37 protein-coding genes are annotated in these 48509 nt (G+C 48.2%); 20 read left to right on the top strand and 17 right to left on the bottom strand.

The annotated features are described in order from the left end of the window. Positions 1 to 4878 (top strand): Ig-like domain-containing protein (locus tag ABT56_RS19375; protein WP_047880567.1); only part of this gene is annotated, 4878 nt, incomplete at its 5' end. A 125-nt stretch (positions 4879 to 5003) separates the two neighbouring features. Here ABT56_RS19375 and ABT56_RS19370 read toward each other — a convergent pair. The 4 genes from ABT56_RS19370 to ABT56_RS19355 form a co-directional block, all read right to left on the bottom strand. Continuing rightward, positions 5004 to 5789, bottom strand: a complete 786-nt coding sequence (locus ABT56_RS19370) for a ParA family protein (protein WP_047880566.1) — start codon at positions 5787 to 5789, stop codon at positions 5004 to 5006. A gap of 70 nt (positions 5790 to 5859) precedes the next feature. Further along, complete coding sequence (locus ABT56_RS19365) at positions 5860 to 6120, bottom strand: DUF5062 family protein (protein ID WP_047880565.1); 261 nt, start codon at positions 6118 to 6120, stop codon at positions 5860 to 5862. A gap of 134 nt (positions 6121 to 6254) precedes the next feature. Next, the gene (locus tag ABT56_RS19360) at positions 6255 to 7211 is read right to left on the bottom strand and encodes a DUF3080 domain-containing protein (protein WP_276203190.1); all 957 of its coding nucleotides are present in this window, start codon (positions 7209 to 7211) and stop codon (positions 6255 to 6257) included. A gap of 331 nt (positions 7212 to 7542) precedes the next feature. Beyond that, a complete protein-coding gene (locus ABT56_RS19355) occupies positions 7543 to 8913 on the bottom strand; it encodes an MATE family efflux transporter (protein WP_047880563.1) in 1371 nt (456 codons plus the stop codon). A gap of 227 nt (positions 8914 to 9140) precedes the next feature. Between ABT56_RS19355 and ABT56_RS19350 the strand changes: the two genes are divergently transcribed. Next, positions 9141 to 9749: a riboflavin synthase gene (locus ABT56_RS19350; RefSeq protein ID WP_047880562.1), complete on the top strand. Its 609-nt coding sequence runs from the start codon at positions 9141 to 9143 to the stop codon at positions 9747 to 9749. A gap of 84 nt (positions 9750 to 9833) precedes the next feature. Here the strand turns inward: ABT56_RS19350 and ABT56_RS19345 are convergent, their stop codons facing one another. From ABT56_RS19345 to hutI, 7 genes are all read right to left on the bottom strand, one after another. Continuing rightward, positions 9834 to 10037 (bottom strand): CPXCG motif-containing cysteine-rich protein, encoded by a 204-nt coding sequence (locus ABT56_RS19345; RefSeq protein WP_047880561.1) that lies wholly within the window; start codon positions 10035 to 10037, stop codon positions 9834 to 9836. Between the two features lie 325 nt (positions 10038 to 10362). Further along, positions 10363 to 11022, bottom strand: coding sequence for a hexitol phosphatase HxpB (gene hxpB / locus ABT56_RS19340; protein ID WP_047880560.1), 660 nt, complete (start codon positions 11020 to 11022; stop codon positions 10363 to 10365). Between the two features lie 87 nt (positions 11023 to 11109). Next, a complete protein-coding gene (locus tag ABT56_RS19335) occupies positions 11110 to 11979 on the bottom strand; it encodes a fructosamine kinase family protein (protein WP_047880559.1) in 870 nt (289 codons plus the stop codon). A gap of 161 nt (positions 11980 to 12140) precedes the next feature. Further along, positions 12141 to 13676 carry a histidine ammonia-lyase gene (hutH, locus tag ABT56_RS19330; RefSeq protein ID WP_047880558.1) on the bottom strand — a complete coding sequence of 512 codons (1536 nt, stop codon included), beginning with the start codon at positions 13674 to 13676 and terminating at the stop codon, positions 12141 to 12143. A 16-nt stretch (positions 13677 to 13692) separates the two neighbouring features. Beyond that, positions 13693 to 15393 (bottom strand): urocanate hydratase, encoded by a 1701-nt coding sequence (hutU, locus tag ABT56_RS19325; protein ID WP_047880557.1) that lies wholly within the window; start codon positions 15391 to 15393, stop codon positions 13693 to 13695. Between the two features lie 15 nt (positions 15394 to 15408). Next, complete coding sequence (hutG, locus tag ABT56_RS19320) at positions 15409 to 16425, bottom strand: formimidoylglutamase (RefSeq protein ID WP_047880556.1); 1017 nt, start codon at positions 16423 to 16425, stop codon at positions 15409 to 15411. Then, the gene (gene hutI, locus ABT56_RS19315) at positions 16418 to 17674 is read right to left on the bottom strand and encodes an imidazolonepropionase (RefSeq protein WP_047880555.1); all 1257 of its coding nucleotides are present in this window, start codon (positions 17672 to 17674) and stop codon (positions 16418 to 16420) included. Before hutI ends, hutG begins: the two co-directional genes overlap by 8 nt. A 211-nt stretch (positions 17675 to 17885) precedes the next feature. On the opposite strand from hutI, the gene ABT56_RS19310 reads away from it, so the two are divergent. The 6 genes from ABT56_RS19310 (at position 17886) to ABT56_RS19285 (ending at position 23001) form a co-directional block, all read left to right on the top strand. Next, positions 17886 to 18629 (top strand): sporulation protein, encoded by a 744-nt coding sequence (locus ABT56_RS19310; RefSeq protein WP_047880554.1) that lies wholly within the window; start codon positions 17886 to 17888, stop codon positions 18627 to 18629. 309 nt (positions 18630 to 18938) lie between these two features. Then, positions 18939 to 20867 (top strand): threonine--tRNA ligase, encoded by a 1929-nt coding sequence (gene thrS / locus ABT56_RS19305; protein WP_047880553.1) that lies wholly within the window; start codon positions 18939 to 18941, stop codon positions 20865 to 20867. A 3-nt stretch (positions 20868 to 20870) separates the two neighbouring features. Beyond that, positions 20871 to 21422 carry a translation initiation factor IF-3 gene (gene infC, locus ABT56_RS19300; protein WP_047880552.1) on the top strand — a complete coding sequence of 184 codons (552 nt, stop codon included), beginning with the start codon at positions 20871 to 20873 and terminating at the stop codon, positions 21420 to 21422. A gap of 97 nt (positions 21423 to 21519) precedes the next feature. Then, on the top strand, positions 21520 to 21714 hold the full coding sequence (gene rpmI, locus ABT56_RS19295; protein WP_036832349.1) for a 50S ribosomal protein L35: 195 nt from the start codon (positions 21520 to 21522) through the stop codon (positions 21712 to 21714). A gap of 41 nt (positions 21715 to 21755) precedes the next feature. Beyond that, a complete protein-coding gene (rplT, locus tag ABT56_RS19290) occupies positions 21756 to 22109 on the top strand; it encodes a 50S ribosomal protein L20 (RefSeq protein WP_005367388.1) in 354 nt (117 codons plus the stop codon). A gap of 313 nt (positions 22110 to 22422) precedes the next feature. Then, positions 22423 to 23001, top strand: coding sequence for a carbohydrate-binding protein (locus ABT56_RS19285; RefSeq protein WP_053062574.1), 579 nt, complete (start codon positions 22423 to 22425; stop codon positions 22999 to 23001). Positions 23002 to 23389: 388 nt separating this feature from the next. On the opposite strand, the gene ABT56_RS19280 is transcribed toward ABT56_RS19285, so the two are convergent. Beyond that, complete coding sequence (locus ABT56_RS19280) at positions 23390 to 23650, bottom strand: YiaA/YiaB family inner membrane protein (protein ID WP_047880551.1); 261 nt, start codon at positions 23648 to 23650, stop codon at positions 23390 to 23392. A gap of 417 nt (positions 23651 to 24067) precedes the next feature. Between ABT56_RS19280 and pheS the strand changes: the two genes are divergently transcribed. The 10 genes from pheS (at position 24068) to ABT56_RS23405 (ending at position 38891) form a co-directional block, all read left to right on the top strand. Beyond that, positions 24068 to 25051 carry a phenylalanine--tRNA ligase subunit alpha gene (gene pheS / locus ABT56_RS19275; protein ID WP_047880550.1) on the top strand — a complete coding sequence of 328 codons (984 nt, stop codon included), beginning with the start codon at positions 24068 to 24070 and terminating at the stop codon, positions 25049 to 25051. A 24-nt stretch (positions 25052 to 25075) separates the two neighbouring features. Next, positions 25076 to 27463: a phenylalanine--tRNA ligase subunit beta gene (pheT, locus tag ABT56_RS19270; protein ID WP_047880549.1), complete on the top strand. Its 2388-nt coding sequence runs from the start codon at positions 25076 to 25078 to the stop codon at positions 27461 to 27463. 466 nt (positions 27464 to 27929) lie between these two features. After that, entirely contained in the window at positions 27930 to 28226 is a 297-nt protein-coding gene (gene ihfA, locus ABT56_RS19265; RefSeq protein ID WP_047880548.1) for an integration host factor subunit alpha, read from the top strand. 188 nt (positions 28227 to 28414) lie between these two features. Beyond that, on the top strand, positions 28415 to 29470 hold the full coding sequence (locus tag ABT56_RS19260; protein ID WP_047880547.1) for a succinylglutamate desuccinylase: 1056 nt from the start codon (positions 28415 to 28417) through the stop codon (positions 29468 to 29470). A gap of 147 nt (positions 29471 to 29617) precedes the next feature. Next, positions 29618 to 30610 (top strand): vitamin B12 ABC transporter permease BtuC, encoded by a 993-nt coding sequence (gene btuC / locus ABT56_RS19255; RefSeq protein ID WP_047880546.1) that lies wholly within the window; start codon positions 29618 to 29620, stop codon positions 30608 to 30610. 37 nt (positions 30611 to 30647) lie between these two features. Next, positions 30648 to 31409 (top strand): vitamin B12 ABC transporter ATP-binding protein BtuD, encoded by a 762-nt coding sequence (gene btuD, locus ABT56_RS19250; RefSeq protein ID WP_084722420.1) that lies wholly within the window; start codon positions 30648 to 30650, stop codon positions 31407 to 31409. A gap of 67 nt (positions 31410 to 31476) precedes the next feature. Beyond that, the gene (locus ABT56_RS19245; protein ID WP_047880544.1) at positions 31477 to 33267 is read left to right on the top strand and encodes a M3 family oligoendopeptidase; all 1791 of its coding nucleotides are present in this window, start codon (positions 31477 to 31479) and stop codon (positions 33265 to 33267) included. 262 nt (positions 33268 to 33529) lie between these two features. After that, positions 33530 to 35053, top strand: a complete 1524-nt coding sequence (locus ABT56_RS19240) for a DUF1800 domain-containing protein (RefSeq protein ID WP_047880543.1) — start codon at positions 33530 to 33532, stop codon at positions 35051 to 35053. Positions 35054 to 35056: 3 nt separating this feature from the next. Then, complete coding sequence (locus tag ABT56_RS19235; RefSeq protein ID WP_084722418.1) at positions 35057 to 36580, top strand: DUF1501 domain-containing protein; 1524 nt, start codon at positions 35057 to 35059, stop codon at positions 36578 to 36580. Between the two features lie 451 nt (positions 36581 to 37031). Next, positions 37032 to 38891, top strand: coding sequence for a methyl-accepting chemotaxis protein (locus ABT56_RS23405; RefSeq protein ID WP_053062573.1), 1860 nt, complete (start codon positions 37032 to 37034; stop codon positions 38889 to 38891). Positions 38892 to 39287: 396 nt separating this feature from the next. Here ABT56_RS23405 and ABT56_RS19225 read toward each other — a convergent pair whose 3' ends face one another. The 3 genes from ABT56_RS19225 to ABT56_RS19215 form a co-directional block, all read right to left on the bottom strand. Then, positions 39288 to 40694, bottom strand: a complete 1407-nt coding sequence (locus tag ABT56_RS19225) for a YfcC family protein (RefSeq protein WP_047880542.1) — start codon at positions 40692 to 40694, stop codon at positions 39288 to 39290. A 50-nt stretch (positions 40695 to 40744) separates the two neighbouring features. After that, positions 40745 to 41854: an NAD/NADP octopine/nopaline dehydrogenase family protein gene (locus ABT56_RS19220; RefSeq protein ID WP_047880541.1), complete on the bottom strand. Its 1110-nt coding sequence runs from the start codon at positions 41852 to 41854 to the stop codon at positions 40745 to 40747. A 154-nt stretch (positions 41855 to 42008) separates the two neighbouring features. Continuing rightward, positions 42009 to 42986: a LysR family transcriptional regulator gene (locus ABT56_RS19215; protein ID WP_047880540.1), complete on the bottom strand. Its 978-nt coding sequence runs from the start codon at positions 42984 to 42986 to the stop codon at positions 42009 to 42011. A gap of 237 nt (positions 42987 to 43223) precedes the next feature. Between ABT56_RS19215 and rlmC the strand changes: the two genes are divergently transcribed. Next, positions 43224 to 44363 carry a 23S rRNA (uracil(747)-C(5))-methyltransferase RlmC gene (rlmC, locus tag ABT56_RS19210; protein WP_047880539.1) on the top strand — a complete coding sequence of 380 codons (1140 nt, stop codon included), beginning with the start codon at positions 43224 to 43226 and terminating at the stop codon, positions 44361 to 44363. 194 nt (positions 44364 to 44557) lie between these two features. On the opposite strand, the gene ABT56_RS19205 is transcribed toward rlmC, so the two are convergent. Together ABT56_RS19205 and ABT56_RS19200 are read right to left on the bottom strand one after the other, a co-directional pair. After that, a complete protein-coding gene (locus ABT56_RS19205) occupies positions 44558 to 46216 on the bottom strand; it encodes a putative transporter (protein ID WP_047880538.1) in 1659 nt (552 codons plus the stop codon). A 501-nt stretch (positions 46217 to 46717) separates the two neighbouring features. Continuing rightward, positions 46718 to 47680: an integron integrase gene (locus tag ABT56_RS19200; protein WP_047880537.1), complete on the bottom strand. Its 963-nt coding sequence runs from the start codon at positions 47678 to 47680 to the stop codon at positions 46718 to 46720. A gap of 355 nt (positions 47681 to 48035) precedes the next feature. On the opposite strand from ABT56_RS19200, the gene ABT56_RS19195 reads away from it, so the two are divergent. Continuing rightward, the gene (locus ABT56_RS19195; protein WP_047880536.1) at positions 48036 to 48482 is read left to right on the top strand and encodes a hypothetical protein; all 447 of its coding nucleotides are present in this window, start codon (positions 48036 to 48038) and stop codon (positions 48480 to 48482) included. Positions 48483 to 48509 lie beyond the last annotated feature (27 nt).

Raw genomic sequence — 48509 nt, 5'->3', positions numbered from 1 at the left:
GTTGAACTGGGCGCTGACGGTACGGTCACAGCCAAGATCACCTTGGATGCCACGACGGCAGAAGGCGATCGCATCATTATCACTGACACCAGTGGCAACGTGCTGGTTGACCGTGAGGTGACCGCTGCTGATCTAACTAACGGTATTTGGGTCGAAGGCTCTGTGGTGGGCGATAAGGTTGAAGTCACCGCGCAGGTGATCGACAAGGTCGGCAACCCATCGCCGGAAGCCAGCGACAGCGCTTTGGTCGACACTGGCGACGCACCGGCTCCATCTGTAGAACTGCTGGGCGACAGCAACAGTGACGGTATTTACAACAGCGCCGAACTGGGGGCTGACGGTACGGTCACAGCCAAGATCACCTTGGATGCCACGACGGCAGAAGGGGATCGGATCATTATCACCGATACCAATGGCAACGTGCTGGTTGACCGTGAGGTGACCGCCGCTGACTTGGCTAACGGCATCCATGTTGAAGGCTCTGTGGTTGGCGATAAGGTTGAAGTCACCGCACAGGTGATCGATAAGGTCGGTAACCCATCACCGGAAGTCAGTGACAGCGCCTTGGTGGATACGGGCGCCGCTCCGACCCCGAGTGTAGAACTGCTGGGCGACAGCAACAGTGACGGCATCTATAACAGCGCCGAACTGGGTGCTGATGGTACGGTCACAGCCAAAGTGACGTTGGCATCGGGCACTGTCGAGGGCGATCGGATCATTATTACCGATATCAATGGCAACGTATTGGTTGACCGTGAGGTCACAGCAGACGATCTGACCAACGGTATTCTGGTTGAAGGTTCTGTCGTCGGCGACAAGGTTGAAGTCACCGCGCAGGTGATCGACAAGGTCGGTAACCCATCACCGGAAGCCAGCGACAGCGCTTTGGTCGACACTGGCGCCGCACCGGCCCCGAGTGTTGAACTGCTGGGCGACAGCAACAGTGACGGTATCTACAACAGCGCTGAACTGGGTGCTGACGGCACCGTTACCGCCAAAGTGATGTTGGCCTCGGGTACTGTCGAGGGTGACCGGATCATTATTATCGACACCAATGGCAACGTATTGGTTGACCGTGAGGTCACAGCAGACGATCTGACCAACGGTATTCTGGTTGAAGGTTCAGTAGTCGGCGACAAGGTCGAGGTGACCGCGCAGGTGATCGACAAGGTCGGCAACCCATCACCGGAAGCCAGCGACAGTGCTTTGGTGGATACGGGTGCCACACCGGCTCCATCTGTAGAACTGCTGGGCGACAGCAACAATGACGGTATCTACAACAGTGCCGAACTGGGTGCTGACGGTACGGTCACAGCCAAAGTGACGTTGGCCTCGGGCACTGTCGAGGGCGATCGCATCATTATTACCGACACCAATGGCAACGTACTGGTTGACCGTGAGGTCACAGCAGATGATTTGACCAACGGTATTTTGGTCGAAGGTTCAGTCGTCGGCGACAAGGTTGAAGTGACCGCGCAGGTGATCGACAAGGTTGGTAATCCGTCACCGGAAGCCAGTGACAGCGCCTTGGTCGATACGGGCGCCGCTCCGGCCCCATCTGTAGAACTGCTGGGTGACAGCAACAGTGACGGTATCTACAACAGCGCCGAACTGGGCGCTGACGGTACGGTCACTGCCAAAGTGACGTTGGCCTCAGGCACCGTCGAGGGAGACCGGATCATTATTACCGACACCAACGGCAACGTGCTGGTTGACCGTGAGGTGACCGCAGACGATCTAACCAACGGTATTCTGGTTGAAGGTTCAGTAGTCGGCGACAAGGTTGAAGTTACCGCGCAGGTGATCGATAAGGTCGGTAACCCATCACCGGAAGTCAGCGATAGTGCTTTGGTCGACACTGGCGCCGCACCGGCCCCGAGTGTTGAACTACTGGGCGACAGCAACAATGACGGTATCTACAACAGTGCTGAACTGGGTGCTGACGGTACGGTCACAGCCAAGATCACCTTGGATGCCACGACGGCAGAAGGCGATCGGATCATTATCACCGACACCAATGGTAACGTGCTGGTTGACCGAGAGGTGACTGCTACTGACTTAACCAACGGTATTCTGGTTGAAGGCTCGGTGGTGGGCGACAAGGTTGAAGTCACCGCGCAGGTGATCGACAAGGTCGGCAACCCATCACCGGAAGCCAGCGACAGCGCTTTGGTGGATGCGGGTGCCGCACCGGCTCCATCTGTAGAACTGCTGGGCGACAGCAACAGTGACGGTATCTACAACAGCGCCGAACTGGGTGCTGACGGCACCGTTACTGCCAAGGTCACCTTGGATGCCACGACGGCAGAAGGCGATCGGCTCATTATTACCGATACTAACGGCAATGTGCTGGTTGATCGCGAAGTGACCGCCGCTGACTTGGCTAATGGCATCTATGTTGAAGGCTCTGTGGTTGGCGATAAGGTTGAAGTCACCGCGCAGGTGATCGACAAGGTCGGCAACCCATCACCGGAAGCCAGCGACAGCGCTTTGGTGGATGCGGGTGCCGCACCAGCCCCGAGTGTTGAACTGCTGGGCGACAGCAACAATGACGGTATCTACAACAGTGCGGAACTGGGTACAGACGGTACGGTTACTGCCAAGATCACCTTGGATGCGTCTACAGCAGAAGGCGATCGGATCATTATTACCGATATCAATGGCAACGTATTGGTTGACCGTGAGGTCACAGCAGACGATCTGACCAACGGTATTCTGGTTGAAGGTTCAGTAGTCGGCGACAAGGTTGAAGTCACCGCGCAGGTGATCGACAAGGTCGGCAACCCATCGCCGGAAGTCAGCGACAGCGCTTTGGTCGATACGGGTGCCGCACCGGCTCCATCTGTAGAACTGTTGGGCGATACTAATGCTGATGGTATCTACAACATTAATGAAATGTCGGCGGGGTATGAATCAACAGTTACCGCGAAAGTGACATTAAATGCAGATACAGCAGTTGATGACCGCATCATTGTTAAAGATACCGATGGAACTATTTTGGTTGACCGACTAGTAACATTGGATGATCTGAATAATGGCATATTCGTTGAAGTTAGCCTTGGTTCTATTGAAGTCAATGGTCAGCAAGAGCCGGGAGTGGAAGTTTCTGCAGAAGTCATAGATAAGGTAGGTAATGGTTCTGGAGAGGTTGTTGACAGTAGCAAAGTTGATATTTGGTTGAGTAAGCCACTTATTGATCTTCAAGATGCTAGTGACAGCGGTACGAACGGTAGCGATAACCTAACGAATGTTAAGCAGCCCGTTTTTGATATCGGCCAAATTGATGCAGATGCTGATGCGACGATTCAGCTGATGGTCAAAGGACCTAATGGACAATGGTCTGCGGTTGGTACCGAAATTGTGCTGCTTGATGATGGCACCTATCAGCCGAATGAGCCATTGCCTGATGGTGAGTATCGAGTGGATGTAGGGGTGACAGATTTAGCCGGCAACACGACAAGCAACCAGTTAGAGTTCGAGGTTGATGCAACGATTTCTACTCCTACAGCAGATTTGATGGCTGCCAGTGATAGTGGCGGTAGTGATAGTGACAATATTACAAATATTACTAAGCCGGTTTTTGCTATTGGTGCAATAGATTCGGATGTAGAAGAGATCTCTATCGTGTTGACGTCGCAAACTGATGGGAGTCAGATTACGGCGAAAGCAGTATATGTTAACGGTCAATGGCTGGTTGATGGTGGCATTGAGCTTGTCAATGATGAGTGGCGTTATCGCCCTGAGTCTCCATTAGTGGATGGCGACTATCAACTGGCTGTTATCGTTACTGATACCGCGGGTAATACCGCGCAGCTTGATCTTAATAATCTACTGGAAGTGACAATTGATACTCATTCCTCGGGTAATGATGTTAGTGCACGCGTTGATGAAAACACCCTAGTTACCGGTGATGTTGTCGGTAGTGTATTGAGTGGGACTGAAACTGATATCGTTGCAGTTGGTTTCTATCATAACAACCAGCTAAATACGCTAACTGAGGATGGATATTTTGCTATTGATAGCCAAGGGAAAATTACAGTCACTCAAGTAGGGATTGACGCGGGTGTTAATGACTACGAGACGTGGATAACCATGACGAATCCTGATGGAACAAGTATGACTGATGGTTATACGATTAAGACGAAGGATGAAGCTGGCAATATCAAAGTGGTGGAGTTTGATTACTTTGTTGATGACGTTGCTGAGCCAGTGATGGCTGAAGGTCGTGGCGGTGATGACAACTTATATGTCGTCAATAGTGAAATGACTTATGCCTTCGGTGCAACATTTGATGATCAGGGAATGCCTATCGCACCGGGTATTAAAAATCCAGAGGCTTATGACCCTACGCTTGGTGCTGTTATCAATGGTGCTGATGGCAATGATCATATTATTGGTGGGGCCGGCAATGACGTCATTATGGGTGGAGTGAACGGCCAGCAAAATGGTGGCGGTGCAGGTAAAGCCGATGGGCGGCATTACGGTGATGTACTGGAAGGCCGTGAAGGGCAGGATATTTTCCGTTGGCTATCGGGTGATGGTATTGAGTTGCAGCATGAATCGCAGAGTATTACCGCGAATGATAGTGTCGCTGTAGATATTATTACCGACTTCGAATTTGGTCATATCGACATTAATACAGAAGCTGATATTTTGGACTTGTCTGGCTTACTGGTCGGTGAAAATGAAAGTAACTTGGATCAGTACTTGTCAGCCACCGTTGATGGGAATGACGTTATTCTTCACGTTGATACCGATGGATTGGGTGGACGTGGGGTAACACAGCAAATTATCTTGGAAGGAGATGCCAACAGGGTTGATGTTAATACCTTGATTGATGACTTGCTGATCCAGGGCCAGTTGACCATTGATAAATAATTGTTAGCACATAAAAGAAAGTAAAGCCCATTGGTGACAATGGGCTTTTTGTGTTTTGGGCTTGGGTTATACTAACTATTTTTCCTACGCTATTTATGTCCGTCCATTACTGACTGTGATTGGTATTACAGGGTAACAGTTTGTGTTTTGTCGATATGCTCAAAGAGTTGTTTGAATGCCAAAGTGAGTTTGTGTTGCGGGAAAAGATGGATTAATGGCGTTTGCTGATAGTGTGACTCTTTCATCTTGATTGAGAGCGGCAAGTAGGGCTGAAGGATGGGTAACCCAAGATCTTGAAGATCATTAACGATCTGTGTTGGGAATTTTGCTTGTGCGTTAAACATATTGACAATGATCCCTTCAACACTGAGTTGCCTATTATGATCTTCGCGTAGTTCAGCGACATTATTAAGTAGGGTTATCAGAGCTTGCTGAGAGAAACTGTCACAATCAAAAGGAATAAGGAGCCGATCTGCGGCAATTAGCGCGGCTTTGCTGTAAAAGTTGAGATTAGGGGGCGTATCTATGTAGATCCGGTCAAAGTCCTCTTCTAGTTCTTTAAGCGCATCACGTAATTTATAGATTTTGTAGCGACGTTCTAACTCGGCTTCAATTTTTTCAAGCTTCTGACTAGAAGGGATAAGGAACAGATTGTCATAAGCGGTTTGTTGGGGGTAACTTTTTATTGGTGTTGAAACCGAAAACCAACCGACAGTTTGATTGAGAAGATCGGCAATGCTTTTATCGTGATTGTTGAGCTCACCGAGCCCGAGGTAATGACTACTATTTCCTTGTACATCAAGGTCAACAAGTAAGGTCTTGTAACCCTGTGCGGCACTGAGAGCGGCGAGATTAGCTGCAATACTTGATTTGCCCACCCCGCCTTTTTGATTGAAAATAACACGACGCATATTTGGGTATCCTGCCTTGGACTATGTTCATACCGAATACGGTACATGACCAATTTATGCGCCGCAATGCTTATTGTAGTAACTCGTGATCCGGTGGTAATAAACGCGATATCCATAAAACAAGTTTATGTTTCATGTTGGGCCCATCTTCTTTATCCGCTGGTAAAGGGGTAATTTGCTGAGCTGCAACAAGAAGCCGATAGATGCATTCCACTTTGTCTTTGGGTGAGGTTGAGCGGTCAAGATCAGCAAATCCTTGCTTTTTGGCGAAAGCCATTCCGAGGGTGATGGCTTGTTTTAGTAATTTGGCCTCATTCTTGATTTTTTTCATCAAGTACATCCTTTTCAAATTATTTGCCCAGTATTTATTACAGGGGTCTATACCCACGTTATCTCACTCTGAACCCTGCATCTTGAGGTTGCTTGGGTATATTGAATATACCATCTAAAGTACCTTGCTGTATCTTAACGTGTTCCGACTTTGATGTTGCAACGCTGGAAGATTTGTTTCCATTGCTCAACATGATTGAGAGTTGCAGTCCTGAAGCGCAGTTGAAGCTCATTGGTAAGATAGTGATTATAGTAACCCTGTAGGTGGAGGTGCTGTTCTAATTGACTTGAGAACAGTTCATTGAGTTCGGGTTGGATCTGGTTGTACTGTGAGTCTAATTTTGCAAGGTAAGGTTGAATATCTTTGGCAAAGAATTTATAGAAAACATTGCTGAGATATTCAGCTTTTTGCTGATTATGGTTTTTGCCGCAAATGATATGTTGCTGCTGGTCTGCCAGCATACTGGTAATGCTATTGAGCCAGACAATCGCGGTTTCCATAGAGTAGATAAGTTGCCCGAAATAGTGAAATGGATGCAGTGTTTGCTGATGGGTGAGTAGCCGTTCAAGTTCAGTGTTTTCGATGTATTTCGCTTTTTCAATTTGAGCGTTGATCAAGGTTAAATATGATATAGCTCCCATGAGTTCATCGAAGCCATAGAATGAGGTTAACGGAAATACTTGGTGGTGAATGACCCATTGTTGCCGCCATTCTTGGCCTGTGGTTAGCATGTTCCAGATATGCAAGGGCAATTGGGTCTGTTTTTGTTTATGAATATCTTGCAGGGTATGAATCAACGTTGAATCTGCGGGTAAGTTTTGGATGCAGTACTGCAAGCCATTGGTGAGCATAATTTCATAGCGGAGTTGTCGTGTTTTATCTTGGACTTTACCCAGGATCGAGTTTCTTTCTGCGATTAAATTAAATAGTCCGCATTTTCTTAGTTCATAGGCATCAATTAAGTTGATCCGAATGTCATCAATCGGGATATACAGGTCTCGTTTATCGGGGAAGGGAATGACATTTGGTTCAGGCAGATCTGGGGAGGGGATATCGAGAACATTGGCGAGCCTTTGTTGGTATTGCTTCAGGCTGGCAATTGTACTGTTCTGCTCACAGCCACTGAGTATGGCTGAAAGTAGGAGAGCGGAAGAAAAGATAGCTACTTTCTGCCAATGACGTCGGGCAGAATGGAATAGGGTAAAGATAAGGCTCTGTATCGGGTCAGAAATAATGATGCTCCGTTATGCAACATTGCTATAGAAATTATATACCCAAGTAAACTCAATAGGCTTGTTTTAGTGAGAATACATTGATGTCTAATCAAGGTGTAGATTTGATTAGACGGTGGCTTTACGGGAAAATCGAGCCAAAGAAAAGGTGGCTAGAGCCACCTTTAATAGTCTGTTTTATAAGTGATGATTATCGGTGCGACATTGCTAACTGTGCATTGAAATCTTGGCGATGAACCCATCGTAGTCGCGTAGCTAGCATTATGGCTGCCGAGGTCAAGCCAATGATGTTACCAATCCAGAATCCGTGTGGACCCATAGGTTCAATAAACAAACCGGAAATACCTAAGATGTAGCCAATTGGCAATCCCAGAATCCAGTACGCGATGAATGTGCGGATAAAGATAGCTCGCATATCTTTATATCCACGCAGAGCACCGGCTGCGACCACTTGGATAGCATCGGTACATTGGTAGATAGCGGCAAGAAACAGTAGTTGGCCAGCAATGAGGATAACTTCAGGGTTGTCAGTGTACATCAGTGCAATATGCTCACGGAACAGTACTGTTGAAGTTGCAGTGAGGATTGCGATAGTCAAGGCAACGAGTAAACCACAGCGGCTAGCGATCTTAGCTTCGAAGACATTCTCTCGACCGAGCAGATATCCGACTCGGATACTCAAGGCAGATCCCAGACTCATCGGGATCATGAAGATCAGTGATGAGAAGTTACTTGCGATCTGGTGGGCTGCAACTGTGATTGAACCTAGAGGTGAGATCAACAAGGCAATGGCTGCAAACAGAGAAACTTCGAAGAAAATGGAGGCAGCAACGGGCAGGCCAAGTCTGAACAAACGAGTTAGTGCTTTAAGCTGTGGTTTATGCCATTTTTCAAATAGCCCGATACGGTTCAAGCGTTTGTTGAACTTGATATAAACCAGCATCGAGAAAAACATTAGCCAATAGACTATCGCGGTAGCAACACCACAACCCACGCCGCCCATCGCTGGTGCGCCGAATTTACCGTAAACGAAAATCCAGTTAAGCGGGATGTTTGCCGCAAGGCCGATAAAACCAATCACCATAGCGGGAATGGTGAGTGACAAGCCTTCGGAGTAGCATTTTAATGTTTGGAAAAACAAAAAGCCAGGTACGGCGAAGACGACGGCATGGAGATAACCAATGGTTTTTTCTGCCAAGGCCGGCTCAACATCCATCATGTTGATCAGTACACCTGCGTTGTACAGAATTAACATAATAGGTACAGACATGATCAGGGCCAGCAAAAAGCCGTGCTGAACCTCGAAAGGTATTTTATCTTTTTTCCCAGAGCCGTTAAGGGTTGCCACGATAGGAACGAGAGCGATAAGTAGTCCGACGCCAAATAAAATGGATGGTAGCCAGATACTTGTGGCTACTGAGACTGCCGCCATATCTGTCGCACTCACGCCTCCCGCCATAACAGTATCAACAAAACCCATAGATGTTTGGGCAATAGAGGCTATGAGAACGGGGATCGCAAGTTTTAACAAGTGACGTGTTTCACGTCGGTAATTTTGCACGAGAGAATCCTTTGAATGTACTAAACGCGGGCATTATAGCGGCAAACGTTTACCTTACAATTGTTATGTGTAGTTAGTTCATATAATTGATAAGGCGTATCTCCCAATTACATAAGATGCAGGATTTAGAGTACGTTAAATCATGTATCGAGCTCGCCTTTTATTGCGCTCTCTTCTGTGTAGTGGCTTTGGTATAATGGTGCAATACACATAGGGGGGGAATAATTATGTTTACGGGTATTGTTCAAGGGACCGCAGAGGTTGTGGCTATTGAAAAGAAAGAGCAATTTCAAACACACGTCCTTGAATTGAGCGAGTCGATGCGGGATGGTTTGGCGTTGGGTGCATCGGTTGCGCATAACGGGTGTTGCCTTACCGTGACAAAAGTCGATGGGGATCGAGTCAGCTTTGATTTGATGCAAGAAACGTTGGCAGTGACAAATCTGGGCCAGTTAAACACGGGTGATCATGTCAATATTGAACGTGCTGCTCGCTTTGGTGACGAAATTGGCGGCCATTCAATGTCGGGCCATATTAACGCAGTTGTAGAAATAGCTAAGATTGATACAGCGCCTAATAACTGTACGATTTGGTTTACCATTCCTGAACAATACCAGAAGTATATTTTACGTAAGGGTTACATTGGTTTAGACGGCTGTTCGTTGACGATTGGCCACGTTGAGGAGGGGCGTTTTTGCGTACACCTTATTCCAGAAACCCTTCAGCGTACATTGTTTGGATCTCGGCAGGTTGGCGATATGGTCAATATGGAAATTGATCCTCAAACTCAGGCGATAGTTGATACCGTTGAACGTGTGTTAGCCCAGAGAGGGTGAGGAAGTATTTAACCAAGTAACCTTCAGCGTTAATTAATCAGTGTTAATCAAATTGGAGGTTACTTGGATTTGGATATAGATGGATTAAAAAATCTGCTCGTCGTCAGCATCAACAAATAAGTTGATGGTTTTGTGAAGTTCATCAACTTGCATGTTTAGATGGATGGCATGACAGCAGGCAGGGCAGTCATCGTAAAATTCTTGACTACCAGCACTGGCATCGAGAGTAATATGGATATGATGGCCGCAGTGAGGGCACTCGACTGATTTTTCAGAATAATTTTTCATTATCAACTCCTCGAGATGATGCGTTATGGAGAGGTGATTCGATTACCTGACCTTGCAACAAATCTTTTTTCTTCTGTTGATTTAACTTTAGCGATTGCTGTTCGTTTTCGCTCAAAATTAACTGTAAATTTTGACTGGGTAGAGGATTTTGCTATTCAGTTATGAGTGGGGTATCGATGTTAGAAGAAAAGACTAGATGTTTTGATAAAGGCGAATGTCGAGATGAAAAAACATCGGGCAATATTGCCTCAAATTTCAGGCTTTACTGCCTAAAAATGAATGCAGGTGCTTTTTGCTTAGTCCTGCATTCATTGTCATGGAAAAATTAGCACTTAAGCGAAGAAAGTAACTGCGTATTTACTTCGAGCAGCGAGTTAAGTTTTTTGTCAGCGATTGCCCAGCGAGGATCATTCGCGTAGGCGGCGTCGGGAACGGCGATACCTTTCATTTGCGCGGCTTTCGCTGCAAGTAGGCCATTGACCGAGTCTTCAAAAGCAATGCAATGCTGAGGAGCTACACCTAGTGCGTCAGCGGCATTGATATAGACTTCAGGATGGGGTTTGCCATAGCGCAGAGTTTCAGCTGACAGTACTGCGCTGAATTTGTCTTCAAGCGATAGGGCTGCCAATGTTGAGGTTATCAACTGCATGGGTGACGATGAAGCAAGGGCTATTTTTAATCCGGCAGCTTCACAAGCTGCAATGGCCTCGATAACACCAGGCAGCATGGGTTTATGCTCTTTTACTAGCTCTTCAACACGCAAGACGACCATGTCGGTTACTGCTGAAATGCTATGCTCTTGCCAAGGTTGCTTGGCATACCAGTATTCAACAACCTGATCGATACGCAATCCCATCGTTTGGTGTGTATCTTCAGTGGTAATGTTGACGCCTAGGGATGAAAATATTTCGACTTGGGCTTGTTGCCAGAATGGCTCGGAATCGACCAGCAGGCCATCCATATCAAATACAGCTGCTTGTAACATTGTGCGGTTCTCTGGTAGGGGACTGATATGTAAGTATTGATAAACTAACATAATAACCCTTTATGCCCAAGACTAATCGAGGTATCCTCAGTCGCCAATAAGCCCTAGTTTCCGCATTTCCTGTTCAGCCTGAGTAATGTAGCTACCACCAAATAAGTTACAGTGATTAAGGATATGGTAGAGGTTATACAGGGGCTTACGTGCGATATAGCCCTCGTCTAACGGCCAGATGGATTGGTAGCCGTCATAGAAAGATGTCGGGAAGCCTCCGAATAGTTCAGTCATTGCGATGTCACATTCACGATCCCCCCAGTAACTCGCCGGGTCGAAAATGATCGGACCATCAACGGTTAGCGCCGTATTACCATGCCATAAATCACCATGCAGCAAAGAGGGCTTGGGTTGATGGTGCATCAATAGGTTGATGACTTTGGCTGTGATCGTATCAATGCTGGCAAAGTGGATGCCTTTTTCACTACAAAGTTGTAATTGCCAAGCAATACGTTGCTCGGCGAAAAAACGACACCATTTGCGACGCCATTGGTTAGGTTGAGGGGTCAGGCCAATATAATTGTCCAGATCAAAACCGTATTCGACTTGCTCTCCCCAAGCATGCATATTGGCTAGCTGCTGTCCGAGCTCGAAGGCTGCTTGATCGTTGATTACCTTAGTCGGTAAATAATTCAATATTAGGAAGGATTTATCCTTAGCTGTCCCGATATGGATGAATTGTGGGACTGCGATGCAGTCAGTTTCATTGAGTAAGCGCAAGCTATCGGCTTCAGTTTCGAATGTCGCCAGTTGGTCGCGATCGTTGATTTTCACAAAATAGCGTTCTTGGCCATTTCCTATGCAATAGCAGGCGTTGATGTCACCGCCTTCAACGGGTTCCCGTTCTGTGATTTGAAACGGCTTACCGAGTACCTCGGAAAGTTGGTGTGAAATCGCTTGCCACATAGCATCCTCCACGAAACATCAATCTAGGTGAGGGGAAAATAACCTCTCAAACATAGTAGACTATTTATGGTATTAAGAATTAGGCATTTATCATGCTTTTACCGATGCTGTGCCTTTCATCACGCTTGAATGAGAGTGGACGTACGGAAAATGCCATTATCTTAATGCGTACTTGGCAGTAATCCGGTTGGCATAAGTTGATGAAATTTTGCCTCGGCAACGAGGATTGTGGCTTGTTCTATATCCGGAGCAAAATAGCGGTCTTTGTCGTAGAAGCTGACACGGGCACGTAACATGGACTTGGCTTGTTCTAACCGCGGTGAGCTTCGGTTGGGTAAGCGAAAGTCCAGCCCTTGGCTGGCGGCAAGTAATTCGACCGCGATTATTCCCCGGGTGTTGTCTGTCATATCGGCAAGCCGTCTGCCGGCAAAGGTGGCCATTGATACATGATCCTCTTGATTTGCCGAGGTTGGCAGACTGTCGACGGACGCGGGATGGGCAAGAGTTTTGTTTTCGCTGGCAAGGGCTGCAGAGGTGACTTGTGCAATCATGAACCCGGAATTAACGCCGCCGTTATTCACCAAAAATGGTGGCAGCTTGCTTAGATTGCTGTCAATAAGCAGTGCCGTGCGTCTTTCTGATAGACTGCCTATTTCTGCAATAGCCAGAGCGAGGTTATCGGCCGCCATCGCCACCGGTTCGGCATGAAAGTTCCCGCCAGAGAGGATCTCTGTGTCGTCGGCAAAAATAATAGGGTTATCTGAGACAGCATTGGCTTCGATTCTCAATACCTCCGCCGCCTGGCGAATTTGTTGCAAACAGGCCCCCATGACTTGTGGCTGGCAGCGAAGTGAGTAGGGATCTTGTACTTTGTCACATTGCTGGTGGGATAGGCCTATTTCGCTATGCTCATCAAGAAGGTGACGGTAAGCCCTCGCAGCATCAATTTGGCTTTGGTGACCACGAGCCTGATGTATCCGTTTGTCAAAAGGCTTTCTGCTGCCTAAAGCAGCATCGACAGACATAGCGCCGCAAACCGTTCCGGCAGCATAGAGATCCTCGGTAGCAAAGAGTCCCTCAAGGGCAAATGCCGTGGATGCTTGGGTGCCATTAAGCAAGGCCAACCCTTCTTTGGGGGCGAGGGTCAGTGGGGTTAGCCCTGCGATTTTTAGAGCGGCATCACCCTTGATGATCTCTCCCTGGTATCGAGCCTGGCCTTCACCAAGCAGTACGGTACTCATGTGAGCCAGTGGCGCGAGATCACCGGACGCACCAACGGATCCTTTTTGGGGAATACAAGGATAAACGTCGGCATTGAGCAAGCGGATAAGAGAATCGACGACTAGAGGCCGGATCCCTGAATATCCACGGGCCAAACTGTTTATTTTAAGTACCATCATCAAGCGGACGGTGTGGTCTGCCATAAAATCACCAATCCCAGCGGCATGGGAAAGGACAATGCTACGCTGAAGAATCTCGAGATCCTTCGCATCGATGTGGGTGTTGGCAAGTAATCCGAAGCCGGTATTGATACCGTATACTACTTGTTCTTCTGCAATTATTTTCTCGACGATTCGGATACTTTCTGCCATTTTTCCATAAGCACTACGATGGAGTGACAGTGTCACGCGATTCCGGCTGACCATCCGTAATTGGGTCAGTGACAGTTCACCCGGTTTGATTTCTATGTGGGGCATATCATTATCCTTTTGCTTATTTATTCTTTTTTTTCATTAGCATAGGTAAATCAAGCGAGTGCTCCTCTGCGCAGCGTATGGCAATGTCGTAGCCTGCATCGGCATGGCGCATAACGCCGGTTGCCGGATCGTTGTGCAGGACCCGTTGGAGCCGTTGGTCTGCGTCGGTTGTGCCATCACAAACGATGACCATGCCAGCATGTTGGGAAAACCCCATACCAACGCCTCCGCCGTGGTGCAGTGATACCCAAGTAGCGCCAGATGCGGTATTGAGCATGGCGTTGAGTAGTGGCCAGTCGGATACTGCATCTGAGCCATCGAGCATATTTTCGGTTTCGCGATTGGGGCTGGCAACAGAGCCTGAATCGAGATGATCCCGCCCGATCACAATAGGGGCATTTAGTTCGCCATTCCTGACCATTTCATTGAAAGCTAGCCCGAGGCGAGCTCGATCTTTCAGTCCGACCCAGCATATCCGTGCTGGCAGTCCTTGGAATTGGATCTTTTCTTGCGCCATGTTGATCCAGTGATGGAGTTGGGGGTTGTGAGGGATCAGTTCTTTGACTTTTTGATCCGTTTTGTAGATGTCATCAGGATCGCCGGAAAGGGCTGCCCAACGAAATGGCCCGATGCCTTCGCAGAATAATGGGCGAATATAGGCCGGGACAAAGCCCGGGAAATCAAAAGCATTGGTGATCCCTTGCTCGAAGGCCATTTGGCGGATGTTGTTGCCGTAGTCGACGGTAGCGGAACCGGCTTGCTGCAAAGCGAGCATTGCCTTGACTTGATTCGCCATCGATTGTTTGGCTGCTGCGATGACGGCTGCCTCATTCGTTTTCCTCATTTCAACAGCGTGTTTGAGTGTCCAGCCTTGCGGCAAATAGCCGTTGAGGGGGTCATGGGCGGAGGTTTGGTCTGTGGTACAATCGGGGACAATGCCTCGGGCTACAATTTCTTCAAAGATATCAGCAGCATTACCGAGTAAGCCGACAGAAATGGGAGCATCGATATGTTGACTGTGCACGATGAAAGATAGCGCTTCGTCAAGCGAGGTGGCTTTTTTATCGAGGTAGCCAGTTCTTATTCGGTAATCAATACGGGATTCATCGCACTCGACGGCGATCAACGAAAAACCAGCCATCGTTGCCGCGAGAGGTTGTGCACCACCCATTCCCCCCAATCCGCCCGTGAGGATCCAGCGTCCTCTTGCGTCACCATTGAAATGTTTTCGGGCCATAGCAGCAAATGTTTCATAAGTGCCTTGGATGATCCCTTGTGATCCAATATAGATCCAGCTGCCAGCGGTCATCTGGCCGTACATCATCAAGCCTGCTTTATCGAGCTCGTTGAAATGCTCCCAGTTGGCCCAATGGGGAATAAGGTTCGAGTTTGCGATAAGTACTCTGGGTGCATTGCTGTGGGTTTTAAATACGCCTACCGGCTTGCCTGATTGGATGAGTAAGGTTTCATCAGACTCGAGCCGTTTTAGCACATCGATAATTTTGTCGAAGCATTCCCAGTTGCGTGCGGCTCGGCCTATCCCACCATAGACAACCAAAGCATGAGGATGCTCGGCGACATCAGGATGTAGATTATTCATCAGCATCCGGAGTGGTGCTTCCGTGAGCCAGGATTTTGCGTTGAGCTGTGAACCTGTTGGCGCAAATATTTTTCGGTCTATGTCAAAGCGGTCGCATGAAGGGGGGGAAGTAGGCATAAGAGCTCTCCTTTGCTATCGGCTAAAGGCGCGGGCGATCGTCCAAACTAGCCGCGCGGCCAAGCGTGCGGTCTGACCATCAATGTCAAACCTTGGGTTATATTCGGCGATATCGGCGACCAGTATTTTGCTTTCGCCAGATTGGCTTTTGGCATCAAGAACAATATGGAGTAGCTGGTCGACAACGGTTGGTGGTACACCGTAAGTGGCAGGGGCACTGACACCGGGGGCGGCAGATGCTGGGAATACATCCATGTCGATAGTCAGGTACAGGTAATCAGATTGCTGGATAAACAACGATAGTTTTTCACTAACGGCTGCAATATCACTGGCGTTTAATTCATTATCCTCAACATAGAGCACACCAAGCTGGTCGGCTTTCGAAAATAGTGCTTGGGTGTTACTGGCTCTGCTGATCCCAAGGCATGCATAATGGAAAGGCCAGTTTTGCAGTTCACAAAAGCGGGCTATCTGGTGGAAGGGGGTGCCTGAGCTACCTTGTTCTACCTGAGTTTGAACTGGGGGATTGCGCAAATCAAAGTGGGCATCGAAGTTGATAATCCCCACGGTTGGAGGATGGCATGTATATTCTTGTGCAGTAAGTGGTTCAGGTTGCTGTTTTTGCAGCAAGTAGTTGCCTATCCCTTGGAATGTACCCCAAGCAACCTCGTGGCCGCCTCCCAGAACAATGAGTCGGTGACGTTGCCGTAGCGACTGGCAGACATCTTCGCTGAGACGGTATTGTGCAAGGGACAAATTACCGTCATCACATCGGATATCGCCACCATCGTAAATTGGCTTGTTATGGTGCCAAGCCAGATTGGCGAGGGCTCGTTTGATGGATATCGGCGCATCGTAGGCACCGATTCTGCCTTTGTTGCGGGCTACGCCTTCATCACAAGCGAACCCCAGAATCATGATGCCCTCATCGTTGGCATCCTCTGCGGGTTGGATGAGTTGATGCCAACGTAAGCCCTGATCACCGTCTTCGGGATCACTGCGACCTTGCCAAACAGACATATCACTAGGCATATTGTCCTCCAGAATACTGTCCTACAGCCTGTGGGAAATAGTGGCCGTCAACAATACGTGCCGTGAGATCAGGTACGCCGATGCAATAAGAGAGCTCAGCGGGGTGCGAGAGTCGCCAAATAGCCAGATCTGCTGCCATACCAACCCGTATTTCACCTCTGTCATGATCTAAGCCTAGGGCCTTGGCGGCATGAATGGTGACACCACGAAGGCATTCTTCAGGGGTGAGCCTGTAAAGCGTACAAGCCATATTCATAATGGTTCGCAAAGAGGCGATAGGCGAAGTCCCCGGATTGAAATCACTGGCAATCGCCATGGGAACGTCGAGCCTGCGGAGTTGATCGATAGGGGGAAGTTGGGTTTCGCCCAAGAAATAGAAAGCGCCAGGGAGCAGTGTCGCCACAGTGCCGCAAGCTGCCAGTGCCGCTACGCCCTCGGTATCGAGATACTCTATGTGGTCGACAGAATAGGCGCCTAACCGAGCGGCGAGGGCACTGCCACCCATATTTGAAAGCTGCTCGGTATGGCCTTTGATTGCCAGCCCGTAATTCCGAGCTGTTTCGAATACGCGTCGGCACTGCTGGGGTGTAAAAGCGATTTTCTCACAAAATACATCAACAGCGTCAGCAAGACGTTCGTTAGCGACGGCTGGAATAATCGCTTGGCAGATATGGTCGATATACCCATCGGCATTGCCGGTAAATTCAGGTGGGATAGCATGGGCGGCAAGCAGTGTCGTTACAACTTTGATATCGGCCTGCTGGCCAAGCCTACGGGCAACTCGCAACATCTTACATTCGTCCGCAAGGGTCAGGCCATAACCTGATTTAATTTCAATGGTAGTTACGCCATTATTCTTGAATCCTTGCAGGCGTTCATTGGCGAGTTGGTAGAGCGTTTCCTCGCTTGCTTCACGAGTTGCGCTGACGGTAGCGAGGATCCCCCCGCTTGATTCGGCAATGGTTTGGTAGGACACACCAGAGAGTCGTTGTTCGAATTCACGAGCACGGTTGCCGGCAAAGACAAGGTGGGTATGACAGTCGATAAGTCCAGGGGTAATGAGCTGTCCCTGAACATCAATTGTGGTGATTGTGCTGGTGGATGACAGCGCCTGCAGGCAACGTTTCTTGTCGCCTATTGCAGCGATAAGACCGTTGTGGATTGCGATAGCCGTTGCCGTGCTTGGGGCGTATCCCGTTTCCCCCGGTGTTGCAGATGTCAGGTTGGCATTGGTGATTAGCAGTCCCATCACGGTCTCCTTTGCGGGCATATACAAATAATTGAAATTTAATGGGTATATTGAACATAGTTGAAAATTAATCGGGGCAAAAAAACGGTGTTGAAGTTTGTGGGGTTACGCAACTTTCAAGCGACCCCCTTGATTGAAGCGCCTGTATTGGGTAATGGTGTTTTGAATTAATGGGTGCCAAACGGATTAGCGGCAAAAAGGACAAATACGTATGTTCAAGAAAATGATGGCTTCATTGGGTGTTGGTGCAGCAAAGGTTGATACTGTGCTTGAACAAACCAGTGTATTCCAAGGTGAGTCTCTGCGCGGATTGGTCAAGATAACAGGGGGAGATGTCGAGCAGCATATCGACGCGATTACAATTAAGCTCAACTGTGAAATGAAAGTTGAAAGCGACGATAATGGTGTGAGCTATCAGACGATTACCCTCGGACATGTTTGCGCGACGGAACCCTTTGAGATAGGGGCGGGAGAGGAAAGGCATGTTCCGTTTACCCTCCAGTTGCATGATGAAATACCGGTAACGGCCGTTAATGCCCGTTACAATCAGTGCAAAGTCTGGCTGGAAACCGAACTTGATATTGATTTTGCCCTTGACCCGAGTGATCGCGATTATATTGAGATCAAGCCGCTGCCTGTGGTCGAAAAGATAATATCAATTATTGAGCAGGCCGGTTTCGAAATGGTCAAGGCGGATGTGGAAAGCGGCTATTGCCGAGGTAATGGATTTGAATCTGTATCCGGTTGCTATCAAGAGTTGGAGTTTAGTAATGGCGCTTTCTTGGATAAGAAAGAGATTGAGCTGACATTTATCCTTAATGGAAATTATGTTCATTGCCTGACAGAAATTGATCGGCGTTTTAGCGGCGGTGACCAATATCGTTCATTTACTCTATCGCGGTCAGCTACTGAAGGGGAGATCCGCCAAGCCCTGTTACCTACGTTGGGTTTATAATTTCGGCAAATAAGGCGCGTAGCAGTGATCACTGATAAGTGCTTATTGGTGCTTGACATTTCAAGGAGAAAATCCTTTATCCTCCCTGTAAATTAAGATTGCAATATTGCGCTTTATTATTATGCCAATTATTCGCCGCGAACGTAACTCGCGGCGAAATGCGCTTTGCATTATAAAAATGAGCTAGGTACAATTCGGTCTTCGGCACGTTCCGGTATTCGTATTACTGAGTGACGGTTGCCGAGCCTTCATTTTTCTCTTTTCAACATGTGTTGCTTGGTATGCAACACCACTGTAAAGGATATATACATGCCTGTAATTACTCTTCCTGACGGTAGTCAGCGTCAATTCGATAACGCCGTATCTACTATGGACGTTGCAATGTCAATCGGCCCTGGTCTGGCAAAAGCCTGTATCGCTGGTCGTGTAGATGGTGAGCGCGTTGATGCGTGTGATCTAATCGAAAATGACGCAAGCCTTGAAATCATCACAGCCAAAGATGAAGATGGCCTGGAAATCATCCGTCACTCATGTGCTCACCTTCTGGGTCATGCTATCAAGCAGCTTTTCCCTGATGTGAAAATGGCGATTGGTCCAACAATCGACAACGGTTTCTACTACGACGTAGACCTAGAGCAATCGCTGACTCAAGAAGATCTTGACGCGATTGAGAAGCGCATGATTGAGCTTGCTAAAACCAAGTACGATGTCATCAAGAAAAAGGTCAGCTGGCAGGAAGCACGTGATACGTTTGAAGCACGTGGTGAAACCTACAAGATGGAAATTCTAGACGAGAACGTTTCACGTGACGATCGTCCAGGTCTTTACCATCACGAAGAATACATCGACATGTGTCGCGGTCCACACGTTCCTAACATGAGCTTCTGCCAGCACTTTAAACTGCTGAACGTTGCTGGTGCTTACTGGCGTGGTAACAGCGATAACAAGATGTTGCAGCGTATCTACGGTACAGCATTTGCCGATAAGAAAGCCCTGAAAGCTCACCTGACTCGCCTTGAAGAAGCCGCTAAGCGTGACCACCGTAAACTAGGTAAGCAACTTGACCTGTACCACATGCAGCAAGAAGCACCTGGTATGGTATTCTGGCACCACAACGGCTGGACTGTATTCCGCGAGCTAGAAGTTTTCGTTCGTGACAAGCTGAACGAATACGGCTATCAGGAAGTTAAAGGTCCTCTAATGATGGACCGCGTTCTTTGGGAACGTTCTGGTCACTGGGACAAGTACGCAGAGAACATGTTCACGACGTCTTCTGAAAACCGTGAATATGCAATCAAGCCAATGAACTGTCCGGGCCACGTTCAGATCTTCAACCAAGGTCTGAAATCATACCGTGATCTGCCATTGCGTATGGCTGAGTTCGGTTGCTGTCACCGTAACGAACCATCAGGTGCGCTTCACGGCCTGATGCGTGTACGTGGCTTCACACAGGATGATGCACATATCTTCTGTACTGAAGGTCAGGTACAACAAGAGGTGACATCTTGTATCAAGATGGTTTATGATACCTATCAGACATTTGGTTTTGATAACATTGTAGTTAAGCTATCAACTCGTCCAGAGAAGCGTGTTGGTTCTGACGAAATGTGGGACAAAGCTGAATCTGACCTGAAACTTGCTCTTGGCTCTATGGATATCCCATATGAAATTCAAGAGGGCGAGGGTGCGTTCTACGGTCCTAAGATCGAGTTTACACTGCACGACTGTCTAGATCGTGCTTGGCAGTGCGGTACAGTTCAGTTAGACTTCGCACTACCTGAGCGTCTAGGCGCTACTTACGTAGGTGAAGATAACGAGCGTCATACGCCTGTTATGATCCACCGTGCTATCCTTGGTTCTCTAGAGCGCTTTATCGGTATTCTAATCGAAGAGTACGCGGGCTTCTTCCCTACTTGGTTGGCACCACAGCAGGCTGTTGTAATGAATATTACTGATAGCCAAGCGGAATATGTACAACAAGTAGTCGAAAAACTTCAAAAATCTGGAATTCGTGTCAATGCGGACTTGAGAAATGAGAAGATTGGCTTTAAAATCCGCGAACATACTTTGAAGCGTGTACCTTACATGCTTGTCTGCGGTGACAAAGAAGTCGAAGCAGGCGAGATTGCAGTACGTACTCGCAAGGGTAAAGATTTGGGTAAATATAAGATTGATGATCTTGTTGCTTTCTTGCAGCAGGATATTAGCAGTCGCACACTCAATGTTGTGGAGGAATAAGGTATTAAAGGCACAAAAAGAACCCAAGCACCAGCTAAGCAGAATGCACACCGTCTAAATGGCGAAATCCGCGGAGTACGCGAAGTGCGTCTGACTGGTATTGATGGTGAGTCAATCGGTGTTGTTTCTATCGAAGAAGCAATGGAAACTGCTCATGAGGCTGGTGTCGATCTGGTTGAAATCAGCCCTAATGCCGAGCCACCTGTTTGTCGTGTGATGGACTATGGTAAGTACCTGTTCGAAAAGAGCAAGGCTGCTAAAGAGCAAAAGAAAAAGCAGAAACAAATCCAGGTAAAAGAAGTTAAATTCCGTCCTGGTACAGACGAAGGCGATTATCAGGTAAAACTGCGCAACCTGAGTCGCTTTTTAGAAGAGGGCAACAAGGGTAAAGTCACACTACGTTTCCGTGGTCGTGAAATGGCCCATCAGAGTCTTGGTATTGACCTTCTAAACCGTATTAAAGAAGACTTGATCGACCTAGCAGTTGTAGAAAGCTTCCCTAATAAGGTTGAAGGTCGTCAAATGACGATGATGCTTGCCCCTAAGAAGAAGTAATTACGGCATTCAAGTAGCATAAGGCGCTGCTTAGCTGCAGCGCTTTTTGTTCGCCTGATTACTATGTTATTAACATTCAACAATGCGGAGTCTCATCATGCCTAAGATGAAATCCAACAAAGGTGCTGCTAAGCGTTTTAAGAAAACTGCTGGTGGTTTCAAGTTTAAGCACGCAACTAAGCGTCACATCCTGACTAAACGTACTACTAAGAACAAGCGTCAGCTACGTCCAAATGCAATCCTTCCTAAGTGTGAAGTGGCTGCAGTTGCTCGCATGCTTCCGTTCGCTTAATAGTTTTTCAGTATTTACATTTAATTAGTTAGGAGTCTCCTATGCCTCGCGTAAAACGTGGTGTACAAGCGCGTGCACGTCACAAGAAAGTTCTAAAACAAGCTAAAGGTTACTACGGTGCACGTTCACGTGTTTACCGCGTAGCTTTCCAGGCTGTTACTAAAGCTGGTCAATACGCTTACCGTGACCGTCGTCAGAAGAAACGTACTTTCCGTCAACTATGGATTGCACGTATCAACGCTGCTGCTCGTCAGAATGGTATGTCTTACAGCCGTTTGATCAACGGTCTGAAGAAAGCGTCTATCGAAATCGATCGTAAGATCCTTGCTGATATCGCTGTATTCGACAAAGCAACTTTCACAGTGCTTGTTGAGAAGGCAAAAGCTGCTCTGTAATTTTACAGTTTAGTTTTTACGGAAAAGGAGAGCTTCGGCTCTCCTTTTTTCATTTTTACCATTTATCCCAAGACCCATATCATTCCCTTCATGCCTTGAAGCTGTCTTGTCGTCTTTCTAGATTCGCCTGTAGCTCGAACCCCTGTAGCTCAAACTAATGCTTTCTCCCAATTCTGCATATTGGGGAGAACTCGGGTATACAAATCTACTCTTTGATGAGATACCAACATATTCACATCGCTCTGTGTATTTGTGCCATTCGATCGTATGGTACCCGTTGTGATGGCTTTCACGCTTAAGCTGGTGTACTCACATGCGTTCATATATTCCCCTTAGCACCTGTCAGGTTGCTATTGAGTTTGGTGCGAGCAACGTTGGGCAAGCAACGGTAACCTTGGCATTTGAAATCGATAAAACGAACACAGTTTACCAGTCTGTTGTACAGGCACAGGTGAGCGATAGCGGGCAGACTGGAAATTGCGCCAATGAATGGCAAGCAGGCCAAGTATACAATAAGGGGAATGTCGTGTTCTGGCAAGGCTCCCTATGGCAGGCGCAGTGGTGGAATCAAGGGGCAGATCCTACTCAGTCAGGGCCTTGGGGCGTATGGCAGCAGGTGAATGGCAATGGGTGTGATAACCCTGATCCAACCCCCGATCCTACTCCTGAGCCACCCGTACCTGTGCTGACACCTGATCCTGAGCCAACACCGCCTGTTGGTGGCAATGCTTACGTTGCCGGCGGTAGTTATCAGCCCGGTGATATTGTCACCCATAACGGAGCATCCTACCAATGCCGAGCGTGGCCGAATGGCCTCTGGTGTTCGTCAAGCCCTGTGCATTATGAGCCGGGACGTGGGGTCGTGTGGCAAGATGCCTGGACGCGGCTCTAAATGTATTGCTAGCAAGCGGGTCGGTGATTGCCTGACGTAAAGGAGACTTTAATAGCTGCGTACTATCAGCGATGCGAGTGTCGATAGTACGCAGTATTTTCTCTTGGCCTGCCAGCTGGCGGGTGATTTTATCGAGATCTTTTCCTACGTGCCGATGATGGTGTATTAAGTCCGTGTATTCTTTAGGTTTGGTACTGGCAGTGGCCGCTGCTTGCTCAATCTGATTGGCGGCTAGTTGTTGTTCTTGCTGGCGTGTTGTGACCATTTCTGCTCGTTGCTCTATTTTGTGTATGAGTATGCTTCGCAGCAGCCGGAGCTGCTGCAATTGCTTGGCCAGCGAGTGTACTGTGATATTGAGCGTAGAGTCTTGCTGATACCTCATGACGGTTTAATCACCGATATCGTTAAGGATTTGCGCTGTTTTGGCTTCTTCAATTTTATTGATAAGACGATGTGATTCCGCATTGTCCCGCACAGCCTTACTTAGGGTAATCGTGGCACTGACAAGAAATAAGCTGCAGATGCTGTAGTAGCCTTTGATAAGCAGGTCGCCCGGTAGTTTGATGATACTGATCGTCATAGCAATTACGGCAATGATAAAGGTCGCTTTCGCATAAACTAGCCAGTATTTATCTTGTTGTTGGAACATAATCTATCTCCTTGATAAGTTTGTTTGAAAATGATGTGTTGATTGATTTTTTCCTCAATCGAACAGTGTTTTTAATTTAATGGGTTTATTTGAACAATGCAAGGGTTACCCGAAAAAAAATGTGGAAATAATGCTTGGGGAAAATGTTAGTTGTAGGTAACAACCGGTAGCTAGCCATGCTGGCTCGATGGATTTCGGGTGTGTAGAGGAGGGGCTGGATAGCAGGGGGAGTGTGATGAATTTTGGTCAAGAGTGTGGAAATGACGGAGGGAATTGAATAAAGGCGTTTTTTTTTCATCCAATATTGTCGATTTAGTACGATTGGATTTGGATTTGGACGGATGTTTCTTTAGTATGTATCGTTACGCGAATTTATATCTCCCTAAAGGACGCCACCTGTAGGTGGATGAGGAAACGATGCAACATCTAGACGAGATTATTGCCAACGCAACGGCAGCTATTGAGCAGGCTGATTCATTAGTCGCTCTGGACGAAGTGCGTGTCCAGTACCTGGGCAAAAAGGGTGAACTAACCCTTCAACTACAAAGCTTGGGCAAACTGCCACCAGAAGAACGTCGCGAAGCGGGTCAAGAGATCAACAAAGCGAAAGGTGCAGTGCAACAAGCCATTACAGCACGTAAAGATGCTCTTCAGCGCGCTGAGCTTGAAGCGAAACTGGCTGCAGAAACCATTGATGTCACTCTGCCAGGTCGCCGTATTGAAAACGGTGGCTTACACCCAGTTACGCGTACCGTTGAGCGTATTGAACAGTTCTTTGGTGAGCTAGGCTTTAACGTTGAGTCTGGTCCTGAAATCGAAGATGCATTCCATAACTTCGACGCACTGAACATCGCTGCTGATCACCCTGCGCGTACCGATCACGATACCTTCTTCTTCAACCCTGATTTGATGCTGCGTACTCACACGTCGGGCGTACAGATCCGTACGATGGAAAATGGTAAGCCACCATTCCGTTTCATCGCACCGGGCCGTGTATACCGTAACGATTACGATCAGACTCACACGCCAATGTTCCACCAGGTGGAAGGTATGCTGGTTGACGAGAACGTAAACTTTGCGCAGCTGAAAGGTATTCTGCACGACTTCCTATGCAACTTCTTCGAAGAAGAAGTTGAAGTTCGTTTCCGTCCTTCTTACTTCCCGTTTACCGAGCCTTCAGCTGAAGTTGACGTGAAAGGCAAGAACGGCAAATGGCTTGAAGTCCTAGGCTGCGGTATGGTTCACCCGAACGTACTTCGTAGCGTAGGCATCGACCCTGAGAAATACTCTGGTTTCGCATTTGGTATGGGCGTAGAGCGCCTGACTATGCTGCGTTACGGCGTAAACGATCTGCGTGCGTTCTTCGAGAACGACCTGCGTTTCCTAAAACAATTCAAGTAATTCAGGGTCCCGAGAGGAAAAATAATGAAATTCAGCGAATCTTGGCTTCGTGAGTGGGTTAACCCTGCGGTTACCACTGATGAACTAACTCACCAAATCACTATGGCTGGCCTAGAGGTAGACGACGTACTGCCTGTTGCTGGCTCTTTTACTGGCGTTAAAGTTGGCCAGGTTGTTGAGTGCGCTCAGCACCCAGATGCAGACAAACTGCGCGTAACCAAAGTAGATGTTGGCGAAGAAGAATTGCTAGACATCGTTTGTGGTGCGTCTAACTGCCGTCAGGGTCTTAAAGTTGCTGTAGCGACAGTTGGTGCTGTACTACCTGGCGATTTCAAGATCAAGAAAGCCAAACTACGCGGTCAGCCATCACACGGTATGCTGTGCTCGTTCTCTGAGCTGGGTATTGATGTTGAGTCTAACGGCATCATGGAGCTGGCAGAAGACGCAGTGAATGGTACTGACTTCCGTGAGTTCCTAGGTCTGGATGACGTTACTGTTGATGTTGACCTGACTGCAAACCGTGCTGACTGTTTTAGCATTCGCGGTATGGCTCGTGAAGTTGGTGTTCTAAACCGCGCTGACGTAACTGAGCCTGCAGTTGAAGCTGTTGCAGCTTCAATCGAAGACACTGTATCTATCGACGTGAAAGCACCGGCTGCATGTCCACGTTACCTTGGCCGTGTGGTTAAGAACGTGAATGTTCAGGCTGAAACTCCACTATGGATGCAGGAAAAGCTGCGCCGTTGTGGTATCCGTTCAATCGATCCAGTTGTTGATATCACTAACTTTGTTCTGCTAGAGCAAGGTCAGCCAATGCACGCATTTGATCTGGCTAAGATCGAAGGTGGCATCGTGGTACGCTTGGCAGAGCAAGGCGAGAAGCTGACGCTGCTAGACGGCACTGAAGCTGAACTGAACGCTGACACACTGGTTGTTGCAGACCACAACAAAGCACTGGCTATCGCCGGTATCTTTGGTGGTGAGCAGTCTGGCGTTACGACTGAAACGAAAGACGTACTACTAGAGTGTGCATTCTTCGCTCCGGATCACATCCGTGGCCGCGCACGTAGCTACGGTCTGCACACTGATTCTTCAATGCGTTTCGAGCGTGGTGTGGATTACGCACTACAAGTGAATGCAATGGAGCGTGCAACGGCACTGCTTGTTGAAATCTGTGGCGGTGAAGTAGCGCCTGTTGTGGCGGTTGAGTCTGAAGCAGATCTGCCTAAGCCAAACAAAGTTGTACTTCGTCGTACTAAGCTAGACAACCTACTGGGTCACCACATTGCAGATTCAGACGTGGTTGAGATCCTAGAGCGTCTAGGCATGACCGTTGAAACAACGGCTGAAGGTTGGGAAGCTGTTGCACCAACATGGCGTTTCGACATCGCGATTGAGCAAGACCTAGTGGAAGAAGTTGGCCGTATCTACGGTTACGACAACATCCCTAACCAGTCGCCAGTGGCTGCTCTAAGCATGAACGATCACAAAGAAGCGGATCTACCGCTGAAGCGTGTACGTAACCTGCTTGTTGACCGTGGTTACCAAGAAGCGATCACTTACAGCTTCGTTGAGCCTGAGCAGCAGAAACTGGTTGTTCCTGGTGTTGAGCCATTGATCCTGCCATTCCCAATTTCTGCGGAAATGTCAGCAATGCGTCTTGGCCTGATCCAAGGTTTGTTGAACACTGTTGTTCACAACCAGAAGCGTCAGCAGCCTCGCGTTCGTCTGTTTGAATACGGCCTACGTTTCATCCCTTGCGAAACCGCTGAAAACGGCATGCGCCAAGAGCCAATGCTTGCTGGTGTTATTGCTGGTACGCGCAGCGAAGAGCACTGGGATATCGAAACCAACACCGTTGATTTCTTCGATCTTAAAGGTGATCTAGAAGCGATTCTAGAACTGTCTGCTAACGAGAAAGCATACTCATTCGCAGCAGTTAAGCACCCAGCACTTCACCCAGGTCAGTCTGCGGCTATCATCGTAGACGGCAAAGAAGTGGGCGTGATTGGTACGGTTCACCCAGAACTTGAGCGTAAGTTTGGCCTAAACGGCCGTACTATCGTGTTCGAAATCGAATGGTCTGCGATCAACACTAAAGTGATCCCAGAAGCCGTTGCGCTATCTAAGTTCCCGGCAAACCGTCGTGATATCGCCGTGGTTGTAAACGAAGGTGTTGCCGCTGGTGATGTCGTTGAAGCATGTCTTGCCAATGGTGGTGAACTGCTGAAAGACGTAAATCTGTTTGATGTTTACCGTGGTAAGGGTGTAGAAGAAGGCAATAAGAGCCTTGCTATTGCCCTGACACTTCAGTCAGCAGAACGTACACTGGAAGAAGCAGACATTGCAGCCGCAGTTGAAGCGATTGTTGCTGAATTGGCATCACGCTTTGGTGCATCGCTACGTGACTAATTGTTCAGACTAGCTCAAAAGTATTAGAGCTAATTTGCTGATTAATCAATGCATAGCAATAGAAAGCAGCCCTATGGGCTGCTTTTTTTTGATCTAAATCTAAGAATGCAAAATTTTTGTAACCCAGCAATTATTCCTATTTCAACCTATGGTTGTAGATATATATATCGCAAAATGAGTGAGTTATGGTCGATTTTGTCAAAAGTCATTCGTTTTAAGCGTGATAGGGGTGACAGAAGGAGCACAATGCTGCTAGAAGAAATCAATGATTTGACACGAACTTAACGTAAAAAAGTTGGCGGAAATCAGGAAGTTGGCTTAAACTTGTCTCTAGTTAGGACTGAAGCATTAATCGTGTGTAGATCACATGGTGTTGTTAAGGCTCAGACCAGCTAGACTGATTCGCTGCAGGTATAGTGATTGCTATGGCTGCGATCCATTCAACATAGTCTTGAGGGAATTATCTATGGCGCTCACAAAAGCCGATTTGGCTGAGAACCTGTTTGAAAATGTTGGGTTAAGCAAACGGGACGCCAAGGATACGGTGGAAGTCTTCTTTGAAGAAATAAGGAAAGCTCTGGAACATGGCGAGCAAGTGAAGTTATCAGGTTTTGGTAATTTTGATTTGCGCGACAAGAATGAGCGTCCCGGAAGAAACCCGAAGACGGGAGAGGATATTCCAATCTCCGCTCGTCGTGTTGTGACTTTCCGTCCAGGTCAAAAATTGAAAGCTCGCGTAGAAAACATCGAAATCGAAAAGTAATCGCGACTTTTGTGTGAATAAGAACCCAAGCAAGGTGTGTAGAACTTGCTTGGGTTTTTTATTGCCTAAAGTCCACGATAGCGTGACCTAGGTAATAAAGATGTTACCGAGTTGTATTGCAATGGTGTCTATGGATGCGGGCTAAGGTATCATAGTGGCATTAATCTTGAGCGAAGGGAGTACGTTCAATGGGAATGTTGCATTTAACCCAAGAAGGACAGTTTGTAGCATCGGCTCTGGATATGGATTTGCCAGTAGAGACTGGAACATGGAAAACATTGACAGGTGTGCGTTGCAGACTTTGGGGGCGGGGGATATTAGTTTGTGATCCTCCTGCGGCAACGGTATCAGAGCATGAGGTCGTATTGTCTTGTGGTGTTCATGGTGATGAAACCGCCCCGATCGAGTTAATTGACCGTTTGGTAACGCAAGTGTTGGTCGGAGTGTTAGTGCCCGCACACCGCTTGCTATTTATTGTCGGTCATCCTGAAGCGATACAGCACCACCAGCGTTATCTCACCGAGAACATGAACAGATTGTTCAAGGGCCCTAACAGCGCTGCTAATTTAGATTGCTGTCGTGCCAATGAACTTCAGCAGGCCGTCAATCGCTTTTTCGGTCAGCCCGAGGCGCCACGGCAAGAGGCGACGCGCTGGCATTTGGATCTCCACTGTGCGATCCGTGATTCGGCCCATTACACCTTTGCTGTTAGTCCGGCAACGGAAAATCCCACCCGCCATTCTTCGTTATTTGCCTTTTTGGAAGCGGCATGTATTGAAGCCGTATTATTGTCTCAAACGGCCTCGCCAACCTTTAGTTGGTACAGTGCCGAATATTTTTCGGCACAAGCATTAACGTTGGAACTCGGTAAAGTAGCTCAATTTGGTCAAAACGATTTGCAACAACTGGCAGGCTTTTATCAGGCCCTAGAAAAGTGGGTAACGGGTTCACTGTGTCTATCGTCGTGGGATGGTTATTATCCGCAAGTATATAAAGTGACACGGACCTTGGTTAAGAAAAGTGAGCATTTCGCATTGAATTTCCCTAGCCATCAGGCAAATTTTTCATTTTTTGAGCAAGGAGAGCTATTGGGAACTGATGTGGGAGTGGAATATCTATCATTGGCAGGAGGGGAAGCTATCGTATTTCCCAATGCCAATGTTGCTGTTGGTCAGCGGGCATGTTTATTGGTGAAAAAGACAGCGGTTGTTTCCAACGGTCAAGTACATGCTGTCAATGATTGAATGCTAATTTATAGAATTCTCATGGAGTAATCAGTCTGCTGCGTCTCAAGCAATTTGGGTATAAATATCAGTTGCCTAGTTATCCTTGCTTTTCATTTTATAGGTGAAAGGGTAAGGTAAGCGGACAAGTCCAATCGTGAAAGTCTAATGTTGTTAAATGAATTGATCAGCCACCGACAGGCCCGGTGGCGACGCGCAGGCTATATTGCTGCTGCGATGTTGCTGGTTGCCGTTTTCTTTGCTTTGGCCGTGGGGGAGATCTTTATCTGGCCTTGGTCACCATCTGGCGATATCGAACAAAAGCTACTGTTACAGCTGCGTTTTCCTCGATTGTTGGCTGCTTTGGCAATTGGCGCCTCTTTGGCCTCCTCTGGCGCAGTTCTTCAAGTTTTGCTCGGTAACCCTTTAGCCGAACCCGGTGTCTTAGGGATCTCTGGCGGAGCCAGTTTGGCATTGGTTATTGTGCTGTTCATCCTTCCTTTTTCCCCTGGCCCAATGGTGATGATGATTGCAGCGATGCTGGGGGCGATGGCCTTTACTTTGGTGCTTGTTGGTTTGTCGCGCCGGCGTAAGGTATCAACCGCCCGGTTACTGCTCATTGGTGTCGCATTGGGGATATTATCCGGTGCGGTTGTTACCTGGGCGTTTTATTTCAGTGATGATTTGAACTTGCGGGTACTGATGTATTGGCTAATGGGAAGCGTTGCGGGTGTCAGTTGGGCCCAGCTGAGTTTGTTGTTTGTCGTTGTGCCGGTGTTGGTGTGGTTGTGCAGCAAAGGGCGAACCTTGGATATTCTGATGCTTGGTGAGCATCAGGCCCGCCAGCTTGGTTTGGATGTAGATCGTTTCCGATGGCGTTTAATTTTGGTGGTGTCTTTGCTCGTTGGAGCCGCCGTTGCACTTGGCGGAGTGATTGGTTTTATCGGCTTGGTTGTTCCTCATTTGATCAGACTGGCATTGGGAACCGAAAATCGATACCTGCTGCCTTTATCTGCATTATGTGGGGCGATATTGTTGGCATCGGCCGATACGCTAGCCAGAGTGATGCTGCCTGCCGCAGAGCTTCCGGTGGGGGTCGTGATCACGACAATCGGAGCCCCGGTATTTATCTGGATGCTGCTTCGTTCACAGTTTGATTAGGCCAAATACCATGTCTGATAAATTCCAAACCTCTTCTGTGGTACTTAGTGCGAAAAATCTAGCCATGCCGCCTCGGTTACTGCCCGTCTCCTTTGATGTGCGCCAAGGTGAAATCGTTCATCTGATTGGCCCTAACGGTAGCGGGAAGAGTACCGTGCTGTCGATCGTTTCGGGCTTGGGAGAAGGGGACGGTGAGGTGACCCTCTCGGACCAGAATATTAAGAAGTTGGATTTGTCTCAACTGGCAAGGCAGCGTTGCTATCTGGCCCAGCAAGACAAGCCCGCATTTGCCGTTGGTGTCTATCACTACCTTGTGTTGTCGTTATCGGCGTTGGGGGATGTACCGATATCTCAGGTTGAAATGGCACTGGAAGAAATATGCGATGCACTGAAGATCACAGATAAGCTCAGTCGTACAATCCAGCAGCTATCAGGTGGTGAGTGGCAACGGGTCAGGCTTGCTGCCGCTTGCTTGCAGGTATGGCCGTCGCTGAACCCAGAAGCACGCCTGCTGTTATTGGATGAGCCTGCTGCAGCACTGGATATTGGCCAAGAAGCAATTATGTATCAATTGGTAAGAAAGATGGCTGCTCAAGGTATTGCTGTGGTCATGGCAAACCATGATTTGAATCGCACCTTGCGTGAAGCCGATACCGTGCTGTTACTTAACAATGGTTCTTGTGTCGCTAAGGGTACGCCGAAAACTGTGATGACGGTTGATAGACTTCAAAGTGTATTTTCAACTCAAATCCAGCGTATTGAGCATCAGGGGCAATCTTGCCTGCTGTTTACTGATTAACGACTCGGAACATATTTATTATTGCAGCCTGCGAAGAATGGGCAGGCTGGCTACAAAAGGAGACACCATGACGACACCTAGTTGGGATCTTTCTGCTGCCTATCAGGATCTGAATGATCCGCAAATTTCTCAGGACCTAACCTTCGTTGAGGCAAAGCTGCCGGAGTTGGTTGCGTTGGATTCGGCATCAGTTGCAGGCGTAACGGCTGCGGTATTGATATTCGCCGAGCTGAAGGTCAAGCTTCATACATTGTATACCTTCAGTAGCTGTATTTTGTCTGTTGACGCGACGGATGTCGGTGCCAAGAAGCTACAAGGGCAGGTGAATAGCCTGCTGTCGCGCTTAAGTCAGTCATGGACACCGTTTGAGCAGGCGATTATTAATTTCGATGATGCCCAGTTCGAGGCGTTGTTGGCCGATAATGAGGTGGCAGACTGGCGCTTTGGTTTCGAACGCAGCCGGTTGCTGAAAGCGCACCAGCTCACGATTGGCGAAGAGCAGTTGCTGACGGCTCTGGATCAGGACGGTCGACTGGCATGGGGACGCCTGTACGACAATATTACCGGTTGTCTGAAAGTCACCTTGACATTGGCAGACGGTACGCAGGAAACAATGGGACTATCACAGGCTGCCAGTATTATTTATGGCGGTGATGCGATGCGCCGTGAGCCGGCATGGCGCGCTATTGCAGAGGCGATGACTGTGCATCAGGAAAGCTTTGCCGCGATCTTGAATGCGTTGGCCGGGGCTCGCCTTACCGAATATGAAAAGCGCAGCCATACTAAACCGATGCATTTTCTGGATCCGAGTTTGCACGGTAGCCATATCGAAAAGGCCACACTGGATGCCATGATGGGAGTTGCCAAGGCCAACCGTGGCGTAGGCCAGAAGGCCGGTTTGCAAATGGCAAGGCTATTCGGGACGTCAACGCTCAAGCCTTGGGATGAGCAGGCATCGATGCCTGCATTGTCAAACACATCCAGCCAGACCTACAGCTTTGCTGAAGGCATCGCTATTATTCGCGAGGCCTTTGCTGGGGTCGATCCAGAGATGGCTGAGTTTGTCGATATGATGGTTGAGCAGCAACTTATTGATGCCGCACCGCAGCCGAATAAGCGTTTGGGTGCCTACTGCACGAAATTGGCCAGTAGCCGAACCCCGTTGGTTTTTATGACATGGGGGGGCAGTATGTCAGATATGCTGACTCTGGCACATGAACTGGGCCATGCATTTCATAACTGGGTTATGCGTGACATGCCATTGGTTAAAACCAAATACCCAATGACCTTGGCCGAGACCGCTTCCATTTTTGCCGAGAACGTTGTACGTGACGCTTTGCTAGAAAAAGCCACCAGCGAAGAAGAAAAATTGCTGATGCTGTGGGAAGAAGCCCAGTCGGCATTGGCACTTTTGGTCAATATTCCGGTTCGCTACGAATTTGAAAAGGCGTTTTACGAGCAGCGTAGCGGCGGTGAGTTCACGGCTGATCAGTTCAAGGCGTTAATGTCTGAAACATGGCGTGAATGGTATGGCGATGCCATGGACGAAACCAATGAGATGTTCTGGGCCAGCAAGCTTCACTTTAGTATTGCTGAAGTGAGTTTCTATAACTACCCATACCTATTTGGTTACCTGTTCAGCAAGGGGGTCTATGCCCAGCGAGAAGCCAAAGGCGCGTCTTTCTATGACGACTATAAAGCCTTGCTGCGTGATACTGGCTCAATGACAGCAGAAGAGGTGGTTGCCAAGCATTTAGGGATGGATATTCGTGAAGCGGCTTTCTGGCAGCAGAGTGTCGATATGATTGCCAAGCAGATTGATGAGTTTGAGCAATTGCTAGATAGCCTTGGTAAATAATACCGATTGGATAACAACGCCCAGCCATGTGCTGGGCGTTTTTTTATGCGTAATTTATCTATGGATTATTCATGTTGATTTATCGGTTGTGAAATTTGACGATTCTCCGAGCAACGAAGTGCCTGTTATCTATACGGCAAGCGGCTGGAAGAAAGAAAATTGCTACTTTTGTTCCATTTTTGATGCGATAAATTGTGGGGTTTGCTTTTTCTATTTCATGATTTTATTGAATTAATATTCTAATAGTTAAAGGGAAAGTAAAGTGACCCATATAATCAATGATCCCGGTCAGGCGGCTAGGTTTATATACCGTGCAACCTTTGGTCCGAAACCGGGGGATATCAGCACGCTGCTTGAAATTGGGGAAGAGGCATGGCTTAGCGAACAGTTTGAGCAGCCGTTGGTTCGTCACCGCCAGCTGACAGAGCAATTTTCCTCCGCAAGCAATGAAAAAATCAATGAGGTAGCCAGGATGAGTGCCTGGTGGTGCCGTGCACTTACCGGGGGTGATCAGCTAAGACAGCGTGTTGCCTATGCATTGAGCCAAATTCTGGTTGTCTCGCGCTATGGCGGCCCTGACTCTCAGTCGTTGGCAGAGTATTACGATTTGCTGCTAGAGCATGCGTTTGGCAATTTTCGCGACTTGCTCAAGGCCGTCACATTGAGCCCTGCTATGGGCAAATTTCTCACGATGGAGGGAAGCTGTAAGGCTAATCCGCAGCGCAATACATTCCCTGACGAGAACTATGCTCGTGAAGTGATGCAGCTGTTCAGCATCGGTTTGTGGCGTTTGGACTCCAACGGCACGGTGAGTCTTGATACTAACGGCAACAAAATCCCCAATTATTCGCAGGATGATGTTGAAGAGTTGGCGCGAGTATTTACCGGCTGGCGCCGCCGTAATTACCTTGAGCCTATGTATGCGGTGGCCAGCCGTCACGATACGGACGAGAAAGTGGTGATGGGGCAGGTCTTCCCGGCAGGGCAAACTGCAGAGCAGGATTTGGATCAAGCTATCGATCTGCTGTTTGAGCACCGCAACACCCCAATGTTCATTTCTACTTTGCTGATTAAACGCCTGACTATCAGCAATCCGCGTCGCAACTATATCAAGCGTGTTTCTGATGTGTTCAAAGATAACGGTTATGGTGTCCGTGGCGATATGAAGGCCGTGGTACGTGCAATTCTGCTTGATAAAGATTTGCTGGCGGGACGTGCTATGGCGGATCATCAAGCATCGGGGACGGGCAAGCGCAATTTTGGCAAAGTGAAGGAGCCAGTGATTGCGATGGCCAATCTATGTCGCGCCCTTGAGGTTAAGAATAATGATCCATTGCGCTGGTGGGATTTCGCTGGGATTCAAGGCAACTTTGGCCAAGCGCCGCTACAGGCTTCTAGTGTGTTTAACTTCTATGAGCCCGATTACGCCCCTAAAGGTGAGCTAACCGACAAGCAATTAAGTGGCCCTGAGTTTGCGATTCTATCGATGGATGTGATGCGTCGAATTTCAAATCGGATGTGGGGGATGATCACGTCGGTCGATCCAACCAAGCCTAAGCGTTGGCATTGGGACCGTAGTGAGTTCAAGGCGGTAGTCAGCGATCCGCAGGCGTATGTTGCTTTGGTCAACGAGCGGTTGTTCGGTGGCTTGATGTCACAGCCATTGGCCGATTACCTGCACGCCATGCTGGCCCAATTAGAGCAAGATCGCCGTAATGAAGACCGTAAGGTTATCGATACGCTATTTGCCATCCAGTGTTCACCAGAATTCCGTTGTCAGGGGTAAGCCATGAAACTATCAAGACGTAACTTTTTGAAAGGGACGGCAGCACTGGGAGCGACCTCGGTTGTTGCCCCGTCGGTTGCTGCTCTTAATCCCGTGGCGAATACGGATGAAGACTACAAGGCGCTGGTGTGTATCTTCCTGCTTGGCGGTAACGATGCCTACAACATGGTGATCCCCGATGACGATAGTGCTTATGCGGAGTATTTGTCTGCTCGTCCTAAACTGGCGATTGAGCGTAGTGCTGCCGTGCCGCTAGGTATTAAAACCGACAATAATGTTGCGTTGAGCCTGCATCCGGCAATGCAAAGCCTGCAGGATATTTTTGCCGTTGAGAAAAGCGCAACAGTGATCGTTAATACCGGCCAGTTGGTTGAGCCGATCATTGGTCGTGATCAGACTAGTGCGCGTTATCCTGAGTTCCTGATGGCGCACAATCTCCAGCAAACGATGTGGCAGTCCGGTGCCGATGAGATGGATATTAAGCTAGGCTGGGCTGGCCGAATGGTAGAGCAGATGTATCTGCCGGGTAAGCTCTCGCCGATGATTTCGTTAGGCGGCGAGAAGAAATGGCTGCGCAATAACATCAAAGAGCAGTTGGTGACGACCAGTGTTGGAGCGGGTAGCTATAGCGGTTTGACAACCGCTGATCGTGTTGATGCCATGATGCGCCATTTTAATGCGCAGTTTGCCAACCTGTATGAAGATAACTACTCAGCAACGATGGCAAGCCGATACCATGAGAATGCCCAGTTGGATGAGGCATTGGCCTCTGTGGGCAAACTACCGGGGTTTCCTGATACGGGGCTTGGTAATATGCTTCATACCACGGCGCAGATGATCAAGGCTAGGAACAGCGAAGCGATGGGCCACCGCCGGCAGGTATTCTTCCTTGGACTCGGTGGTTTTGATACCCATAAAGATCAGCTTAATGCCCACGCTGGGTTATTGAAGCAGGTCGCTGATGCAATGGCAGCGTTCTACCATGAAATCAAGCAGCAGGGGCTGTCAGAGAATGTAACCACCTTTACCATGTCTGATTTCGGACGCCGAATTATGCCTAACGAAACAGGAACGGATCATGGCTGGGCTGGCCATCAGATCATTATGGGCGGAGCAGTACAGGGTGGAAAAGCCTATGGTAAGTGGCCGGATCTCAAGCCGGGTAGTGAGTATGATTATAAAAATGGTCGCTTGATCCCGGAGATCGCGGCGGATCAGGTCAATGCCAGTTTGGCTCAGTGGTTTGGTTATGATGATCTGCCGGAAACTCTGTTTGCCTCCTTGTCACAGTTCGAGCAGAAGACAATTCCGTTTATGGTAGGTGCGGTAGGACCAGAATTGCCAGATCCTCCGCCGCAATATCCAACCTATACAGTGGGAACGGCTTATAACGAAGGTGATATTGTCGTGGGTAAGGATAATGCTTTGTATCAGTGTAAGCCTTGGCCGTATTCGGGGTGGTGTTCAAATTCTGGATATGCCCCGGGCGATAGCCTCTATTGGCAGGATGCATGGAATAAAATCTAAACGTTAGCGATATTGGCTAATAGCAACGAAGGAAGGCAGCGGGTGATCGCTGCCTTTTTTTATTGTATTTACATAATACAAAGTCGTGCATTACGCACAATTATTATTTTCAAATATGTATATTATCAGTAATTTGTGTATAGTATTTATCATGTCTTCATATTGGTATTGGGGTATTTTTGTTTTGCGCCGCGAATAATGGTGCTTATCCATCTATTTAGAATGCTTGATATAGAAATATAAGTATTCTTATCTGGAATAAGCGTATTCGCTAGATAGATAACTATATTAAAAATACAGTTGTATTGTTAAGTTATTAAGCCAGCTTGAATTAATGTAAACAGAAAGTAGCACTATCGTTTTTGATTATGAGCGAAAGCTGTATAAATACAATGGTTTCGGAAAGCTTTGGATAGTGATAGGTCGTTCATGATCGCCCTAGGAGAGGGACATGCTTAAGAAAATTACGCTTTATTTTGTTTCAACATTAACTATTTTGATATTTATTAGCTGTTTGGTTAGCTATCGTTATCTTGAAAGCTGGACAAACGAAAATATCAAGAAAGAGAATGAGGTTGTCGTTAATACCCTGACATCGGCATTAGGAAGTACGTTATCGAATACACAGAATAGCGTGAATGCATTAGCAAATACGTTTGCTCGATTTGATTTTGACAATGAAACATTGGCGATAATGAAAAAGATCGTTACAGAATCAAACGGCAAGTATATGGGGGTTTATTTTAGTAAGCCATCAGGTGAAACATTCACTTATTCCAATGAATTAAGCGGTATCATGCATGGGTTCAATGCCAAAGAGAAGCAGCGTGAATGGTTCATGGTGCCGATGTCTGGAAAAAATGTTATCTCCTCACCTTATATCAGTTCCACGGGTGAGACTATTATCAGTGTAGCATCGCCTATTCGTAATGAGTTCGATCGTATTATCGGTGTTTTGAGCATAGATGTTGATATTACTCAGGATCTGCTGAGAACCAAGATGGAATTTACAATAGCGGCCAAAGATGGCCATGTATTGTTTGTCGATAGCCAGACAGCATCTTGGAAAGGCAAAAATGTCTACGATATTATGCCGATTTATAAGTCGGTAACCGATGAACCGTTTTTGTATGAAAATGATAAAGGTGAATATTTTACTGTTTCGAAGCAGGACTATAATAACCAATACGATATATTCGCGTTTACACTTCAAAATAGTGCGTTTGAAAATAGAAACACCATCCTGACAATGTTCGTTATGCTGTTGCTTTCTGTCGGCGTTATTCTTGCGCTTATTGTATTCGCTATTGTTAAGAAAGAGATCAATACCAACTTGGGCGAGGAGCCGGAAGTCCTGGCTGAAAAAATAGAGCAATTTGCTCTTGGCCATATCGTATCGGTTGAGTTCAACCCAAATGGCTTGGTGTCGCAATCCTTGCGTAATATGCAACAAAGTATCAAAACGATAACTCAAACCACAAATACGGTGACGGATTCATTACTTGCCAACCAATCACGAATTGAATCGATTATCCAAGATAACAAGGATAATGCCCAGAGCGAGTCGATGGAAGTTGAGCAGGTTGCGGCGGCGATTACCGAGCTATCCTCGACAGCCACTGATGTGGCGCATAACGCGGCTCAGGCTGATACCCAAGCGAGTGACGTTCTTCAGGTGGTTGCCGTGGGTTCTGAAACCTTGCAGCGTTCTGAGTCTATTTCGGTTCAGGTGAGTGATTCAATCAAAGAGTCGGTATTGATTGTCAGCGAGTTGCGCCAATATAGCGACAAGATCAGCTCAGTGGTGGATGTGATCACGTCGATTTCGGAACAGACTAACCTTTTGGCTCTCAATGCTGCAATCGAAGCCGCGCGTGCTGGTGAGCAGGGCCGAGGTTTTGCCGTTGTTGCCGACGAGGTGAGATCGCTTGCAGCCAAGACTCAGCAATCAACCATTGATATTCAGTCGATTATTTTGCAGCTGCAGGAGCAATCGAAGAAAGCTGATGAGTTCATGGTGAGCAATTCTAGCTTGGTGGAAGAGTCCTACCGGATGTCGCTGGAGATCTCCGAGGCATTTAGAGGGATCATGGCGAAAGTCGAAGCAATGTCTGATATCAATACCTTGGTGGCAACGGCCTCGGAAGAGCAGTCATCGGTGACGATGGATGTTTCCCGCCGAGTAGAGAATATCAACCATACTGTACAGATCAGTTTGGATAACGCCCGCTTGATCAGCGACGTTAACCGGGAAATCTCCGCATTGATTGAAGCCATGAAGCAGGAAATGTCTTACTTCAAGATGGGATAAGATCGAAAATAACCGGATAGGTATTGGCAAAGGCAGTGGGCAATCACTGCCTTTTTTGTTTCTTTTTTATCGCCACGTCAGTGATGTTATTAAGATCACTTTGCCTATTGCCGGTGTATTCGGTGGTGAGTGAGATCTGCTTGATTAATCTTCCAGTGGAAGTGGTAAAGGTATCTGGCTATGACGAGGCAACAAAGGTATTGAGATTGTTGCTACAGCTACAGTAGTTGATGTGCCTATCATGGTGCTAAGTCTAGGAGCGAATCGGTGATGGAGGGGCGGCTTTTAATGGCTTTTATATCGTTCAACGCAATAAAGCCGGTGAGGGTATCACCGGCTTTTTTTGTGCCAACTGAAAGGGTTGTTTTAATTTCGAAAGATAATAATTATGGTCGGTTAGCTCATCATGACGCCGAGGCTCAGTAGCATCATGACCATTGCTGTCAGGATACCGATAAGCGGGCCGATGAAGCGAAGCCATGAGGAGTAGGCGACGCGGCCGATAGCAAGGCCACCCATAACAACACCGGATGTCGGGGTTACTAGGTTAGGTAGGCCAGAGGCTGATTGGAACGCGGTTACAACCAGTTCGCGGCCCACCCCGGCAAAATCGGCCAGTGGGGCAAGAACAGGCATAGAGAGTACCGCCAAGCCAGAAGACGATGGCACTACGATACACAGTACGGCCTCAACCCAGTAGATTGCGTTGATGAAAGCGATTTCGTTCAAACCGCCCAGTAGGCCTTCGGCGTAGTTCAAAATGGTATGGGTGATATTGCCGTTGTCCATGACCACGACCAAACCACGGGCGATGGCGATGATCAGTGCCACGCCGAGCAAATCGCGCGCGCCGTTAACAAAGCTGTCGGTGATTTCCACTTCAGACAGGCGGCCAACGAAGCCAACCAGAATGCTGGAGCCGATAAAGAGGGCAGAGAGTTCGGCCATCCACCAGCCAGCACTTGAAACACCCCACATCATGACGCAGAACGTCAGGCCGAAAATTGCCAGTACCGCCTTGCGGGTTGTATTTAGCTCAGGGGTTTGTTGCTCTTTGCTGTGAAGGAAATGACGCAGGTTGTCGTCGTGCTGGTGGGCAACAATCGAGCTGGACGGATCTTGTTTTACTCGCTCTGCATAGCGCATGACGTAGAACACACAGATGAGCCAGCCAATGACCAGAATCGCGGCACGCAGTGCGAAACCTTCCATGAAATTGATTTCTGCGGCGTTAGAGGCAATCACCGTCGCGAAGGGGTTGATGGTTGAGCCAAGGCAGCCGATCCCCGCGCCGACCATGATAATTGCCACACCGACGATACTGTCATAACCGGCGGCGATCATCACAGGGATCAGCAGGGCATAGAAGGGGATGGTTTCTTCGGCCATGCCATAGACGGTACCGCCGAGGGCAAACAAGCCCATCAAGATAGGGATCATCCACTTTTCACGGCCGGCAAGGCGCTTCATTGTACCGGCAATCCCTGCGTCAATGGCGCCGGTTTGGGTCACCACGGCAAGGAAACCGCCGATCACCAGCACGAACAAGGCGACATCGACAGCGCGGGCGGCATAGCTGGCCGGATCGTAAAAGCCCTGAATCGGGGCCATCAGGATATCAATGATCCCTTGCGGGTTGGCATCGACGGTTTGGTAGGAACCCACCACCGGCACCATACGGCCCAGGGTCTCGTTGGTGACCATCTGGTATTGCCCGGCAGGGATCAGCCAAGTCAGCAATGCCATCAGAACGGTCAAAAGCATCAGGATAGTGTAGGCAGAGGGGAATTTTATTTTGTTCATTATGTATTCCTTAAATGGGGCGCATGGCCCCATTGTTTCGGTTGCCGATATCAGGCAACAAATTCCATGATTTCTTTTGCTGTCAGGTTGTCTAGCCCCATTTTTTCCAAGGTACGTCCGGTAACGAAGTAATCGGTGTCGTTGTAGGCATTGTCGATGTGCAGGCAGGCTGTCAGCATCGGGGTGTCAATGCCGCTAAGCTGGGCAAACTCGTAACATGGTACCAGTAGGTAGGCGGCATCTTCGGTGATGTAGCGGTTGCTGGCCGAGTTCGGGGCACTGTTAAGCTTGCCGTGGGTCTCGGAGGTACGGTTGACTTCGTATACGTCTTTGCAGTCCATCGCGTAAAGCGCGTTCATCGCCTCTAGCTCGGGCTTCAGTGACAGTCCCAGCGCTGCACCGATAGCTAGGCGTTCGTTTTCCATGACTGCGGCCGCCTTGGCGGTAGAGACTGAGCAGCAGTCTTTGTAGTAGTTGAACTGGCCGTCGAAGTTTTCCAGCAGGCCCATGTTCAGCGTGGTTAGCAGCGGGTGGCCACCGAAGTTGATGTTCTCCAGCCCGGCTTCAATGACGTTGCCCAGTGGGGTAAGCGGCAACGGCATGACAGGTTGTAGGGCTTTAATTGCCTCGGCAGTGCGGTGAGCGGGTAGAGCGGCAACGGGCAGGAACTCTTTCATACCGAGAATCGCCAATTCGGCAGGGCCGACAATGCGGGTCGCCCAAGGGATCGAGATTGCATCGACAAAGGTGATATCGAGATCGTCATAGCCTTGTTCGTGTTTGATCCGGTTGAGAACCAGCGAGCCGTAGTTGCCCGGCATCAGCATCAGGATTTGGCCGTTGCGTAGATGTGGCAGCATATTGGTGAACAGTGGCTCTTGGGCAAACGAAGGAACCGGCATAACGATCAGATCGGCATAGGCCAGTGTTTCGGCCAGATCACGGCTGATTTTATCAATGGCTTGGAACCCGGCGTAGCTTAGTGACACATCATTGAAGCTCGCTAGTGCCTCGATACCACCGCGTTGTTCGATATCTGTCAGGGGCTGGTCGAAACCTGCTGCGCCATACAGGCAGACATCCGCACCCTGAAGAGTGAAGTGGTAGGCGGCGGTTAGCCCGGCATTGCCTGAGCCGATTACAGCGACACGCGTTGTCATAATTATTCCTTAATGTGTTGTGCGTTTTGTTGGATACACAGTAAGGAAAACTCGGTATTTCTCGCCAATGCCGAAGGCACAATCAGCCATGCAAAAAAGTTATACTGACGTGCTTCTTTGTTTTTAACCTTTTGAAATTTAAATGATAACTTATTTATTTGCATGATGCGGCAAGCTGTGGCGAATTGTGAGGTAGCGCAACTGGCGGCTGATCGAGATCCCGCATTGGCCCAATTTTCAGCTGGATATCCAGCGCGTCGGCCAACAGCATGAAGTGCTCGATAAAACTCTCGGCATGACGGTGGATCGGTTTGAGGGCCGGGTAAAGGATATCGAATTCAAATGGCAGGCTGAAGACCAAGGGGCGCATGACAACGTGGGCATGTTCGCTGTCTATCACGCCGGTGAAAGGGTCGGTGATGGCGATTCCTAGCCCTTCGCGAACCAGAGCCGCCGCTGTACTGGCTAGCGAGACTTCAATTTGCTCGATGGTCGAGAGGTTGTAGCGTCGGAGCAGGGCATCGATGCGCCGTTGGGTGGCATCTTTCTCATGGCGGATCAGCACTTGGTCGGCAATATCATAGATATCGATCACCTGATGCTTGGCCAAGGGAGATGACGCTGGAATAAGGCAGACACATTCGCACTCAACCCGCTGCGCTTTAACCCCTGCGATGCTGGTGTTATCAATGAAGGCAAAGCCGATATCGGTTGTCTGACTTTGTACATGGCGAACCACATCGCCCGAACGGTAGGTTTTAAAGCCGATTTTGAGTTTGGGCGCATTGCTGAGGAATCGGGCCAGTACCCGAGGCAGGTAGGCATTAGAAAGCAACGGCATTGCTGCGATATTGAGGCTGCCAAAATGGTTGGAGCGGATGGATATCGCTGCTTCGTCCAAGCCGGATACGGCGTCAAACACTTTGGCAACCTCTAGAGAGAAAGCTTGGCCCTCGTCGCTCAGTACAAGGCGGTTGCCTTTGCGTATAAAGAGCTTGAAACCGAGCCGTTGTTCAAGGCTGGACAGCAGGCGGCTGACGGCAGGTTGACTTAGGTGAAGGCGCTCGGCAGCGGCAGTCACGGTTTGGCATTCGATAATTGCTTTGAAGGCATTAAGCTGGGAAAACTTCATGAGTAGGCCGTATGGGGAAGAATGGCGCAAGGCTAGCAAAGCGCTGAAATAATTTCTTTGAAGCAGCAAGGATTTAGCTGACAGAGAAATGATAAGCGACTTAAATATGACCAGTTTTTCAGCAGAAAAATAGGGAAATCACAGGAATTAACATTGCTTATCGTCATGATGAGTTATTTATATGGTGATTTTCATCAATAAGCATAGACTAGCGCTTTTTTCATCCGGTACAGCACGATGCAATGTGACTTCTTTAACCAGCAGCAGTGTCGATCATGCCTGAATATGGGTATGCCATACGCCCAACAGATCGCGCAAAAAGATCAGGCGCTCAAATCATTGTTTGCCCAGCGTATGCCAGAGCAGTGGCTGGAGCCAGTGCTGAGCGATGAAACCGGCTGCCGCAATAAGGCCAAGATGGTCGTGCTTGGTGCTGCCCATGCGCCCGTGCTGGGTGCTGATGTGCAAACCAACGACAGCAATACGCTTGTCAGCCTGACACATTGCCCATTATATCCCGATGATATGCAGGCGTTGCTTGCGTACCTCCAAGATTGGATCCGCGTGTCCGGCATCCCGCCCTACAATAAAGCCAAGAAAAAAGGCGAGCTGAAGTTCGTATTGCTAACCCGCAGCCAGAACAGCGGTGAGTTCATGTTGCGTTTTGTATTGCGTAGCCGCGATGCAATGGGACGTATTGAGCAAAACCTTGCTCGCCTGCAACATGCATTCCCGGCAGTGACTGTGGTGTCGGTAAACCTGCAACCGGTGCATATGGCACGTCTGGAAGGTGACGAGGAGATATTCCTGACCGATAACCAGCATTTGGTTGAGCGCTTCAACGATGTGCCTTTGGTTGTTCGCCCTAAGAGCTTTTTCCAAACGAATCCCAAGGTGGCCGAGCAGCTTTATGCGACAGCTCGCGATTGGGTTAAAGAGCTTGCCCCTGAAAAAATGTGGGACTTGTTCTGCGGGGTAGGTGGTTTTGCCCTGCATTGTGCATCGGTAACGGATGCGGTGACGGGGATTGAAATCGAGCCTGAAGCCATTGCCAGCGCCAAGCGTTCGGCGGACGAAATGGGTATTACCAATCTGGACTTCGATGCATTGGATTCTGCCAAGTTTGCCTTGATGCATGATAGCGTTCCTGAGCTTGTGCTGGTTAATCCGCCGCGACGCGGACTGGGCAAGGTGTTGGCCGAGCAGCTGGTGGAATTGGCGCCGCGCTATGTGTTGTACTCAAGCTGCAACCCGCAGACGCTTAAATCAGATATCGACGCGATGCCTGAATATCAGCCTAAGCGCTTGCAGTGGTTTGATATGTTCCCGCATACCGAGCATGCCGAAGTGATGGTGTTGCTGGAGCGAAACGCATAATCCATTCGTAGCCTGATACTTTAATAAATAAGTACCTTAAAAAACAAGCCAGACATCATGTCTGGCTTGTTTGTATTGATAGCTTGTATCAGCTGTTTATGCCGCTATTACCTGCGTAGCTATTGTGCTCATGTTGCTCTTGCTTATATCACTGTTACTGATAAAGCGAGCGATAACAGGGAAACGCTGGGGCTTCATAGCGCCCATAGCAGCAGCGCCAGCAGCTGGGGTGACAATATCCTCAAACACATCACCAGCGGGTAGACCGTCGCATAAGACAGCGCCGCCGCACCATTGGTTGGATGTAGGCTATTGGCAAAGGCTAGCGCGGGTGGATCGGTCATCGAACCGGCCAGCATGCCGCAGATTGTTAGGTAGTTGAGGCCACCGAACATTCTGGCGACAACCCCAGTGATGATAAGTGGAATAAAGGTAATGAGTACCCCGTAACCCATCCAGCTCATCCCTTCGCCGTTGACGAGGGTATCGATAAAGCCGCCACCAGATTTCAGGCCGACTACTGCAAGGAACAATACAATCCCGATTTCGCGCAAGGCAAGGTTGGCGCTTGGTGGCATGAACCAGTAAAGTTTACCGATGCTGCCGATTCTCGCCAGAATCAAGGCGACAATGAGTGGGCCGCCGGCCAAGCCGAGTTTAACCGCAGCAGGAAAGCCAGGCAGGTAAATAGGAATAGAGCCCAACAATACCCCAAGGCCAATACCGAGGAAGACCGGCAGCATTTGCACCTGCTGGAGTTTTTGGTGCGCGTTGCCGACAATACCGCTAACGGATTCGATGGATTCCTGACGGCCGACCAAGTTGAGAATGTCACCAAATTGCAGGGTTGTCTGGCTGGTTGGTACAAGCTCGACACCGGCTCGGTTAAGCCGTGAGATCACTACATCGTATTTTTCCTTCAGCCCCAAATCGCGGATTTTCTTGCCCAGTACAATTTCGTTGGTCACCACCAAGCGTTGCACCCGCAGCTCAGTGCCTCGGGTAGAGAGTGAGGCATCCACTTCATCACCAATAACCAGCCTGGCTTTTTCCAAGGCATTGCGGTTGCCTACCAGGTGGAGCAGATCGCCAACCTCAACTTTGGAATCCGGCTTTGGCACAAACAGTTTGTCGCCGCGTTTCAGGCGCGAGCAGACAATATCCCCTTCGGTAATGGCCGGGACTTCCTTGAGCATCAACCCATTGAGGTTCTGGTTCTTGATAGCCACGTTGAGGGTATGCAGGCTCAGTTTCTTATGGCCATTTTGCTGGTCGAAGTTTGTGGCCTCGTCACTGACATTGACCCGGAAGATCAAGCGGAGGATCCACATGGTCAGCAAGATCCCGCAGATCCCGAATGGATATGCAATGGCATAGCCCATACCGGTGAGGTCCTGCATGCTTTCTTGGGCACCCAATTCAGCAAGGATTTGCTGGCCAGCACCCAGAGAGGGGGTATTGGTGACCGCGCCGGAGAAAATCCCGAGAATAACCGGCAGCGGGACTTCAAACAGATAGTGAAGCGCAATGGTAACCAGACACCCCAGCAGAACGATGAGGGCGGCAAATCCGTTTAGTTTCAGGCCAGAGCTTCGCAGCGAGGCAAAGAAGCCCGGACCGACCTGTATACCTATGGTGTAGACAAATAGAATCAGCCCGAACTCCTGGATGAAGTGCAAGGTGTGCGAATCGAGCACGATGCCCCAGTCGTTGGTGAAGTGACCAACCAAGATACCGCCAAAGAGTACCCCGCCAATCCCTAGCCCAACGCCATAGATGCGCCAGTTGCCGATCCACAAGCCCAGCACCGCCACCAGCGCAAGGATGCTGATAGAGAGTGCAATGTCGCTCATGTTTTTCTCCTAATTGAATATCGATCTGGCAAGGCGCAAGCAGAAAGCCGAGCAGGGCTGGAGTGAAACCGAGACCGGCCTACTGGCGCCTTGCCAGATCGGAATGTCAAATTGATGGCAAAGAGTCGCCAGCCCCTTTTGGTGGCAATGAAACGCCAGGGGTAGCAACAACTCGGTAAGAACTGATTTCGCCGTGGCGCGAAAGGAGTGGTTAGAGAGCGGGTATCTACAGCTGGTGGAACCAAAATCGGTGCGGGAAAAACCGTGTATCAACTACCTGTTAGTGGATAACAACACCGTCGCCATATTCAGGGACAAAATTTATGTGTGGTAAACAAAATACGCCTGTCTCGACAAGAGGTTAAGAGCCCGACAGGCAAACTGTGGCGCACATCAAGACTTTGTAATATTTGGTTACAAAAACTGTGAGGGAGCAAACTAAAAGTGAGATTTTGCTCATGAAATTAGCCACTCAGAAAACGAAGAGTGAGAGCTTTGCCACTAAACGATGAAATCAACCGGGCTCTTGGTTCCCGCCCGGCGGTTACCTATAACATGGGGGTAGATTTCCGTTGTACGTAAATCTGAGTGCCCAAGTAGCTCTTGAACTGTGCGAATGTCAGTGCCATTTTCCAACAGTTTCGTTGCAAACGAATGGCGGAATGTATGGGCCGTGACTCGTTTGGGTATGTCACTGGCTATGACTGCTTCTCTAAGTTTTCTTGAAAATGCTGTTGCGTGTAAATGGTGGCGGCATATATAGCCATCATAAGGATGGACGCAGCGATGACTGGATGGGAAGAGGAATTGCCAGCCGTAGAGTTTTAATGCACCTTTGTACTTTCTTAGCAAGGCGGGAGGTAACGAAGCCTTCCCGGCACCATCATCTAAGTCTTTTTGGTGGTTTTGTCTTACAAGGATAATTTGTGATTGCAAAGGCGCAATGAGCTTTTCTGGTAGTAAAGTGTATTGATCTTTGCTTCCTTTACCATTAAAAATCAAAATTGACTTTGAAGTAAAATCGATATCTTTGATTCTGAGAGTTAATGCTTCTTGAATACGTAAACCACATCCATAGAGAAGCGCTGCAATTAACCAATATTTTCCATCAAGATGCTGGAAAATAGCACTAACCTCTTCATTATTAAGAACTATTGGTATGCGTTTAGGCTTGCGAGTATTACTATATTTTAAGCCTTGAATGTCACGGCGAATAACGAATCGATATAAAAATATAAGAGCGCATAGAGCTTGATTTTGCGTAGCGGCGCTGACATCTCTGTTGATAGCGAGATGGTTTAGAAAACGTTCAATTTCTCTATTTCCCATATCAGCAGGGTGTCTTTTGTCATTAAAACGTATGAAGTAGCGAACCCAGTACATATAGTTTTTTTCTGTGCGAATACTGTATTGACGTGTACGTAATTCCGTTCGTACTTGTTGCATAAAAGGTGAGCCTGTCATCAATATCTTCCGTTTTAAGTAACTGTATATAAACACAGTTATAATGGAATGATAGAAAATGACCAACATTGATCTGCTAATAATGAGACAAAGAATGCAGGTATTTATCACGCTGTTTTCTTTTAAATGATTGATACTTATAGTTATTTATGGTATTTCTCGGTATTAATGAGGTCTCATTAATACCGAATGTTCGCTTTGCGCGAGCGAAAAACAGCTGTTAAGCAACAATGATTTTATGCAACCTATTGACTTAAAAGGATGCTGATAAGAAAATTGTGTGCAATTAAGCGTGTATTAGGCTGGGAAAAGCGAGCATGCTGTTTAATACACTGTTAGGTTAAATGGAGAGTAAATGAACATATCAGAAGTTGAAGTTCAAAAAGTAGTTAAGGCATTAGAACTACCGGAAGGCTATTCTATTTTGCAGCTTGGTATTGGTTATCAATATGAGTATGCACCTAAAGGTGTTCGTTATTCAGCTCCTTACCCTGAGCTAGGTAATAAGCTTTGGTTAGCAATTCAATTTGAAATGCAGCAGGTATTATGCGCAGTTGATGAAAGCAATCCCCAACCTTGGGTTCAAGAGCTTATTGAAGGGAATCTTAGAGATCTTATTGTCGGGGTTATGACTGCAATAACGTCCAAATATGATGTTACCTTAGGCATTTGTGTTCCTGCTGCATCACTAATTATCAAGAACCGAATAGGTGTATTGTGTTCTACTGAGCTTTCTAAGCCTGAAAAGTCAGTAAAGGATTTATTGCAAGAAATGAAACTTAAGTTCGGTGATAAGAAGTAGATTTAACCTAACACATATGAGCCTTTG

The organism is Photobacterium aquae, assembly GCF_001029445.1.
Classification (GTDB): domain Bacteria; phylum Pseudomonadota; class Gammaproteobacteria; order Enterobacterales; family Vibrionaceae; genus Photobacterium; species Photobacterium aquae.
Note: the sequence above shows the minus strand (reverse complement) of the source record. Positions and strands in the feature narration are given on the sequence as shown.

Bases quoted from the DNA above. Each gene is read 5' to 3' on its own strand.
- ABT56_RS19370 (WP_047880566.1), bottom strand. From the start codon at position 5,789: ATGCGTCGTGTTATTTTCAATCAAAAAGGCGGGGTGGGCAAATCAAGT.
- ABT56_RS19365 (WP_047880565.1), bottom strand. From the start codon at position 6,120: ATGAAAAAAATCAAGAATGAGGCCAAATTACTAAAACAAGCCATCACC.
- ABT56_RS19350 (WP_047880562.1), top strand. From the start codon at position 9,141: ATGTTTACGGGTATTGTTCAAGGGACCGCAGAGGTTGTGGCTATTGAA.
- ABT56_RS19345 (WP_047880561.1), bottom strand. From the start codon at position 10,037: ATGAAAAATTATTCTGAAAAATCAGTCGAGTGCCCTCACTGCGGCCAT.
- hxpB (WP_047880560.1), bottom strand. From the start codon at position 11,022: ATGTTACAAGCAGCTGTATTTGATATGGATGGCCTGCTGGTCGATTCC.
- ABT56_RS19335 (WP_047880559.1), bottom strand. From the start codon at position 11,979: ATGTGGCAAGCGATTTCACACCAACTTTCCGAGGTACTCGGTAAGCCG.
- hutH (WP_047880558.1), bottom strand. From the start codon at position 13,676: ATGCCCCACATAGAAATCAAACCGGGTGAACTGTCACTGACCCAATTA.
- hutU (WP_047880557.1), bottom strand. From the start codon at position 15,393: ATGCCTACTTCCCCCCCTTCATGCGACCGCTTTGACATAGACCGAAAA.
- hutG (WP_047880556.1), bottom strand. From the start codon at position 16,425: ATGCCTAGTGATATGTCTGTTTGGCAAGGTCGCAGTGATCCCGAAGAC.
- hutI (WP_047880555.1), bottom strand. From the start codon at position 17,674: ATGGGACTGCTAATCACCAATGCCAACCTGACATCTGCAACACCGGGG.
- ABT56_RS19310 (WP_047880554.1), top strand. From the start codon at position 17,886: ATGTTCAAGAAAATGATGGCTTCATTGGGTGTTGGTGCAGCAAAGGTT.
- thrS (WP_047880553.1), top strand. From the start codon at position 18,939: ATGCCTGTAATTACTCTTCCTGACGGTAGTCAGCGTCAATTCGATAAC.
- rpmI (WP_036832349.1), top strand. From the start codon at position 21,520: ATGCCTAAGATGAAATCCAACAAAGGTGCTGCTAAGCGTTTTAAGAAA.
- rplT (WP_005367388.1), top strand. From the start codon at position 21,756: ATGCCTCGCGTAAAACGTGGTGTACAAGCGCGTGCACGTCACAAGAAA.
- ABT56_RS19285 (WP_053062574.1), top strand. From the start codon at position 22,423: ATGCGTTCATATATTCCCCTTAGCACCTGTCAGGTTGCTATTGAGTTT.
- ABT56_RS19280 (WP_047880551.1), bottom strand. From the start codon at position 23,650: ATGTTCCAACAACAAGATAAATACTGGCTAGTTTATGCGAAAGCGACC.
- pheS (WP_047880550.1), top strand. From the start codon at position 24,068: ATGCAACATCTAGACGAGATTATTGCCAACGCAACGGCAGCTATTGAG.
- pheT (WP_047880549.1), top strand. From the start codon at position 25,076: ATGAAATTCAGCGAATCTTGGCTTCGTGAGTGGGTTAACCCTGCGGTT.
- ihfA (WP_047880548.1), top strand. From the start codon at position 27,930: ATGGCGCTCACAAAAGCCGATTTGGCTGAGAACCTGTTTGAAAATGTT.
- ABT56_RS19260 (WP_047880547.1), top strand. From the start codon at position 28,415: ATGGGAATGTTGCATTTAACCCAAGAAGGACAGTTTGTAGCATCGGCT.
- btuC (WP_047880546.1), top strand. From the start codon at position 29,618: ATGTTGTTAAATGAATTGATCAGCCACCGACAGGCCCGGTGGCGACGC.
- ABT56_RS19245 (WP_047880544.1), top strand. From the start codon at position 31,477: ATGACGACACCTAGTTGGGATCTTTCTGCTGCCTATCAGGATCTGAAT.
- ABT56_RS19235 (WP_084722418.1), top strand. From the start codon at position 35,057: ATGAAACTATCAAGACGTAACTTTTTGAAAGGGACGGCAGCACTGGGA.
- ABT56_RS23405 (WP_053062573.1), top strand. From the start codon at position 37,032: ATGCTTAAGAAAATTACGCTTTATTTTGTTTCAACATTAACTATTTTG.
- ABT56_RS19225 (WP_047880542.1), bottom strand. From the start codon at position 40,694: ATGAACAAAATAAAATTCCCCTCTGCCTACACTATCCTGATGCTTTTG.
- ABT56_RS19220 (WP_047880541.1), bottom strand. From the start codon at position 41,854: ATGACAACGCGTGTCGCTGTAATCGGCTCAGGCAATGCCGGGCTAACC.
- ABT56_RS19215 (WP_047880540.1), bottom strand. From the start codon at position 42,986: ATGAAGTTTTCCCAGCTTAATGCCTTCAAAGCAATTATCGAATGCCAA.
- rlmC (WP_047880539.1), top strand. From the start codon at position 43,224: ATGCAATGTGACTTCTTTAACCAGCAGCAGTGTCGATCATGCCTGAAT.
- ABT56_RS19205 (WP_047880538.1), bottom strand. From the start codon at position 46,216: ATGAGCGACATTGCACTCTCTATCAGCATCCTTGCGCTGGTGGCGGTG.
- ABT56_RS19200 (WP_047880537.1), bottom strand. From the start codon at position 47,680: ATGACAGGCTCACCTTTTATGCAACAAGTACGAACGGAATTACGTACA.
- ABT56_RS19195 (WP_047880536.1), top strand. From the start codon at position 48,036: ATGAACATATCAGAAGTTGAAGTTCAAAAAGTAGTTAAGGCATTAGAA.